This is a genomic window from Lysinibacillus sp. NPDC096212 (assembly GCF_044763105.1).
Taxonomy (GTDB): Bacteria; Bacillota; Bacilli; order Bacillales_A; family Planococcaceae; genus Lysinibacillus.
In genome coordinates this window covers 256,678-312,095 of sequence record NZ_JBIWFQ010000002.1, presented here as the reverse complement: position 1 = coordinate 312,095, position 55,418 = coordinate 256,678, and the positions used below count along the sequence as shown (strand labels likewise).

The window sequence follows — 55,418 nt, the reverse complement described above, 5'->3', positions numbered from 1 at the left end:
TCCACGTGGAATTTAAATCAAAGAAAATTGCTCGCTACCGCATTATAAAAAAATTAACACCTGCTAATTTAGCAACCTTCGGCAATTTAGAACTACATGAACTTTACGATTTATTGAAAGTGTTCATCCAAAAAAATTATACAAAAAATAAAACTGCTTTACTTTGTCAATTAGAAACTGTGTTCTTTACTTCAGCAGTATGATATTTAACGGCGAAATAAATTCCTTAATGGGCATATTATTTCGCCTTTTCCCATTTTGTTACTAAATTAAATGTAGAATGTTGTATCTTCTCATTTTGAATGCAAACAGAGGTCTCCTAACTTGTAAGTACAATATCGTAAATTATATCTATTCAATGGTTATTGCGTTTAAAAATTTACATTTACAGTAGACACTTTTATGTACTATTTATTTAATATATGCTTAAAAAAATGTCTACCTTCTCATTAAAATAGGTTGTTTTTTCTATGTTTTATATTGATAAGCCTTTAAATAAACTTAACTACCCTTGGCAGCCGTCTTATTGCTTCATACATAGGTTCATATTTTCCTTAATTGGGGACGGCACACTTTTCGAAAGCGTTTTTATCTTAAAGTGTCACTTCAGCAACACAGATGATTTTATAACAAAGAGCAGTTTAATATTGCTCCTTAAACTTAAAAAAGAAGCCAAAGTACTTCTTCTAAACTTTGACCCCTGCTTGTTCATAATACCTTTTATCATAAGACAAATCGCTGACGATTTTTAATTAAATTTATTCCATGTAACTCAGTAGAAGTTGTTTTAATTATATTTGATTTATCATATTTAGTAGCGTTACTTTGATGTGCAGGATTATAAAAAAGTATACTCATACTAGCATCACAGTTGAGTAGTACATTTATTAGAGCGCTACATAGTAACACGGATGGGGTAATATTGAATAAGTTCTCTCTTTTTGAAAGTATATTTTCGTAAATTTAATTATAAAGAACTCACAAAATCTGTGCGAATATGCTCAATTTTATCCTTCAAAGAATCTGAAATGCCCTTAGTATTCTAATGCCTTGAATAAAATCTTCGGTTGTTACAAGTTCTCTAGAGTCTATAGATTCTATTTGTTAATCCAATCTCCTAATTTCTTTTCCAAAAAGCTTTACTATGAAATTTTGTAATCAATTTATCATTCACACTAAGCTTTCTAGTATATACTATGCCTGTTTCTACTGTAGCTAGCTCATTTGTAACTTTAGATGCAACGTCTTTAGGAATAGCTAATGATTTTTCAATTCCTTGTATTGAATTATCTGATTTCATTAGAAAAATCCAATTTAGCATAGAACTATAATCAAACTGTTTTTGAACTAAATCATCAAATCCCTGTGATAGTAACACTACAGCAACACCTTTAGAACGTAACTCCCTTAACATTCTTTCAAGAATTCGATTATTTGCATCCAAATAGTTATGAGCTTCATCTATAACTACAAGTGTTCTCATTTCTCGCATACCCGTTTTTTCATTGATTTTACTATCTGGTAAGCGAATTGATTCCATATATATTTTATTTAATATTAAAAACGTAACTAATTCCTTCACCTTCATATGTGAATCAATATTATGCAAATCAAAAATTATGTTTTTATCAGATAGGGTTCTGAAAAGGTTCTGATTATTATAGTCTGGAAATATTCTTGGTATGTTCAACTTGTGAAATAGCTCAACTAACACATCTTTATTTTTCCCTTGCTCATCATATATCTGAATCATTAATTGATAAATTAAACTAAGGTCAGGTTCTTCATATTTTTCATATGCTTTTTGAAAAATGTCAAATAAATCCAAACTTTGCTTTGGACCAATTCTTTTTTGAATTGATGTGAATATTTCTTTTAACTCTTCAATTTTTTGGTCATTAACATCCTCCATAAAAAACGGATTATATGGAATCCCGTCATTTGCCAAATCAATTATATTAGCACCAATTAAACTTGAAAATTTCTTATTTGCTGCTACATCACCTTTGGCATAATCAAAAAATATTATATTCATACTTTCATTTTGTTCTTTAATTTGACTTATTATTTCTAAAGCAAATTGTGTTTTTCCAGCTCCAGTTTTCCCCGTTATGCCTATATGTTGACCAGTATGGTCCTTGTCGTTCCATGTAATTGAGATTGAATTTTCATTATACTCCCCTAATTCAAGTATTATATTAGAAATTGGGTTAAACCTTTTCTGAAACAATTTATCGCTTTTATTAAAGGTCATTAACACTTTGTTATTTTTATATTGCTCTATTATTAATTTCTCTTCATCACCTTCGTCTTCCTGCTCCAAGAGCAATGCACCATAATCAATTAATAGCTTATAGTAACGCCCCTTATTATTTAATGAAGCAACTTTAAATTTTTGTCTTATAGCGGCATCGAATATAATATTCTCTATAGAATCTATACGTATTTCACTTCCCTTAGAGTCGCTTTTAAAATCAACTAGTAAATTATTGTGAGATGACATTAATCCCTTTGCAAACGCTATTTTATATATTGAAGACTTTTCGCATTTAGATTGAACTCTAATATATAATCTATTTAAATATTCAGTCGCCTCACCACTCAAAGATATACGCCTACTTCCATTCATCTATCTAACCTCCAAGTTAAAATATCCTTTTTTAATTGAAGTTTTTTCTCCACAATCAGTAATTAAATACTCTTTAGCAATATTATTTTTAATCATTTCACGCCATTCATCAGCAACTTCTTCATCAGTTGATAGTATTATTACTTGTTGGCTAGCATAAGGAAAGTAATGAGTTAAAAGATTAGTGCGATGCACTTTATCTAATCTACCTAATGGTGTATCTATTACAATAGGTAAAGGCTTTTGAGAAGCTTTTGCTAACGCCCACACGAGTGAAATGGAGAAAATCTCTTTTTCACCTGCAGATAACCTTCTTTTTGGTAAGACTTCATTATGCATATTTTCAAAGGTAATATCAAATGTGTTGGGATTAATTTTAAACCTTTTTACTAAATAATCTTTTCTGGTTAATTTGTTGAACATTTCCGTCAATAATTGCTCAACATCGTGAGCCTTTTCTATAGTTAATTTATTAATAAACTCTAATAATGCCTTTCTAATTTTTTCCGATTCATTAATTTTAGTTTGAATTTCCTGAGTTACTTTTATTTGTTCAATAAGTTCTATTCTGCTATTTAGCAACGTTTTCTTTTTATTATTTTGCTCATCCAAGTTGTTTTGACAAATACGAATATTGTCTTCAAGAGATTTAATCGTAATCTCATACTCCTCTAATTGACTTTCTTTCTTCAGCACATTATCGCTAGTTGGGAGTTTCTTCAGCAGTTGAATTTTTTCATTTATATCCTTTGAAGTTTTTTCAAATAAAGAAAAAGTTTTCTCTAAATCAGAATTACCATTTGTTAAATATGACGTAATATAGGAAATATCATTATTTAGAACTTCTAAATCTGAAGGAGATAAATCATGAATAATCTCAACGTTTTCCCTTATAATAGGTTTGTTTATTCTCGCCCATATTAACTGCATTTCTTGAGCAAGAATATCCTTTTGCATAGGAGTCAGTGGAGGAATTATTTTATCCGAATTCAAACTTTCCAAAACCAAATAAAAGTTTTCATGATTTTGTCGAGACAACATCTTAGCTTTATTGTATTGGTTTTCTTTTTGAAGCTGTTCGCCAATGTCATTTATAACAGGGGAAAGTAAAACATATGGAAGCTCGTTATCGATAAACGAAAAAACTACATCTCTTATTTCTTCTCTACTGTGTTTTAGATGTTCAATCTCTTCTTGTATATCTGCCCGTTTGTTTATTGAACTTATTCCTTGTTCCCTCAACCACTTTTTTATTTCATTCATTTCAACACCTAATTTAACTTTACTCAATTGAGCATCATCCAGCTCTTTCTCTATTTCAGCTATTACTTCACTAGTCGCTTCAATTTCAGCTTCAACTTTTCTTATATCTGATAGCTTTATATTAGCTTGGCTTCTCTTTTGATTTATCTCATATGAATATAAATCCTCAACTAATTGGTGATATATATTAATATTTAAAATATCCCTTATTGACGAACTTAACGAATCTGAACTATCAAAATCATTATCCTCAGCCATATACTGAATTTTCTCTCCATCGAAAAAGAAAAATTGAGAAACACCAAAAGGAATTATATTTTGAATAAATTGGGTTTTATCTAAGTCATCTTCAAATTGTTTTAATTCTTGACCATCTTCTGTTATTGAAAGATTTTCTATGCAATCATTTTCTCTTATTCTCCATTCTCTCTTTATTAATAGATTTTTTTCAGATTCATTATTACCTTCAAATTCTACTTCAATATAGAACTTTCTGTTACCCTTCCTGTAACTTTCAGTATTAATACAGTCCCTAATAAATTGGTCATATGTTTCACCTGATGTTAATTTTGCTTGACTACCATATAATGCAAGTAAAATTCCTTCTAAAATAGAGGTCTTTCCAGCACCATTCGGTGAACCTATTAGGATAATATTCTTACCACTAATTGTTAGGTCAATCTCATTAAAATCTTTGTACAGTCTAAAATCATTGAAGGTTACTCTTTTAAGTAACATTTTTACACCTCTTCTCCTTTAGACAAAATTGATGATTGAATCATTGCATCTATTTGATTCTGTAAACCTCTTCTTTTTATTTTCCCCCACATAGACATTTCCAAATTCATTAAGCGATTAACAATTTCAACATTAACATCATATTGCATACTTACCCTTTCTAAGAGTACATTTTCCTTTCGTTTATTACTCTCAAAAATGTAGTTATAAGACTTTTCATCCATCCCTTTTTGTTCCACTACATGATGACCTACTTTCCAGATAAATTAATTTCTGTTTCACTATTATTAATTCAAACAATCTTATAAAAAGTTATTTACAACTTTAAACAAATTTATACCTTTATAATCTAAAGTATAGATAGAAAATAGAAGATGATTACCTTTGCTAATATTCATAAATTCCTCTAATAAAAAAAGACGATATCCATAACAGATATCGTCCTAGTCCATAAAAGTTAAACTTACTCGAAAACATAAATTATAAAATAACAAAATAACAATAAGCATTTCTCTCTATCTATAAATACTCTTTTAGACTATTAGAAACCTCATCAACGTCTAAATCCAAATACTGTGTCGTTACCTCCAAATTGGAATGCCCTAAAGCTTTAGATATTAAAGCGATATTTGCACCCTTATTTAGTAAGTTTTTCGCAAAAGCACGTCTAAGAGCATGTGCATTAATATTCTTCAACCCGTATTTTTTACTATATTTAGTGAGTTGTTTGGAGATGGCATTATTCGTTGATTTTGTATTTATAGACGTACCTTTAAAAGAAATGAAGATATTTTGATTATCTTCATGATAATGATTGCGAATTTTATTGTTCTGTTGAATAAGCACTTTAAATAGCTGGATTAATTGAATATCGATAGGTAGTTTTAATAATTTATGATTTTTTAAAATGTCGCCATCAAGTTTCAGTACTCCCTCTCCAAAATCAATATGCTTTTCTTCTAACTGCCCTAATGTATTAATACGAATGCCTGTTTTATACATGGTCAAAATGGCAACTGCATCACGCAATCCCACAAATGTATTCACATCCAAAAGTGATATCAATAATTTCACATCACTCTCATTTGCACCACTCTTTACTTTCTTATCAACCTTTATATTAACTGTCTGCCAAAACTTTTTATCGAACCAACCATTGTTAAAGCATTTACTTAAAAACGATTTCAGAGCCTTCAATCGTGTTTGTTTTGTTTGATTGCATACCTGCATTTGTTCCAACCAGTTGTAGATAGTATTTAGTGTGATTTCTGATAAATACTCGATAGCTTGGTCTTTCTTAAAGTTTCCCACAATTGTTTCATAATCTATTATGGTACGAGGTCGATAGCCACTAGATTTCATTTGTTTAATCACAATTTCAACCGCATTATCAATCTTTTTTGATGCTTCTTTTTTAGATTCAACCGATATTTCAGGCTCAAGCTTTAATAAAGCTAAATCAATATCTACTTCAAACAACCCAGACTTTTTTGTCATAAAAAAATCCTCCATTCAAAATTTTGATTGGAAGATGATTTCGGAATCCCATAAATATTTGAGGAACGAAAAAAGGGATTCAATGCCCCGGACCGAAGCCCTGACCGAATCCCTAATTTCTCTCAAACCCTTATCCCTAAAGGCCTGAAACCTGCTTTTTAGACGTCCCAGGAGGGATTCGAACCCCCGACCGACGGCTTAGAAGGCTGTGGTTACAGATTTAAGAACTTTTATGCACTTCTATAAATTTTAGATATAAAGCTATTTAAACTATTTTTAATTAGAAACTTACTAGATTGTTTTTATCTATTTATCTAGTTTTATATTATTTTGGGCACCTCGTGGGCACCTTCTGAAAGTTAAAAAATTTGGAAAGATTCATAAAAAATAGCTATATGGAGACAACATAAAAAAATAGAGAAATTCGAATTTGAATGAATTCAAATTCGAATTTCTCACTAATTGGAAGCTATTTATGTCCCAGCCTTTTTAAATTATATTATCATTCGATAGATATCTTTATTGTTTAAAATAGTAACACAGCCATATCCCTCATTATTAACATGTGTTTGAATATCCTCTACCCTTGAATTTAAACATGTGAAGTATATTTTAGGTACAATACCAGCTTGGATACTTAATTGGTTATATATCTCTTTTGCATATTCCCATTTTTTTAACTTACTTTTCTTTAGTACATTCATTGGTTGTCCAACTTGCACCATGCCATCAATTGTAGCTTTACACTCAAAATAATCAGGTATTTCTGAAGTACTTCCATTATCTCCATGATAAGTAAAATCAAAATCACAATCATTCCCACCAAGAGTTTGTTCTTCAAATGAGATAATGGCCTCTACACATTTTATGGTATTTGGTAATAAAGGGATATTTTTCGGAGCGTATTTATAAATAACAGCTTCAAGAAATTTACCTCTTATATCCCCAACATCTTGACTAGTCTTCGAATAGAGAATATCTAATAAATCAGAAAGTGATTTTTTCTCTTCTTCATTGTCCTTTATTAGATATGCTTTAAAATAACTCATTAAATCTAAGTTTCTTAATTTTTTTGTTTGAGGATCATTATCTGGATTCTTATACTTTTCTAAAATATTTGCGATTACTAGAAAGTATAAGTTATTTTTTTCTATTAGATCAAGCAATCCTTGAATAAATGTATCTATTTCATAGTTGCCCCACTCAGTCCCATTTTTAGGGCTATATGATACACATTTCACCTGTGTTTTAGACATATATTATTAAACCCTTAATACAGGTAATATTAAAGCAGAGAGTCCCATCCTTAAAGTTAGGTTACTCACCAATTCTCTTGCATATGGCCAAGCATTTACAGGGACATTGTTTTTTGTAAAGAAATCGATATACTGTTCTTCAAAAGTTATACTAGCTTCTAATGAATAGCTTAACTCTAATATAAAGTAAATATTAAAAACTTTCTGTTCTTCTATTAATCCTTGTACTTCAAATTCTGTCAGAACAGAAAACTTGTCTTTTTCTCTTTCATACTTTATTACATCATGACTAACAGATATTTTGATATTTTCTTGTTCTATTTTATTAGAACTTTCTACAGATAAATTCTTCAAGTTAACTTGTCTAATATCAATATTTTTTATTAATTCTTGATAAATATCCTTATCTAGTTTCATTGTCTCCCTAAGCACAAATTAATTCTAAAGTTAATTCGGGCAAATCCTCTCCAATTTTATCTTCTGAAAAATGATTTACTTCCAGCAACTCTGGTAAATTAGCTTTATTAACCTCAAGATTAATCAAACCATTTAGTTCAAGAGTAAATTGTAAGTCATCCAATATTCCGTATACAGTAGTAGCTATCCTAGCAATTTGATTTAATTTATTATTTAAAGTCTCTTCAAATCCTCGGGTAACTATTTCAATATATGCTTCAAAAATTTCCTTATAGTTTCCATGATTCGCTTCAGTAAATTGCATACAAGAATGCATAGCCTTAGCTCTCTCGGAGAACATATTTTCCATAAACAAATGACAATTGTTTAGTTTATTTTCAACTTCTTCATAAAAATCTGTTTCATCTTCATTGGAAACATATTTAAATAAGTTTCTAGCGAATTCAAAAGCTTCTTTAGCCTTTATTAAAATATTTTCGAACATTAAATTTAATTCTATTTGCTTTTCTGTTATTTGAATAAGTTCTTCTAAATTTAAATTGGAAACATTTATACATTCATAATTAGTTGATTTAACATTGAAGCGATAACTCATTCTAATCACTCCTTTATTCATCTTTTTAATGTTCACCTCCTATTTTACCATATTTTTTTCTTTTATAGGAATCATTTAGTAATTTATTCTACATTAAGATTATATTTTGATTTCTTTATAATTATTACTTGAACTACTTCAATGTATTATGAAAGTAAGTAATTTAGAAACTCTCTATTTAATAGTATTTAATATCTTTAGAATTCAATCATTTTATTCAATTCTTTAATAAAACCAGGTTCTCATTCGAGCGCCTGGTTATTAGTTTATTGCTTTAGGAACTTTATCAAAACCTTTAAACGATGCAATAAGTAGCATTCCAGTATGAATTAACGTTTGTCAAATAAAAAAGACCAGGTTCACTAATTAAAAATGAGTACCTGGTTATTTTTCATGTTTGTTTTTCTGAATTTATCGATTGATTATAACACTGAAGTAGAAATATTAACTTGAGAAATATTTATAGTATACTTCTTCTCCAACCAAATTTAACATTTCACTTAATATACCTGTAGGAATTGTCTTCTTTTTAACATCCATTTCCGATAAAATACATGGAATAAATGTAAGCGAAATCTTATCATATACACTATATAATTTACTTAGATGTTTTTCGTTATTTTCTTCTCTAATAGAAACTAAATACTCTTTTTCAGATAGTTTGGTAAGGTTTTGACCGTGGACATCTTTCGAATAATTACCAAAATAATTACTTAGTTTTTTATGTAAATCTGGATATCTTTGCGAAAAACCTTTTTTAGCAAGACTATCCATTATAGAACTATATGACAAGGAAATAATATCTGTACATTTTTCATCAATAAATGATAGAACAATACGCAAAATATTTTCAGAAGTCGCTCTAACTATTATATTATTTATAAATTCATCATTCGAAGGTAAATGATAAAGCATTCTTAAACTTAATAAATGAAAATCATCATATAATCTTTGTCTTTCTGGATGTAAATCTGAATCGATTTTTTTAATTAATTTCATAAAATGGATATTTCTATTTACTATTTCATAAATCTTTATTAGATATGGGCTTCCACTTACACCCGAATTAGGAAAATATTCATTTATAAAAGTACTATATTTAGAAAAGTTCACATCGCTCATTTAGATGTTTCCTCCTCTCTTTTGAATCTCTCAAATAAAGTATCTGTGTAGTTGTTGTTTTTCTTACCCTTGTTATTTTTTACGCTTATTTGATTTGCATTCGAAATAGCATCTTCATTATTTTCTTTATCCATGCATCTGATTAGTTCTTCTTTAATATCTAAGGCAAAATGATATAAAAACTTTTTATCTTGTTCTTTCATCTCCCTAAGTATCTTTCCTAATAAGAGTGTCCTATTATCAAATAAGTAATCTCCATATGTTTTGAAAATAGGGTGACATTCATCCAAAAATTCTTTTATATTTATATTCCTATTAAATACTTCTTTGGATAAAATCAAACTTGTTACTATGCTGTACATTTCAAATCTTATTTTTTCTTCGCTATCAGCCTTCTTAATAGTTGAGACTCTTTCTTTTAGTGCTAATTCGGGTCTTAATTCCATGTTTATCACCCCTTATATTTGAGAAACAACATTAGCTTTTGTGATGACAGAATCAAATTCTATAATTATCTTTCTCAAATTACTGTATGAGTAATCACTGTTAGAATCAGCTATAAAGTAATCAATTTTTTTATTAAATTCCCTATTGGTTTGAAATACTTCTTTAAAAAAATTAACTTCCAATTCATCTAAAGTTTGACTACCCCTGATATCGCCCATCATCTTTCTCATTCCTGTTGAAATACTACCATCTCTAGGTATATTAGTGAAGATTACACCGAGATGGTCTAATGGTGTTGTTTTAAATCTATCGCGATATACTTTTTTTAGCCTTTCTACTACTTGGAATAACAAATCAATTCCGAGAACTGAATAAGAGTCAGGATGGATTGGGGAGATATAAAAATCACTAGCCAGCAAAGCAGCAGTAGTATAAAAGGAGAATGTAGGTGGGCAATCCATTAATATATAATCATACGACTCTCTGATTTTAAAATCTTCTATAAAATTCTTGATAGCATTCTCACTTTCTGACCCACCTCCAGATCGTTCAAAAAATACCGCATTCAAATCACCAGGTATAATTGATAAATAGTCATCTAACTTTAATATAAAATCTGACTCTTTAACACCTTCAACAACAGAAGTATAGTCAAAAACATTGCTAATTGTTGCTGTGCAAACTTGAAATTTTCTATTTCTTTCAGTCTCAGTTTCATAGTGATGTTTATAATTATACTTTTCGAAAATTGACTGTGTTAAGTTTCCTTGAGGATCTACATCAATTAATAATACTTTTTTACCGTTCCTAGATAAATAATATCCGATTTCTTTACATAAGGTAGTTTTCCCTACCCCACCTTTCATATTTAGAAATGAAATAACGTTTCTCATTTTGCCTACCCCTTTACTACATTAATGTTACAATTATAACTTACCTCTCGGAAAAAATGTTATAAATTTTAACATAATAACGCATAAATGGTTCTATTACCAATGTCCTCAAAAAGACCAAGCCATAGGAATCTTGTTCTTTATCAATTACAATGTTCGTTTTACAACAGAAATAACTAACCCTAACGCCTTTCCATTAGTCATTGAACCTACTTTTCGCCGTGATCAACCTTTAAAATACCTAATTTGTATTTTCTGCATCACTTGTATGGATCAAAATAGACCAAAATAATTAATTTAATCTTGGTCATTATAAGCTTCATTATCCAATGCCTTTTAACTTCAATAAATTTTTGTTTGATTGTATAATATTGTTTTCATCCAATTTAACCAAATCAGAAAAGCTTGGCATATTGTTAAATTTTATTTTCTCCATTGTTTCTATAATCACCAAATTTAACTCCTGCTCCAAATCCTCTCTATTATTAGCAGCTGTTTGATGTAATAATTTCTTTATTTTTGGCTGCATTAATTCAATTACTTCAAGTGAATTTAATTTATAGTCCATTATAAATACTCCTTACTTTGCATTTAAACTATTTTGGATTTCTATGATTGCTTTATTTTTCCCTTTGTTTACAGCTTGTTGGGAAATTCCCATAATACTTGCTGCTTCAATTTCAGTCATTTCTTTTATATGAAGCAAATATAAAATTTGTTTTTGTCTGTCAGTCAATTTATCTATAGCTTTAAAGATATTTTTATCTGCAAAGTAGTTTGCAATATTATTAGAATTATTGTCATTAATATTTTCTACATATAAAAAACTATCTTCGTTTTGTTCAAGTAACTCTTCTTTAAAGCTTTGATATCTTCTAATTTTCCGATCATACTTCTGTGCTGCGAAATACAATGATTTTGAAAAATAAGATACCAGCACTATCTTTGAATAATATATCTTAAACTCCTTCTCTAATAACTCCATATTCTTTTTATCTCTATTAACTTTGTACTCCTCAAACAATAACTTATTTTTCTCAATAGCTAAAAAATTATGTAGTACTAAGTTTAAGCATGTTTTGCTCAAAATACCCCTCCTAAAAAAGAACGTACGTTCTTAATATAAAGGTGTTTTTCTTTAACTAAAAAACAACCAAAAATTAAATTTCTTTTGGTTGTTTTTAGAAAAGAAAATGAGCCTTTCCTATATGTAAGTGTTAATTACACTTTCAATTTAAAATTATTAGGAGGCTATATTATGGCAAAGTTAGAAATTAAATTACGATCTTTTTTACCCCGAGATAAAGTTGTGTTCAAAGACAACTTGGAAGAACGTGTCACATTTGATGGTGATAAACGCAAAAAGGCAGACTATAATTCTAATGCTTATCGCACATCACAACGTTTTGTTATTGATACATCAAAAAAAGACTATGGTGTACAAGACTTTAAAGATGTTGGAATAACAACTTCTCATCATTACAACTCACGGGGGAAACTTCTTGAAGTACGAAAAAATCAAGCGCCCAATGGTAACTTAAAATTCACTAAACGTATTGAAAATGATGACTTGTATTTATCTTGTTCATGCGCTATCAATAACCCTTCAGTCTGGTATTCACCAGATATTAAATATAACCTTGAAATTAAAGTAACCCGTACAGGCAGTGTTCGACTTACTGGTAAACATGGTCAATTCCCTGCATTTGAATTCGGACGTCATCAGATTAGTGCTAAAAAAGCTCCAGAGAATATTTGGTCGTACATTCCTAAAGATAGTGCCGGTGTATTTGATTTGTATAAACCATCCGTAAGTGTAGATGTAGGTAGACCTTATAATAGTGACAAAAATAACTAATTAATAATAAAAGAAGCTACAAATCGTTTAAGATTGTAGCTTCTTTTTAATGCAATATATGAATGTTTATGAATTTCACCATTATCTATTAGTTTTAATGGAGTTCCTAAAAACGAAAAAAACTCCAATCAATGCGTAAATCAAGCTATTGAAAAAAATTATTTTAATAAAAAACATACTGATAAAAGTAACATCGTCACCAATACTAAAAATACTTGAAATTAATTTAACCAAAGATATAAAAACGACTGGTATCAAAATTGCACTAATTAATCCAATACGTAACAAAGAAATATTTTTAACTTTATATAAATATAAAAAAGCACTATTAATTAAAATAATTAAAAATACAAAAAATCCTGCTATAGACATATCCATAAAACAACCTCCAATTGTAAATTTGATTTATATCTCGTTTTCCCAATTCAAAAAACACAATGAAATACCCTTTATCTTTTGAACATCTTAATAAATTTTCATGAAATATCTTACCTTATAAAATCCACGTTTTACCGCTAAATACCATATAAATCCCCCACTAAAATACATAACTTTCCACATATAACTTTACATGCACATATTAACATAAAAAAACACAAAGCGCTTGATATTATTGAATCATTTTTCTCTCGCTTAAAGCAATGTGTTTATCTTTCTTATTCAGAAATGATATAAGTTTTCGTAGAATATATTTATCTTTACAACTATCATGTTTCCTAAAACGATTCAGCCACCACCGATTATATCGATGACAGAAGGCTATATAGTCCGTTTTAAATTGTCTCCTTGAAAGGTAAAGACCCATTTTGGGTCTTTACTATTATGCAGCTACAATATTTGTTACTTGCGCTAGTTTAGCTGTTTTAATTTTATTTGCTCCTGCTTTTGCAGCATCGGCACCTGTAAAGGTACCTGTTTTAACACGCCATAACTTGCCGTCAGGCTCAATGTATGCAACCCAACCGAAACGTTGCTTTAACACATCCAGTACATTTTCTGCAGCTTGAATTGTGCTATATGTGCCTGTTAAAACACGATATTTATTGTTATCCGTAATAGGATTTGGTTGTTGTACAGCACCACTTGCTGTTTTAACCATTGCGATAAATTGAGACCAACTCACCTTTCCAGCGCGCATTTTGCTAGGGCAGTTCTTGGCACTGAAATGATTATGTTGAACCACGTTACTGATTGGGATACCTTCATCTTTCATAATTTTAGCAACAAGTTCGGCGGTATTTTGTACAGCTTTTAAATAGTTACCGTCGTTGTTTACGCACGTTTCTACCTGTATTCCTTCTTTATTACCTTTATCGGAACCAGCTGCCCAACATGCCCAATTATGTTCAAATGATTGCACAGCTTCTTTATCATCTACTTGCCAATGCCAACTGGCTTGTCTGCTATTTCCATTCATCTGTAGACGAGCATGAGCATCCGCATCAGCGCCAGATCGTTCATTGTCTGTTTCATGTACAACTACATAATTCTTCTTATTAATCTTACCGTATGTGATTTTTGCTGCTAATGATTCTAAAACTAACTTTTTTCGAATAACTACCATTATTGATCACCATCCTTTTCTTTGCCATAATTCATAGCTCTGTCACTATCACTTACACCTGGTGTTGTAGGATCAATAACAAAACCTAGAAGAACTAAGATGCTCAGAACGGTATTAAAAATAGCTGTAGCTTGTTCCCCGAAGGTTTCAGGTAAACTAAATCCAAATGCTGTAGTAACTTGTTGAATTAGTAATAATAAAAATGCAAATAATGACACTAAAAATGGTTTATGTTGTAGACGTACTTTCCAATTAATTTTCATTTTGTACACTCTCCTTAGGCTGTTTTTGTATACCTGCTACTTTTTCTAATACAACAATACGTACCTCATGGTTATTGATACGTTTTGCTGATTCCTTTGAAGTCTCGTCAACTTCATTTAAATGTTGGTTTAATCTTTCAATGCCATTAGTTAAACTAAGTAGCGTTTTATTTAGATTGTTTGTAATGCGCCAAATGAATAAAAGGCCTCCAATAAGCGCTGATACAATTGGCAACCAATTATTGATTGTTTCCACCAATGTTCTCACCTTCTTTCCCAAAATAAAAAACCTTTCACAGTTATGAAAGGTAAATTTCCGAGTATAAAAACAACGCTAAGCTTCTGCTTACGTTTTAAAATCATGTCCTTGTGATTTTTTCATTCCGATTTCAAAAAATGTAAATTAGGCAAATACAGCTGTAGGTATTGCACCCATGCTCTCACCAATCCTTTGCCCTAAAATAAAGAGCCATGAGAAGCGTCGAGATTCAGTAACATGTATCGTTGCTCATCTCGATTGCTCTCATAGCATATAATAAAAGCCCTCCACATTTTTTCTGTGGAAGGCAATATAAAAAGCACACCATATACTGGACGTGCTTAATTTCAATACTAAATAATTTCTTTTATTCCTATAGCAATAAACGCTATAGCAAAAGCTATTGAGAATGTTATAAATAATATAGATAATGCTTTATTTTTTTCTCTGTAGAGCAATGTATTCATTAGATAAAATAAAACGACTAAACTAAAACATACAGAAAAGTTAACCACGATTACGTTTAATATGAAGTTATTTTCAATTTTAGGTATACTTGCAACATTAATACCTATAACCGCAAATATAGCTAACATTATAGAGAAAATAGTGAATATATTTTCATTAAACTTTTTGATAGTTTTTTCTGTACCTTTTATTTTTTCATCTATTTCTCCAATTGCCCTTAATCTTTCAGAATCTAATCGTTTTAATTCATCTAATTGTTCTCTATTTTGAACATTAAATTCCATTAGTTCTTTTTTTAATAATTGCATCTCTTTGACGGAATAGTCCATCATAGCTGAAAAACCATGTTCAGTTAATCTAAAACTATTAATTTCTTCTAGATTTTTTTCGAAAATTAAACCTCTTTTTAATAATTCTTTATCAATTTTTTCTTCCATATCTATTTGCAGTAATTTTTCAACTTTTTCTGTTATAGGGAGATTAAAATCTACATACCTCTTAATGAATAAAACTTTTATTTCTTCAATTATTTCATCTCTAGAAAAATTCAGTTTCCTTTGCATATCCACAAGAGTTACTTGAGGGAACTTATTAAAAGATGAATCTTCGGCTCTCGAGTACATTTTAAGCCCTTCATGACTGTTAAGTTCTTTCAATATTTTAAAACTTAATTCACTTAATTGTTTACTTTGTATCTCAATGGAGCTTTCAATTGTTCTTTTTATTGCTTCGAGTTCTTCTTGAAGATAAGTTAATGTGTCATTTTGCATATCGTTCATTCCTTTCATCTACTCAATTCGACAAAAGGAAGAGATTACCTCCAAAAACTTTTTGAGAAATAGCGTTAAATTTCTACTTGCGTTTCAAAATCCTGCTTTGTGATTTCTTTGTACTCCTCTGGTGTAATCTCGCCAAACGGATTAGCTTCGGTTTTTACTGCAATCCGTAATTGTGCTGCAGTTACCCATTTTGAAATAAATGCTATTTGCCAAAACCCCATCATTCTCCACCACCTTTCATTGAGATGACATCAAGTTTTAATTGTGAGAGCTCTGAACCAAGACTATTAATCAAGAGGTCTTTTTGAATGTTTTTCATTTTCTCTTGAGCCAGCTGTTCGCCTAAAGATAGTACTTGTTCTTCAGTTGTTGGTAACGAACCTAATTTTTCAAGTTCACCCCATGAGCCATTTGGCAATCTTCTACGTCTATACATTATTCAACAACCCCCATGATTAAATAAATTTTATGATCAATGTTATTGTTAGCTCTAGTTGTTGTTAATTTAAGAATAATATTATCCTTTGGTTCAACAGTTTCATGGTAGTATTCATCTTCAACAATCCCTTCCACAACTGGTAAGATATTTTTTGGGTCTAGTTTGAGTAATGTATATTGCTCCTGCTCACCTTTTAGAGTCATCGATAACTCAACAGTTAAATCAAGTTCCTCGTCTCGCTGAACCCACAATAAAACGCCTCTTGCTGAACCTTTAGGTGGCTCGATTTTGTAACGAGCTACAGATTGCAAAATAGGCGTGCTCACAGCGTTTTTATTAAGTTTTATTGTCTTGCTAGTCTTGGCACCGTAATTATCTACGACCTCAACAACAATCGTATTTTCACCAACATGAAGCTGTGCAAGAGCTATTTCAAATTCCCACTCTCCACCTGTGCCGCTATAAATCTCAATTGCGTTTCCTGAATTTATACGTCTTGTAACCTTAACTGTTGAATTGTCGTCTGGATCTGTTGCTGCACCACTGATTTTGAATTTGTCATTATCTACTACGCCACTTGGTACTACTGCATCTACCGATAAAAGTGGAGCTCGATTAGGTACGACATAGAATGATTTCTCAACAATTGCTGAAGATGCTTTTTCGCTATCCTCTGCCCACACTTTTAATTTATGTGCTACTCCATCAGCTAGATTGCCTGTTATAGCCGTATCGCCATCATATAACTTGCCACCTGTGAATTTGAGTTGCTTAGATAATGGAATTTGCGTTTGACTTAGATTAGTCGCTAATACCTTACGTTGCTCGCTGTTTATCTGATAGTAAACTGTAACCGATTGATCTGCATCAGCATCATAAGCAGTTCCAGCAATGTTTAAAATATCATTTTCGTACAGTGTTACATTTTCAGTTGGACTAGACAATGACACTGTAGGAGCCACGTTGTGTTCAATTGCAAAAGGCTCAGAATATACGTAGTCGGAATATACATTACTTGTATTTTTTGCACGTACTCGGAATTCGAGTGTTTTAAGCGCTTTGTCGGTTGTAATGGTCAAACTTCGAGTGAGCGTGTTGTTGTAAGCTAATTGTGACCATGTGCCGGTACTGTTGTATCTGAAATCTACTTCATAAAGTGATAAATTTGCAGCATTTGAAGCACCAAATGTAATATTAGCAGTTTCACCAGGCTTGAATTTTTTACCTGATACTGGCGCTGTAAATGGTGACGGTGGTGCGATTGATTGATTTACACGGCTACCTCTTACATACCAATATCCATCGCTGTTACGTGCATCATTAGCATATGAATCATAATCCGCTTGGATATTTGTTTGTACTAAAGTGCCTTTACTATAAGATTGAAGGTTTTCTTTACTTCTGATGAATGCAACTCTTACACGATGATGATCGGTACCATTACTAGCGAAAACAGGTTTAAATACTACCATTTGCCCTTTTGTAAATTGTCCGATGTAAGCGTGTGCTACTTGTCCGTATATAGTATTACCTGCATTAAAATCATCAAGATTGTAAGAACTTGTGGCTAGGTAATAATCTTTACCACCACCAAGTATAACACCGTCTTTTGTAGCTGTTGCTTTTGAATTGAAAGCATATAATTTATAGTTTATTTGCTGAGAATATGGATAATTAATCTTATCGAAGGAACCATACGTATTTCTATCCGTATATACATCCGCCAATTGATTTATCATATCAGCAAATTCAGTACCACTCTGTTTAGAGAGAGCAATTTCTTTTGGAGACGGATTATATTCTTCTAAAGCATATTCATACACTGGATCAGCATTATATTTGCTCCAATAATACTTTGGCTTTGTAACTGTGTATTGACTACTCTCACGATACGAACTTTCTAACCCTCCTGAATCGACAGCTTTAACGCGCATTTTTAAGCTTGTTGCTGTAGGAATTGTATAGGTAAAGTTAGGTGCCGTAGTTTCTCCAGCTTTTGAGTATGCAGCGTTATTAACAGAAACTTCCCAAATGTATTTAGATAGATTTCCATTTTCATCAGATGAAGCTCCTACAGAGAATACCTTAGGATCACCAATTTCTAATGAACCCGATGGCTGCGTAAATGCTCCTGGCTGTGTTGGTGCTACATTAATCTGTTCACCTCGAACATACCAATAACCGTCAGTATGGCGGCCGTCAGTCGGGTATGTGTTATTCTCTGCTTGAATATCACTTTGAATAAGTGATCCACGGGAGTAAGAACTACCAACTTTCCATTCATAGAGTGTGCACTCGTAATCAGTGGTTGGATAAATACTATAAAACTTCGGGTCATATCCTACCTCAAAGTAGTAATGTTCTCCTGGACCATAAGTTTCTAGAAGGTACTGTAGATGATATCCTAAGGTAAGTCCATTATAGTCACGTTCAATCCACAATCTTCGTTGTGATTCTACAACAGAAATCGATGTTTTATGCATTGGATGGTCAAGATTAATATTCATACCAAGCTTAATTAATTCAGAATCAATACGCCTATTACCACTTCCATCTGGATTAAAGCGAATAACTGATTGTGCGGTATACAATGGATATAATGATTCTACTGCACTATATTTACTGTAATAATATTTAACCAACCTAAACCACCTCCACTAAATCAACACTATAAGTCTGCCAATCACCGACACCCATTTCAGCATTTGTTGTATCAATAACAACATTACTACGAGCCACTTTAGCACCTTTTTTGTATGCATTTTTAAGAGCTTGCACTTTAATAAAGTCTGTACCTACCTCAGTGATCACAACGTCCTCGCTATGCATATCATCAAAAATAGTGACTTGCGTAAATGGTGTGAATCCATCAACACTATCCACTTTTAAAGTAGTTGTTCCAGCCACAACAGTCTCAATAATATCCGTTAAGGCTCTGTCTAACGTAATTTTATTAGAGCTACCGTCTAACACGTCAGCAAAAGTTCCGCTGTTTCCAGGTACACGGCCGTCCAATTCCAACTGTATACGCATACGTTCTTGTTGACGATATATCTCTATCATAAATCTGTAAGCATTATAGATTCCCCATTCGAAATTATTTGCGAATTCAGACATGAACGGCGTACCATCATCAATGACTTCGCCTGTCACAGGATCAGTAACATCGTCATGCCATTGTGTGCGTTCGTATGGATTTTCCTTAAAATTTAAAGGTATTTCACCATTCATTAATTTATTCACTTACTTTCACTTCCTTCTCCTCGAGTTGCAGAGGAAATGCAATTACATACCCCTGTGAACCTTTTTGATAGTTCATTGTTTTCACATATAATTCACGCCCATAACTATCGACTAAAGCAGCACGTGTTACTAAGCCTTTTTCCAACGACAATTTTACATACTTTCTTAGTCCATATTTAGTGCTAGTATGATAAATTTCTTTATCGTAAACGACACCATCAATAGTAACCTTGGCGCCTGCAACAATATTACTTAAAAATTGTTGGGTTAAATCTATCATCAATGGTTGTATCTCATTCAATCCTTACACCTCCTGCTTTAAATCGACCGCAAATGCGTGTATCCGTAATAAAACCATAAGGGTTACTTGCAACTTCAATTAATTCTTTCCCTAGTACGCCATGTGTTTGAGCTGTTTTAAAACGACCACAAATTTTATAATTAAGATGCCATGCATACGTACCTCCAATAATAAATAGACACTCTTTTAACGCAAGAATCGTAGTCATTAATTCAATATTCAAAGGAACGATACGTTCAACTATTCGAATTACTTCGTTATAGTAAATTATTTGCTCAACATCGACTGCGACTTCCATCTCAAAATTATCAACGTCTAGCAGAATTTGATGCTTATCTTTACCCAACAAGTCTGTAAGAATCTTAATTAAATACTCCAATACATACGGTGCATTTTCTTGCATCCTTGCTAATATCCTAAGTTTACGGAATTTCAGAGTTTCATTTTTGAGATCAGGGCGGATTCCGAAATCCTTTTCCCTAAGAGCAATAGCAGCCTCGCTAGAGGTCAATATAAACTGGTCATTTTCAATACCAAAAAGAGCTTCGTCAAGTTTACCCCAGTCAATTGCGACTGTTTCTGATAACTCGCGAAACTCTCTTATGTCTCTATAATAGGCGGGCAGTTCTGCTAAAAATGCATTTGTCATGTACTCACTTCCTTGATTGTCACATTTGTAAGTACAGGAATTTCCTCATTCAGAGTAATATTAGAAGCAATATTATTTAATATCGTCGATGCAATGTCTTCTATCCCATCGATTTCTAATAACCTTGACTCTATCCGAGTAATTCGAACAATGATGTCTAAATCCTTAAACCAATTCGCTCGAAGCTCAGCAAAGTAATCACTGAGTGTTTGATTTATTTGTTCTTCGACTTGTCCTAATGTTACACCGTTTAAGACTAGCTCTAGTTCAACTTCTACATCTGCAACATCAACACCTTCGATAGTAACCATATGACCTATTGGTGCTGTTCCATAGCCATCACCTTTGAACTCAATTGGGTCCATAAGCTCTTGTACATACGAAATAAATTCAGGTGTTGGTGCATTAAAATCAGAGTCAATAATGATGGCCTTTACCGTACCACCACCATTGGGTGCACGTCGCAACCGTACACCACCAACACCTTGGATTTCCATAAGCTTTTTCTTATAATCTGCACGATTACCGCCAAAAGCCTTCTCCCGAATATGCTCTGAATATTTTTGATAAAGAGATTCATCTGATTCTTCATCTTCCCCAGGAACGATTACATCAGCTAATACGATTTTACCCAATTCATTGTTAGGCTCTATAGGTAACATTTCTCCATAATCTTTATTACCGACTGATCCAACAGTCTTAGCTTCAGCTTTGTATTCACCTATATTTATACGTTCTATTACCTTATAAGTAATGGAATCCAAACGATACTGACTACCGATAGCTACATCGAGAGGTTGACCATCACCATCTGTAAATAATACACGCCGAATGGCCTTTCCAGCGGGTTTCCTCTCTACACCATGTTCATTCACGCGCTTCTCTAAATCGTCTCCATCTGCTGTAGCTGCGAAAGTTCTATGAAGCAGAATATCCATATCTGAATAGACCTCAGCAACTTTCATAGCTGTTGGAGCTAAAGCGTCATAGATAATTGAACCTTCTCTTTTATCAACATCATTTGGTACACGATCTAACAACTCCTGTAGAATGCTCTCGAAAGATTTATGTTCAAACAACTGGAATCGCCTCCCTTAGTACATCCACATCCCCATAGATTGTTATGGCAGTCAGGGACACGAAGGCCTCGTCTTTTTCAAAATCTAGTTTAAAATTTTCAATAGAAGTAATACGTTCATCTTGTAACAAAGCTTCTTTAATTCGTCTCGGTAGCTCCTCTCGAACAAATAAACGTTCTTCACCAATCATATTTTGAAAGCCATATTCATCCGAATAAATCAGATGTGCAAAACGTTTGGTTTGAAGTACTTTCCTAATGGCTTGTTCCATTGCTTCTCGACGATCAATGAAGCCTACGCATCTACCGCGTTCAAAATCTAATTTATAAGTTCTAGTAGTAAGTTGGGATTCACTTATCACTTCAAAGTCTTCTGTAACAGTAATATTACCTACTGGTAGGACCATACTTCTTCACCTCTCTTATATCTATCGATAACAAAAAAACGATGTCCTCCCTGTACTCGAAGCAGTGCCACTTTGTCACCTTTTTTCAGACCATTTTCAAAAATCATTTTGGCGTACTTCATATCAAATTTTGTGTAGCCTTCAGAAGAACTAGTGTCTTTCAACGAATCTCCTATAACTGATTCTGGCCATTTTTTTGGGTAGGAATAATCGATAGAAACAATCCTCTCATGCCGAGTTAAATGTTCGGCAACATCAAGAAATTCCTCTGTGAGCTTTAGTTTTTCATGTATTCTGATTTCCAAAGGCTTCGCTTTCTCAACCGTTCCGTAAAGGACATTGACGGGATTAGTTGCTTCAACTGCTTTCACAGCTACTTTCTTAATATTGTCGTACATTAAATCACCTTCACTTTTAACTCCATAGTATGAATACCTTCTTGCCATTTGTGAGTACACTCATCAACCATGAAATATTCTTTAATTCCAAGCTTTTCGATGTATAGATAAATCATACGACCAGCTCTAACTTTCCAATTACCCAAACATGAAAGCTCAAGTGTTTTGGTCTCTTTATTGAGCACTTTAATCGATCGCTCTACTAAGTCTTTAATTTGAGCATTGGTCATATTTTCGTCTACTTTTCGGAATTGTTGGAGAAGCCCCCATTTCGCAATATTTGCTGAATCCTGTGCGATAAACGTTTCGCGTTTACCTGTATCTTTGTTATCGCGAACAAACTTTACGCGGTTATAAGTTTCTTTATCTATTGATTTTGTGTAATCATAATCAAAAAGCAGACTGTCCTCCCCAATGTAGAAGTCGTCTGCTGGTATTACTAAGTTATAAATATTTTTTAATTCAAGTGTTCCAAAGTTATCAAACAGTATATAATTTCGGTTCGTTGCAATCAAAGTAGCATCAAGAAACTTTGATACGACATCGAATGCCTCTTTATCATCCTCAACGATTCCCGGTACTACATAACCCGTCTCTTCAAAGGTACCAACTTTTAAGTTAAGCATATTGGAAATTCTTTTAATAGCTGCTGTTGCTGTTAGCGATGGAATAACGTATGTGTCCTGATTCTTCATGTACCGGAGTTGATCATAAGCTTTAAACGACATATCTCCGCTTTTCTTGACTCCGTCCTCGAATGCAAAACCATAGAAAATTTTAATGTTGCCTTCAGTAGCACGAATGACCGCCCCACTTTCTATGGGAAATTCTAAAGGTTTGTCGTTATACAGCTGTGCTTCAAAGACACTTGCCTTTCCAATTCTTTCTGACTTCCAATCAAAACTTTTAACAGGCATCTCAAATACTTCACCTTTACGATTATCAATTAATATTTCCACAGAATCGCCTCACTTGACCCATGAAGGTGGTATTTTTAATTTTAGCCCGATCGGAAGTTTCCGGTATTGACTTGGCTTAATCCCATTGAGTTTGGCAAGCTCAAGATAGTTGTTCCCATTGCCCGTGTATTTTTGAGCTACCTTCCATAAACTATCACCTTTTACAAGTGTATAAGTCTGTGGTACAGTTTTCTGATTTTGAGGTGGTGGAACATCTTTTTTAACTGCCTGCTTAGGATTATCTGTTGAAGCATTCGTTGCAGGTTTGGGTTGTGCTACTTTTAATTTTTTAGGGGCAAAAGGTACATATTTTTTTAAAGCCAATGTGTAGTCTACATCTGAACTCCCGTACGATTCTTTATATGGAAATGACTCGATAGTAACAAGTTCGTTAATTGAAAAAGAGCCATCAGCATAGATATACCGAACAGGCTCCTTTTCTCTCATCCATTTTTCAAGTTTTTCTATATAAAAAGATGGCTCTCTAAAACTCGTTTCAAGAAAATGATAATTTTGTCCAGGAAAAAAACATTCAAAATCAAACTCTTTCAATTCAACGTCTTTCGGGACATTGACAGAACCAAGCTTTGATATTTTGAAGGTTTCACCGTCTCCTGCATTTTTCACGTTCACATCTGCAGGGTTGACCGGGAGGCGGAACCCCTCCGAGTCATTTTTTGCACTGAAATAAATTCCCCTCACGTCACCACTCCTTCTATGCTTCTCGCCATATCATCTTCAAAATTTTTATTGATTTTAGCAATAACCTTATCTACATCAGCCTCTTCTCGAACCGTCACATCTTTAAACGTAACCGAAGGGCTTAATGTTATATTTACTTCCTTAATAGAATTTCTATCAGCAAGCTCTAATAAAAGTTTCAAATCTTCATCTGCTATATTAATATCTTCATTAATTTTGCCGATTGAGTCTAGTTTACCACCTGTAGGGTTTTTACTTTTTCCACTACCACCTTTTGGACCTTTGGCATCTTTTCCTCCTGCTGCTCCAGGTGCATTTGCTCCGCCAAGCGTTGGGTCATATGCTCCTGTAGGAACTTCTCCTTGTGTCATTAAACTAGCAGCATCTTTACCAGACATCAAACCAGTAGCTTTATCAATTACACCTGATAATTTGTCGCTCGCCTTCATCGACAAATTATATCCTGTCTCTTGTCCTTTACTAAACGCTTCCCCTAAATTCTGATACTCTAATCTATTGAAAGATACCTGCTGTGGCGCTGTAGGCATTTCTACACTTTTCATGTAGGCTCCTGCTGTATTAAAGGATCCAAGATTCACAGGAGCAGCTTTAGTCGGCTTTGCAAGATCAGCTTTTATACTATTCAACTTATCAACAGCAGCTGTACTTGCTTTTAGATCAACATTATCAATACTGCCGATATTTACACCAGGAATATTATTAATAAGTCCAATAAGTGCATTAATTCCGCTAACTGCACCGTTTATTAGTGTGGACAATGCACTAAGTGCATGATTAACCGCCCCGACTACACCAGAAGCTACACCACTCATAATCGTTAGAATACCCTTTTGCATCATGTAGAACGCCATTTGCACTCCGTAAACACCGTTATTCCAAATATTTAAGAAAAATTCAGCTGTCCGAAGTGCTCCATTACCTATAGCATCAAAAATAATCCGGACCAGTAAATTGAATGCAATCCATGCAAGTTGAACCATAAAAATCCCTTGATTCCATGTGTTTACAAACCATTCGGCAACCATGATCCCGAAATTCCCAATTCCCATAAGAACGTTGTAAATCACTGCACCAAGCCAGTAAACAGAACCGACAATAGCGCCTACTACCATGGCTGTTTGTTCGGCCCAAGCTACCATTGCGTAGATGACAAGCGCGATAATCGCTACAATAATAAGCAATACAATACCAATAGGGTTTGCAAGATAAGCCGCATTGACCGCCCACTGAGCAGCAGCCCAGGCAAGAGTTGCAAGTCGAATAAGACCAAGAATGGTGTATTTGGTTATTAGAATAGCCACAATTACAGCAAGAACAGCTCCAAGGACAGTAACTATTGGCGCAATCCAAGACCAGTTATCTGCAAATATTTGAGCTACCCATAATGCAGCTTGCCCTACCCACGATATAATGTTAGCAATAAATGTAAGAGAGGCACCAATAGCAGCGAAAATGCCATTAAAGCGATCACCACTAAATGTATCGTTGAACATATTGATTAATGGGAGAAAAGCTGAAACCGCTGGACCAATATATTGAGGTATTTTTTTTATCATATCTGTAACGACTTTAATGCCTGCTGTTAAAGGTTCGATGTACGGATCCACCATTTTATCACCAGCATTTCTTATAGCGGAACCTAAAGAATCGTATGCTCCTAGAATAGTACCTTTAACCCCAGCCATACCACCTTTGAATTTTTTGTTCATCCCATCTACTAAAGCCCCAATAGCTTGATCTGCTCCTACAGTACCCTTAGAAATTTGATTTTTCATCTCATCAGCAGATACACCAGCTGCTTCTCCTAACATTTTATATGCGTTTACCCCAAAGCGAGTTAGTCGATCTACTTCTACTCCTGTTATTTTCCCTTGCGCTTGGATTGTTCCGAATATACTTGTTGCATCTGCTATATCAGCACTACTTCCACCTACGGATGCAACGGCATCACCAACTGCCTGCAGAATCGGGAATGTATTTTTAGCTTCAACTCCAAATGCTATTAGATTTCTACTGGACGTCAATAAATCTGGATATTTAAAAGGTGTTTTTAAAGCAAAAGCATACATATCATCCATGTATTTTTGTGCTTTTTCAGCATCACCTAAAAACGTTGTAAACGCAGCTTGTGAAGATTGTTTTAAAGCTTGGAACTGTATACCTTCTGAGAACATATTTCCAAGAAAACTTTTTGCTGTACTAAAAGCTTTATAAGCTCCAACAGCTACCAACAGTCCATTGGCATAGCTTTTGATAATGGAAAGCCCGTCACCAAGAGAGTGGTTAAATTTCTCCTGTTGACGAGCTGCTGATTCTGCACCATTACCTGCTGACGTCATAGAACTTCTTAAACGTTCTAGATCAGCTGAAGCATTGGAAATATTTTTTCTTGCATTTGCTAGACTTCTTTGGTCTAATTGCTGAGTAGCCGAGTCCATTTTCTCCATTACTTTAATTGTACTATCCATAGCCTTAATTATTTTCATAAGTGGGCCAGTTAGCTTGTCTTGGAGAGAAAGTGTTGTTTGTGCTCCTGCCAAATTCTCACCGCCTTTCGGGTAAAATAAAAAGCACTCACTAGGAGCGCTTAAAACATTTTTTGCATGAGCAGCTTATAAATTTTTTCATTGATTTCAATTAAACTTCTTTTGCCATCTTCGAACTCAATAACTAAAGTATGAGTACCTTTATTTTTAGCAGATAATCCAGCTAATAATCCCACTGGTCCTAGTAAAGCGCCACCAACTAATCCTCTTCCTACACCGCTAACTGCACTTTTCCTATGTTCTTCAGTTACCAATTCATAAGAAGATACTGTTTCTTTATTTAAAGGAAACTTTTTAGTAAATCCAGTGAATAAATAAACTTCATTCTTGCTAAATAAAGATTGCTGACTAATCATTATGTTTTTTCCTTCATAATCTCCAGCAATCACCTTATTTTGAGCCATTATAATCCCTCCTCATACACAAATATACATAATGTGGAGAGATTTAACTATACTTTTTACATTTTCCTCACCCCTTTCAATGAAAAAACACCCTCGAATGAGAGTGTCTTAAACAATACATTGCGTTTCATTTTTAATGAGTAAATCACTTTTTTCTAGTTCATTGATCATCATTGTTGAAATTTCACCTTTGACTATACCATTCCCTATAGCTCTTTTTAGAGCTATGTAATAAAGTTGAATTTCCCATCGTTCTAATTGAATAATAACGTTTTTCCACCAAGTTTCTAGATTTCCTGTTAAAGGTGTCGTAACATTATAAGTTTCGGAAAAGTTAAAAACTGCTTTCAAACAACTTTCATTGGAAATTTCCATTCATATGCTCCTCCTATTGGGAGTAACATCCACTTCAAATTGTAACAATTTTATGTTATAATTTGTTCTGTCGAAACAAATATGAGTGGATGTCGCTCAAATTTATGTCATGTTTTAAGTTGCCGCTTAAAGCATGATTTTTTTATTTTCAGTTCCCATATCTCTAAACAACGTCTCCTTGTACAATTTCCTGTATCTTCTTTCGCCCTTTCTCAAAATAACGGAATGACTCAACTTGTTTATTACTATAAGGTGACTTGTCCAACGCAAAATAACCATACTCGTTCGTTTTAAGGTTATGTTTATTTGCGATACTACCAACCCTTTGTGGCGAGATTCCTAACTCTGTTCCTATGTCAGTTGCTGTATAGGATTTCTTCACTTCTGGGCGGTGTTCAATTACTTGTTCTGTTAATACTTCTAGTGCGTTGATATTTAATAGTTCAACTGCAACAGGTGATAGTATTTTGTTTTTTTGCATATCTAGAATTAATTTAGCCTGTTTAGTACGACTGTTATTTAACATTGCCTCAGCTCGCATACGTTTAATTTCTAGTTCAGCATCTATAGTTTGTGGTTGCACCAAAACAATTTCACCTTTACGTAAAGCTTTAAGGGTTTTACGGACAAATGAACGAAAATCTTTAGCAACCTTAGTTCTTGCTAGCATAGATACTTCATAAATGCCGTCTTCTGAAAAAATACGTGTTTCGTATTGCTTACCATCAGGTGCGGACAATTTGTCCGTAGCTGAAAACTCCACTTCCTTTAGATACTCATTACGTTGGACTATTTTCTCAATACCGCTTTTATCAGCGTATCCTAATGCACTTGCTAATTGGATAACTGTCATAAACACTTCACCATTTTCATTTTGCCAAAAATCACATGACACTTCATTAAACATTTCGCTTTTTATAATCTGTAATTGCCCCATTATACTGCCTCCTTTTCAATTTCAAATAAATCACCGACTTCACAATCTAAAAAAATACATAAAGCTTCTAACGTTTGAAACTGGATGCCCTTAGCAGTTTCGTAAAACAAAGCTCTAACAGTTGTTTTCGATAAACCTGTTCCGTTGACAACATCAGACATTTTCAACTTCTTTTTAGCTAAAATAACACGAAGATTATTTTGCATTCTACCTCCCACCTCCTAAAAAGCATTTTTACAAATCTAAAGGTACTTTATACAAAACCTTTATCAACTTGTATGTTACTTACAAAAGGTCCTATTGTCAATACTTTTTGTATTTTTTATAAATCTAAAGGCGTTTAAAACATTACCGATCTGTGAATATTGAGTTATAATTAATAAAATACATAAAATAAATAAGGAGCTAACAAAATGATTAAATGCAACTTAGCCGTATTACTTGCTGAGAGAGGTTTAAAAATGGCTGATGTTATTAATGATACCTCTCTCTCAAAAACTGCCGTTAGGGGTCTATATTACAATCAATCTAAAGGGATACAATTTGAAACCCTCCAAATTCTTTGCGATTATTTAAATGTTGGACCAGAGGATATTATAAAAAACATTAACTTTGAATATGTTGTTAAAAACAAATATATTGAAGAGCAAGAATTTATCACACGTTATGAAATTAATTTTAAACTTGATGATAAAGAATTAACTGATATTGTCCAAGTCTCTATTTCACCTTCAAACATCAGTGAATTGTTTGAAGACAAATCTATTCCTCAAGAGATTGATCCTGATACTGATATTGTTCTTGTTATTTTCTATACAAAAAAATTAAAACAAACTATTCTATCTCAAATAACAGAATTTGAATCAAATAAAATAGAAGAATTTTTAATCTTTGATTTTATTGAAACCTTCAACTTACATGATTTTAATGTTTTTATTACTGTAGATTGGGAAGAATAATAACTCCAAAAATCAATAAGTATCAATCACCTATAAGAAACAATTCTTTGTTGTAAACAAACAATCTTTTGTTAACTGCTTCCTGAATGGAGGCAGTTTTTAAGTACAAAAAAAACACCCCAAAGACTCTGATTATAAACTAATAAATAATCAGTAAGCCGCTGGAGTGTTTCCAATCTTTGTTATGTATTTAAATACATAATACACAACAGCAAGCTAATTATCAACATTTTTTTGTAAAGACTTATTTTTATAACAAAAAAGAACCCACCAATATAAATGATTAAATAAAGATAATCAGTTACATTCGCGGGTTCTTCCCTCTGAATTTTATTATTTGATTTATAGTTAATTAGACTATAACAAATAATAATTTGATTATCAATATTTTTTTGAATAAGGTACCCACCAAAGATGGGTACCTTTACGATTATTCCTTTTTTTCAAATTTCTTATCATAACGCCTAAGGACTCGATGAATTGTCGACCCCATCTAAATCACTGTGATGAAGATGGGGTCGTGTTTCACGATGTCATCTATTAGAGGACGTCACGGACCATGACCTCCTGCTCCGTTAGGTCATAATCATCTCACTCCTTCTATGTGAAGACACGTATTGTTATACGCTGTACTCTCACCAGCTACACTATAATATATAAGAAGATCCTCTTTATTTTTAAGTAGTCTCATAAAATAATGTCCTTCTTTCTCTCCCAACATCTGCTAAACTAGTAGTTGATTGGAGGTGAAATACATATGAAATGGGAAAATCGAGCAAAGCATTTTGAAAATTTAATGGATCGTTTATCTGTTCATCAATACAAAAAAGACTATAAAATTGATTTCGAACAAAAAAGCATCGGTCTTGAAATGGTACAAGGCTTAGATGCTTTTATTCAACAATTTAAAAAGGTTTTGTTAACCACAAAAACACCTAAAACGTATTATGGATTAGCAGATTTACTTCCAAACTCTCTTAATCAAGAAAAATTTAACGAACAAAGCGAAAAGTTAGCTTATGAAATTCTTAACCACCAATTCTCTGATTCTACATCTTTTGATCCTCATGGCTTGGGTCATACAGTAACTAAAGTGTACTCTATTGAATTTAATGAAGATAATCAGACATACACATTTGTTTTAGGTGCGGAGGGTGAATTTGAATGTCCTAAGATAACGTTTCAAGCACCAACTGTAGTTTCGAAGTAATTTCTTTTAGCGCACTATCTGTAACAGAACATTCAGATGTGTCAAGTAACTCATCATCGGAGTTATTATCAACACAATTCAAATTCTTAATGCCTAGAAGAGTTTCTTTAAGTTCATTTGTTAGAGCATTAGCTCTATTAAGGGACTGGAGAAGCTCTTCAGCATTTTTCAATGGAACTTTATATATCATATTTATCACCTCTCACCTTATTTTCTTTTCGCACGTTCAGCTTCTTTCTTTTCTTCCTCAACTCGAATATCAATACTAGCTATGAGAAAAGCTTTTTCTTTTCTACACATTTCAAAAAAATCCTTTGGACGTATACGTAAACGTTGGAGGGCGTAATGAGCATAAATGGCTTCAGGATCTTTTTCATCATGCCCTCCAGCAATTAGTTTTTTGCTTCTTCTATATCTTCGTTAATACTCCCACCAATTCCACTTATCTCCGTTACTTTTTCAAGAATTTGAGCAGCCTCGCCTAAAAGGAAAAGAGTAGAGTAAAGATTTTCAGCACCACGAACATTGTATGATTCCTGAAGTTCAGCGTCGTTTAAATCAGGGTAAACAACCGATGCTGTACTGATTCCTCGATTATATTTAACTACGTCAAAAACACGTTCCTGTCGTCCTTTGACTCCAGCTTTATTAACAAAGCAACGTTCATTGATTTGGTCAGCTTCTCCTGAGGTTAACGCACGGAGCTTAATAGGCTCGTCAAATCGTTCTAACTTTAACTCTACTGTCTCTGCTGCTTTAACTTTATCTTTCATGAATGCACTAAATTTACTCATTTAAAATTCCCCCTATTAATCTTTTAGTACTTTGAATTGTTCTAAGAAATCAAAGTCATCAAACGTGAAATCAGTACTGTCTTTTAACAAGTCGTCTGTATCTCCGTCAAGAGCTGCAATCAAAGCACCATCTGGTACAACGTTTTTGATTAGAGTTGTTTGTTTACCAGCTCTTGAAGTAATATCCGCATTGATAACTTGTACATCCATAATTGGCGATTTACCTGTTTTTACGTACTCAAGCGCCATCTGTCGCATCTCTGGACGATGGTAGTAAATTTCCATGGAACCTGTACCCTCAGCCCCTACAATTTTCCCACCTTTCATCCGTTTGCCAACTGACTTAACGTCAGCTTTTGTATAATCAATACGAGCTTCAAACTTGATAAGCTCTGCATATTCATGGACTTCACCTTCAATTGTGATATATACGATACCTTCTTTTGCTGAGATGGCATCATTGTTTTGCATCATTCGTGGCATGCATTCCCACCTCCATTATTTACACAATATTGTCATGTATAATTTCTCCATAGCATCAACAAACTTAACGCCTGCTGACACGAGTACTGCATCCTTTAAATCACCTTGCTCAATCGTAATATCGTTCGGATTATATGGTTCAATGGCTTCTTGTTTGACCAATATATCCAACACATCTTTCATGATTGCTCCTTTGAACAAGTTACGGCCATCTTCATGGTTTTTAACCTTACCGATGAAGTATCGAGAATAGATATGTTTTACATTGTTCCCCACGATGTCCATCTGACGAATGATTGTTCCTTTACGGAAATCTTGGTTCTTTTTCGGTGTAAATGACCGGAAAGTGTTAATATCTGATTCAACAACAACCCGGTCAAGACCGTCTGCTCCTTCATCATAAATGAATACCACATGCCCTTCTTTTTTCGCTTTAATGACATCAGGACTTGATAATCGTTCGACATCAGTAGCACCAGGATACTCTGCATAAGTTAATGAGTTAGTACTAGCATTTGCATAAGCAGCTCCGTACCAATAAACTGCCTCTTGTGCTGAGATAAATTTATCGCCGATATATACACCGTTCTTGATTGATACGGTACCTTCATGATCTGCAACATTGTAGTCATTTGTGATAAGAGTTACATATTTCCCCTCATCTTCACGCCATTGTTTCACTTTGAGAGAAAGTAAAAGTTTGATAGATTCATCATTTGTACCAATAGCAATCGTTTTAAAAATTTGAGTATCTAAGGCTGTCGCAAATGTTGCATATGAATCATTAGTTGCTGATACCGTTGTTCCCTTAGAAAGCGTCAATGTGGCATCTCCTTCAGGTAGCTCTCCATTAAAGACTACATATGGGTTAGAAGTGAGTTCTGCTACGCTACTAACTACCTGAGAATCTACTCTTTCACCATCATAGAATGTACGAATCGTAGCTTCCCCATTTAATCCTTGGGCAACAGTAACAACAATATTGTTCCCGTCTAAACCGCCATGAACTGCCTTAACTTCAAAATTTCCACTTTTAGCTGCCGCTTTATTTCCTTCACCATTTAGGTTATAAACAATGACATTTCCAGTGCCTTTGAAGGCTTCGCTGATTGGTAACAAATCCTTTAGATCTTTACCAAAGAGCTCCATGAATTTTGTATTAGGGGTAACTTTTGTGAATACTCCACTATCACCCCAATCAAGCAAAATCGGGATTACTACAGCACCTTTTGAATCTAAACCTTGAACTACTAAATCATTTGTTTCAAAGTTGGTATATGCACCGGATAATTCTTTGTTTTGTTTTTCCCAGTTTCCTCCTGCCATTACTGCTTCACCTCCTTGTCTTTCCATGCTTTCACTAACTTAGCTACTTCTTCACGTGTATAGGATTTTCCATCTTCAAGAACAACTTGAAGAATAAACTGATCTTTATTATTTTCAGCAGCGTTTACGAAAGCTTCTTTTCCAAACTTTTGCTGCTTTGTTTCTCTAGTTGTCAATATGCACACCCCCAAATTCTAATGTCTGCATCAATGTTTCTTCTTCGATTTCTCTAACAAGTTTTTTAATACTAAACGTAATAACAAGCGTTCCATCATGTTTCGATGCTTCCATGCGATTCACATGGAATTGATTACCAATATAACGAAAGTTCTCTTTAAATATTTGAGATACGTCATCATTTTCCGTGTAGGCGTTTCTCTCATCTTTAGGGAAATAAGTTACATTGATTAAATACTCCCATTCAGAGAGCTTCCAAAGCTTCCTTTCTTGAGAATCGTTAATAATAAGCACCAAAAAAGCAGGTGTCTTGAGACCCTGCCGTACTGGTTCATCGTATACATCTAAATTTCCGAAAACTTGTTTTAATTGCTGGATAATGAGGGTTTTCAAATTAGTTACCAAAGATTCTTTTCATCTCCTTCGCTATTTCAATCTCCCACATATTCGGAGCTATATGTTGCATCTCATCCTCGGTGATTTTCAGCATAAAACGGCCTTCTACCCAGCCAACTGTTTTCCCAGCTATAACTATGCGGTGACCTAGCTCTACCCACGAGGCGTATTCCAATTGGTTATAGATGACGATGATATACGTTTCACCTTTTTTAATGACATCATATTTCCAGTTGTTGCGTAAATCACCCATATCTACAGGAGTCATTTTTTTAACCTTACGTATAGCTAATTGGGCTATACGCTGAGCTACTTTCAATTGCACACGGTGTGAGGCTTTGCTGAGTTCAACTAGATTCTCTTTGATACGAAACACTTCGCTAAATTCAAAACCCATCTAAGCATATCCCTTCCGTATCAATAACACTTCTTGGTGTGACACATATACAAAGGGCTCTTTAGCTGATTCATATTCAACGCCATCAACAATAACAATATCCCCAGCAAGTACATCAAAATTACTTGATAGAAACATCTTCACGTCATAGTTAATGACGTTCGCTCCACCTTGAACTGTATTGTCCAATTTTGTGGTAGACAGGCGACATGGTACGTCCAAATGTTTTGGTACCCACCCCATCCCATTAGCACCGTTAGGCTTAACGATTTTCTCATTTCGTTTTATCTCAGCTTTTTTGTCATACATAAATTCAACAGCTGATATAGCTTTCGCCATGATGTCCTGTATATTCACAACTACCACCTCAATCTGCGGAAATGTTTCAATTGATCTTTGTAGTTAAACAGAAGACCCTCCATAGCTCTCTCATTCGAAGGAATAACAGAACCACCAAATTGAACAGTAACATCTCCTTCTTTTATAGAGGTAACTGTTTTTTGTTCATCTTCTGATTCTGCTTGTGTACGGTGTTCATAATTAAATAGGTCTACAACCATATTGGCATGAACGTAAACAAGCTGTTTAGGTACTTTCCTAATGTTGCAGAAATTAAGTATGGTTTGTTCAACCTCATTTATTAGAGCAGTTAACTTTTCATCAGTTGGTAACGGCTCTGATAGCTTGGATTTAACAATTTCTATCATTTCCATAGCCGTCACTCCGATTCCCTAATCACATGTGCTTCTTGTAGCTCTGTAAACTCTGTTTCCAATACTTCTAAGTCTTCACCAACCCGGTACAGATTCTCGCCGTACTTTGTATTAGTGATAAACGTAACTTTTTTCTTTTTAGCAACAGTTTTACGAGACGTTGTATTGGCGCTCTTTTCAGTCAAAAAAATTCACTCCTTTCGTTTTTACACAAAACAAAAATGAGCGTATTAGGCTCCTTAGTTTACTTTAGTTATAAAAATATTATCGATTGTTTCAAAGCTTGGTAGTACGATTTCTGAAACGATCGTTTCTACATTTACTGGGTGTGGTTCTTTAACAGTTGTGATTGCTACTCCAGTATTAACAATTTGAACATCCGCATTGACGCTACCTGACATTAAATCAGACTCTTCCGGTGTAGTACCGTAATATGTGTTCCCTAAAGAACCACTTGGCAGAAGTGTAAAATGGTCATCCGGATAGAAGTTCTGTGTTGTTTTATCCTCTGCAATATATTTCTTATCATAAACAGCAACTGATAAATCCAGCTTTGTACTCAAGTATTGTTTAACCATAGCCTCGGTCATTATGATATTTTGTCCTCCAAGAGGATTCATATCTAATCGAATGCTAGGATGATTCCACAAATATCCAAACGTTTTTGTTGTCATGATGGCATTTGTAGGTTTTGTACCAGTATTCTCCGCCACAGTATTTTGCCAACGCATGATGTCTTGAATTGGTGTAGAATCAGGATTTGACCACTGAGCTCCACCAACGAGTGACTCTTTATGATCATCCTTCATTTTGTAATCATAATCATAGTCCTGGCGATTTGCTCGAATAGAAATTTTCCCTTTAGATAACAGTTGCATAATCATACGTTCAGGCTGCACTTCTGCACCACTGACAAGGTTTGTAACATCATCATAGATTTTAGTGATCAATGGCATTAAATAAGATTCATTCCCTGAAGCAATTAACTTATTTAATTCTTGACGATCTTTCTCTCCAATACGCATAGCTTCACGGAAGAATGGCATTTCAGTTTCAACCTTACTGAATCCAATTCGATCACGTAAAGTTGCTTTTGAATCAAATTCGGAAGGCATAAGAGCTACTGGCAAACCATTTGCACCCTTAATCCAACTTAGATCAAGTCCCAGCTGCTTTTTAGCAGGAAACAAAGTTTGTCCAAGTAGAGGAACTTTGTTGGAAGTCGACTCTGTGTAATATGTTGCAATGCTCTTTGCATTGACTAAATCAAAAATTGTTGACATTTAATACCCATCCTCTCTTATTTTAAAAATGTGATTTGTTTTAGCGCAGCTTTATCTTCTTTTGTAGGGGCTTTAGGTAACTTTTCTAAAGCTACAAAACCATGAATAAGAAGCGCACCTGATGCTGGCCCATATGTTACATCTACATCATTAAAAAGAACCCCTTCAGCATTTGAACCATTTTCATTTGAAGAGGCTTTTACAGCTTGTACGCTTTCATCCTCTAAAACTCCGCCACCTAAAATGGTACCGGCAGGAATAATCTTTTTCCCTTCAGCGTTTGCTGTAACCCCCTTATCACTTACTGTAATTGCTAGGTTTACATAGTGATCAGGAAACTTTAAGATTTCAGTTTTATTTCCATAATGTGTTTCTACAAATTTCATTGTGTCATCCTCCTATTATTTGAAATAAGAATCGCGAGCCTTATCCAAGTCATTGTTCTTAGAGGCAAATTGTGCAATACTTTTACCGAAGTCCTCATTCTTGGTGTTTGATGGATTGCCGTTGTTATGTGGTGACCCACCTGCTGGTGTAAATCCTCGATAACCGCCATTGCCATCATCTTTTTGGACAAACAAAAAAGACTTCGATTCTTGCAGTGTTTTAATCTGCTCATCAAGTCCTTTTGTGATGTTTCCATCTTCACCTAATTCAATTGTGTTTTTGTCGATAAGACCAGCTACTAAATTCACATCATGGACCTTTCCGTTTAGTGCCAACTTAAGCGCGCCGGATAGTTGAGTATCCTTAATTTTTGTTTCGTATGCTTTCTTATCTGTGTCATATTTCGTTTGAAGATCCGTAAGCTGAGTTTGCAAACCTTCACTGCCTTCTGCTTGATTCTTCAGTGTTTTTAAATCTTTATCGCGTTGAGTCAGCTGTCCAGTTAGATCATCGACACTTGATTGAAGATTTGTCAGCTTCGTTTTATGGGATTCAACTGTTTTCCCATGTTCAGCCATTATTTTATCGATGGCCTCTTTTTCAAGTCCTAAACCTTCTAAAAATTCACGTTTCATGTATATGTTCCTCCTTGGTTACGATTATTTTTACGTGGTTACGTCCACGGACCAGCTTTGTATCTTTTACGTCTGCAAATGCTAAAAAGACGAGTGAATGGTTAAATGATTTCCCAATCATCTGCAAGAATACTCTCACACGATAAATCACAAGGAAATTTATCGTTATCTTTATTCATGTAAATGTAAGGTTTGGTTATTTTACTATGTTTGTCTGGGATTTGTAATTCGAGTGAAATATGTCTTCCACTATTCCAGTCTCCCCTTGTTACTTTTTTACCTTATTTCAACGCCTCTAATGCTTGTCCGAAATTCATACTCATTTCCCTCTTTTTTTATCCATAATAAAAAGCACTCAACCATATTAAAATGATTAGGTGCTTCATAGTTCATTATATTTTTCTATTTGTTCCTCAATTAAATTTTGAGCTTCAGCTATCTCTTCTTCTGAAACACTGTTGTCTTCTATTGCTTCTTTTAGACTGTATTTCATGCTTTCAATGCCAATTAGTAGAGTGAATTTTTGATACATCACTTTTGTATATCCCAGGGGTTGTAAATCAATCCATTCAGGTACTCCATCAAGTGAGGGAGTGTACTTAAATAAGTTTTCTTTATATTTTTTCGGGAGTGTCAGATTAAACAATTGCTCTCTCATTTGAATCACTCAACTTTCTTAAATTTCATTCCATAGAAATTAGCAACCTCTTTGTTAACTTCAAATAAAAAGTCATCCCAAACATCAATACGTTTCAGTTCATCTTCTAAATCCGGGTATTTTTTAGCTATATTCCAGTATATTTTATCATAGTTGCTGTAAAATGATAACGACTTAAGAAAACTTGACTTAAATAAATCTCTCGACAACAAATATTTGCTTCCATCTGCACCTTCAAGCGTTAATTCACTTATTGATTTAAAATCAATCATCTTACGTATGTCTTCTTTTGAAAAAGGTGTTTTCGTTGGATGAACATGAGCTAATACTAAACTGTTTGATTTCGAGCTTTTTAAAGCTTGGATTAACTCTTTCGTAAATATGACTTGATCAATAGATTGACCACTTAGTTCAAATGCCACTGAATTAGTGCTCTTATCTATTAAAAACAGCTTTTCCAAACGTTTTGTATTCATAAATTCATTTAAGTTAGAGTGAACTTCATTAAGAACCTCACTTCCCTTTTTACCAATAGCAAAGTGATTATCCCATTTTACGTTTGATTTCTTAATAGGATATACTTTGTGATCTCCTATTGATTCCTGATTTCTAATTTGTTCATTCTCTACATAAGTAGCTTTCCACTCTTCATAAGACACAGAATCAATAAGTCCATCTGCAGATTGTCTTTTCTCACCTTCCATATACTCTGATTCATCAAAATACGGAATAGTAGTGGAGCGACAACGTACATGAAAAGGAGGAGCTGTTTCACCAGGCTTATAATCCTTTTCTTTATATATTTTGCCATCTTGTTCTCTGCAAATTTTTGATGTTCGATTATCCAATGTTGCTAATATTTCATAACGATCTATACCTGCATCCCCATAACTTTCTTGTGCTGCAGCATTATGAAAGAAATTCGCTTCCGTACGGACAAGTGCCTCAACTCGTGAACGGGAAACGTCTGTTACGTCCATGATAGCTTTTGTCGTCTTTTGGATGGAACGTCCTGAAGCAAAACTTCTTTCAAGCTCTTTACGGATCGTTTGTCTGGTCGATTCCTGCTGCCCCCAAATCCGTTGTGAAAATTCCTTACCACTCCAATTATAAGAAAGAATCTCTTTCATTGTATTATTTGATGTGGCTGCTACTGTCCCAGTAAATGCTCCCACCTTATGAAAATCAAACATTGTACGATAATACGTATTTTTGTAAACATCAGTTAAACCAGTATATGCGTATTCTTGTAACCCGTTTACGCCTCCGTATAATTGAGCCATTCTCATTTCTATTTGCATATTTAACGCCTCAAGACGCGTGATACGAGCTCGATAACTTGTCGCATTTAGAATCCGATCATATTCAGGATTTTTCAATAAAGACATTTCCCTAAATCTTTTTAAATCGATATCCTTGAAATCTCTTAATTCTTTTGCAGTTAGATACTTCCTCGCTTCTACAATAGAAACTTGATTTTCAACTGCATATCTGGAATAGAAGGATTCAATCTGTCTTAAAATATCCTGTTGAGCTTCACGGAGGCTTTCATCCATCTTTGCTAGGTATTTGCTTGCGATAAGCTGAGATTCCATTTCGCGCTGCGCTGAACGACTTTCCCAATATCCCTTACTCATTGCCCTTCACACCGTTACCGAAAGCACCTTGGTAATCACTATTCGCTCCGTACTGTTTCTTTAATCGCCCTAACTCCGTCTGTAAGTCTTTGACCCAAGGATGATTAGCGATAATAGTTTCATCAGATATCTGCCCCGCACTCTTGTTAGCATTATCGATAACCTCAGACTCATTAATGATGATATCTCTATTAAAAATGAACTCTACCTCTTCATTTGAGAAATCTTGCCCAGTCTTAACAGCAATATCCTGGTCAATGAACCATTTCAATTGCTCTAATGCTGCTTGAAACTCGGTTTCAATGTTATTAGCATCCATATCCAAATCTGCATAAAGAAAACGAAGGGCAATCCCTGAACGATCATTCCCGAAACGGTCAGATTGAGTATCAACGCCTCGGCCTAATTCGTATAAATCTTTTCGCTGCATATCCATATGAGTCTTAAATGCCTCAGTATCAATTTGCAGATTCAACGAGTCAAGCCCACCTTCTTCGTCCACTTTTACTGCACGATATATAGTAAGGTTACGTCTAAACTCGCCCAAGTCGGTTCCGTCATAATTCTTAACGACATAGATACCCCCATTAGGTAGTTCTTCTAGGTTGTTAGAGTTATCTGACTTCTGCCTATCATAGTCATCTACAATAGACTTGACAAAGTTGATAATCGGCTGTTCTTCTTCGTTATACTTAAAGCAAACAAAAGGTATACGTAGCCAATTTAAGCCTTCAGCTTCATCCCCGTTTTCTTTAGTTAGATGCGGACTGTATTCTCCAATCTCGACATCCGGAATTAATTTTCCTTTATTAACAACATAGCGATACACACCTGTTGTATCCCATACTTCAACTTTATGGATTGTATCTTTCTTTTTGCCTGTCCATTGTTTAACTCGGTAAGAACGGATAACGTAATCTAGTTCAGTTCTTTCTGAATCCTTCCAAAATGGAATGATCTCTTCAGAAGGAATACGTTTTAAACTGAAGCTCCCTTGTTCGTCATAGTAGATATGAATCCAAGCTTTTCCTTTGTTAATTGCTTCCTTCCCAACGTTCTGGAACATTCGGTAAAACTTTTTAGTAAAGTATTCAGTGAGTAATTCTAGATAGCTTTCGTTTTTGGTTTGTACAGTAAATGGTAGACTGAGTAGGTACCCCACCTTTTGGTCAACCATCTTTCTTATGAAGCCATGGACGATTTTATTATTCGCTATGTTTTTTACTTCCTGAAGAATGCCGTCCTCGCCAACAGCCATTTTCTTTCGTTCTAAAATATCATGCTGGTTCTCATAGTATCTCTGGCCATCTAGCATCATTTCTCTTAAAGGAGACTTCTCCCATTCATTGACTTCATACATGATAATTTCTATATCACTTATAACGTTCTCGCTTCCTTCTTCAATGATTCTGCTAAACTTCTCTGTTAGTGTTTCGCTGAATGGATCCACTTAAAATCCCCCTTTCTGTTTTAATCAAATGAAACTCCAGATTTTTTTAAGACTACTGTATTTACAAAATATCGATCTCCGTCCATATGGTGATCGTTCTGTTTTACGGGTTTATCTTCTCCTCGCTCAGCAGCTTTTTCATCCCAGATATATGAACTGAACTCACGGAAAGTCTCATTACAACAATCATTAAAAAGAATTAACTTTTTAGTTAGCGCTGTTCCTACGTTCCTAATACCATCTAAAACCTCGTTTTTGGCTTTAATTACACGAAAGCCATTCCTTTTCAACAGTGCTATAAACGAAGCTGCAGAAGGGTCTACAATTATCCCTTGCAAATTATTGATACCTTCTAAGAACTTTTGTAAATCTTCTAGGTACTCTTGGTCAGTCTTTTGTTTACTGCTCTTACGACCCTCATAGTGATACTCCTTGACCTTATACCAAACTCCATTAAAATAACCCCACAAGCCAAACGTTGTAGGGTTCTGCGTGCCGTAGTCGACGCTGACATAATATTTTGTATATCTGCGTGGGACAGTTTTGACAACATGCTCTTTTTCAATAAACATGTCATAGATAATTCCTTCAGCAAGCACCCACAACCCAAGGATGAAACGTTGATAGAACACACCTTTGTACATACGCTTGTAACGGTCTTTAATACGTTGTGACAACGATAGGTTATCATCCATCGTAAAGTGTAAGTGCAACATGTTCTTATCTTCTAATTGATTCAGGTACTCTACTTTGAACCAATGATAAGGCCCGGCAGGGTTACAGTTAAACCAGAACTTAGCACCATCTACAGAACATCGAGCTGTTGCTTGGTTAACGAATGATTGAGGCATAAGTGCAACTTCGTCAAAGAACATTCCAGCAAGTGTAATACCCTGGATAAGGTCCTGCGAGGCCTCGTCTTTTCCTCCGAATATATAAAAATAGTTCACCTTACCATCTCTTGTGACAGTGAACATATTTTCAGAACGATATTCTTTTACTTTGTAGCCTCTCGATATCAGCATACGTTTCAACGGCTTAAAAACGTTACGTCTAAACGAACCAATTGTTTTCCCAGCCATGCCAAGGTTTTCATCCTCAAACGTCTCCATTGCCCACATAACGAACGATAGAGACATGACGACCGTTTTACCGGCACGAACAGAACCGTCGCAAATAAGACCATCCTTGTCCTTGTGAGGAGAATTTGATTGCCACCATTTGAGCACCTTGAGTTGTTTCTGACTAAAAGGTTTGAATTTGAATAGGGCCGGTTTCTTTCGTTTATTCATCCCAATTCACTTCCTTGCCTTCTATTGCCTCCATGAAGCCGTCATCCTCGTACTCATCATCGTCATCACCATTTTCTTTACTGATAGCAATTTTAGATAGCTCGATGTCTGTTTTTGTTTTCTCCATGTTGAGTTGCATCTGCTCGAGTTTAAGCCTACGCTCATCATCAGCATCAGCCATCTCAACAAACTGACGAATAGAAGAACGCAACTCCCCGATTGCTCTCGATTGAGCAGTGAGTAGTTGCGCCTGTCGTTCCCATGCGAATTGGAAGTTGTATTCGACTTCCTCTCCCCATTCGGTATCCTTATGCTTTTTAAGCTCCTTAATCATTTCGTCTTTCGATTCAACATGCATGATACGTTGAGCTCGAATGATTGCAGCGTACTGTATCTGTATTTGATCCCAGATTAAATCAGCTGGAGAACGCTCGTTCATAGCCTCCATGATTTCGCGTGTTTCTTCTGGTAGAAACTTTGAAAAGAAGCCGTGTTTCTCTGCGATTGAGTTGCGTTTTGCAAACTTAGGTGTCGGATTAGGATTACCTCTATTGCCCTTTGCATTCTCATTGCCTTTAGGAGCTCCCACTTTATTTGGAACGTTCCGTTCGTTTGATTGGAACGTTCCATTCAACGTTTCATTCCACTTATCTTTATTTTTCCACCCCCTGACTGTGCCCTCACCTTTACCAAGTTGTGCAGCTATATCTTTAAGCGGAATGTTGCCGTTATGTTCCTTGTAAATTTCAAATGCTTTATCTCGATTAGGATCTCTTTGTCTAGCCATATCTCATAAACACCACCTCCAGAATCATGTCTGGTACACGTTGTACTAGACCTATTTATGTATTTCACTCTCAAAAGTAAGTACCGTTGCCCTAGCAGTCAAAGGGGAGGAAACTGCTCGATACTCACTTTTCAGGGCAAAAGAAAAAGTCACATCAAAATTGATGTGACCTAATTACCTTGTATTGCATTAAGTATTTTTAATCTCATATTCTCCATTTCTAATTTAGCGATTTCTTTTACTCTACTCAAACTATCTTCTTTTACTTTATCGAAAGAACTCTTAAGAGAAGCGTCTATTAAACCACTCGCATTTTCCCACGCTTTTTGCTCGTTTTTTATGTTAATGTTTTTTATGTCATTTAAATATTGTTTATTTAATCTAGATATCGGATTTTCTTTAATACGTTGTAACAACCCGTTTACTAATTGATGATTCTTTTGTAAATTTTTATCTAATGCATGTCCTAACTCATGGCAAAATATGATTTTAAAATAATCTTCGAAATCTAGATTGAAATCAGAAGCACTATTTTTTATAATGTCTACATTATAGTAAATACAATGTTCTTCTATTTGATAGTACATTTTGTAATTTGGTTCTTTAGTTGATTTAACTTTAATTTCAGTTAACAATAAATTCTCTGACTAATTTTTCAACATCCAATGTTTCAGTCATAAATATCACCTCCCACCCAATCATAACCTAGCAGATGAAATATATGAATAACTTTTTACTCTCAAAACCACACCAAACTCAGCCCTATCGGTTACTAGTGCATGCCAGTCTCATTCGGTATCTAATGTTCCTGAGATACTTACTCACCCGTAACTAGTCCATTATTATTTGTATGGCTGTTTGATGCAGTTTTCAAAGCAAAAGAAAAAGCCTCCATCCTAAGATGAAAGCTTTGCTATTGTTTTTTGTCGAGTGCTCACTTTTGAAACCGCGGTAGAGCTGCACCACGTTATATCGTAAAGCAAATTGTGTTTTTATTTATAGTGCATTTCCGTGCACTTTGTTGCTCAGTAAGTTTTTTAGTAAGTTTAACTGAATCATGGAAAGTGGACGAAGTTCACATAAAAACCACTCCTTCAGCAATTTTTAGCCTTTTATATTAATTAAGATACCTAATCTCTTAAAAATATGGGCCGGCCATGTATGTCTTGCCTCGAACAAGTTTATGAGGCGCAGGTCGGTCGTCGGTCTGTCTTTCCCTAATATTTAGGATTTTATAAATACCAAGGGAGGAAAACAATTCCGCACCGACCTACCTCCGAGTTTACATCATTTTTTTTCGTTTACAAAACGTGCTACATGTTTTACATTTGTTCCTTTTGTTACGTCTGTTACATTTGTTCCTTTTTTATCTGAAAGTGTAAAATTCCGCTTTAATTCTTTATGTCCTAATATCAGTTTCAGATTATTATAATACATTCGGTAAACAGCACAAAAAAGCAACTATAGATTATAGTTGCTTTTCACCCTCATTTGAATGCTTTTCAATTGCCTTATTGATATCTAAAGGTCTACCTACATCATCTTGAGAAGTTATGTTTTTTATTGCTTCATTTAATCGTTCTAAAAGTTTTATAAAATATTTGTTGTCTTCATCTATTTCGTTTTCATTAAGATCTTTAAATACATTCTTGTCTAAATTATAGTTTAAATTCGCTACTACTAGTAAGTTACGCGTTTCAATGTCACTTTCTCCATCTTTGCAATCGATATTAAGTTCAATAAAGAAAGCCCTTTTAGAAGGATCTTCTCTTGATACTCCAAGCTTTGCTGTTAAACCAATAGCAGCTTTCTCAGTATTTGGATGTTCTTCAAATACATTATAAACTATTTTATTAATAGTGAATTTCATTATTCTCCTCTATTCTATCACCATATATTTTTTTCAGATAATTTACTTTTAGATGATTATATTTCTTCATTCTTATTGGCATTTCAACTTGAATATCTTCTATTTGGATATCATCTATGTATACTCTTCCTTCGTTGATAGCAAAAGAATCATATACCTTAGCTTCTGATTCAATCATATGCAATATTTTTTTTAAATTAATTTTGTTAGGCAATGTACAATCAAACCGAACACCATTCTCAGGTATTCTATTTTCAACCTCATCAATACTATATACATATTTCTTAGGGAATACTTTATTTCCTATTTTCCCAACTCTATACATATCATCACTAGAAAGAGCAGCCTTGATATCCATTTGTCCTTCAATTAACATCTTTATTTCAGAAACAGAAGTATTTACAATCAATAACTCAGTTATATCCGCTTTAGTACCATTGTTTAAAAGAGCAGTTCTGTTTTGTAATGTATACGCAAAATAATACTTATTTAATTCATTTAAAACAAACATCAATGGTTCACTGATATCAAGTAACGCTCGACAATTGTAGTTATTTAGTATCTCTAAATTATTCATGTTCCCATACATTTTATTAATTTTGTTTTCTATACTCACTCTACATTACCTCCTCATTGAAAGGAAATAGGGAAAATTCATTATATATTGTTGATAAATCCATGTTTCTTAATTTCCATAAGTTAAAATGATAATATAAAGGATCTTTATTAGTTTCATCTTTATCTCTCTCAAGAAGACCTACCTCTACATTAATATTACCGATAAAATAAAAATCCATACTTTCAACAAACTTCACTTTCAATTTATATTTGACCTCATTTATTTTCCTTTCTATTTCTTGGAAATCAACACATTCTTCGAACTGACTGCCTCGAAAAAATTTAAAAAATGATATTCCACGTCCCGGCCTATCATCATATTCTACTATTTCCTCTCCCTTTTCTGGTCTAAACGTCAATTCTAATTCATCTATAAAACTTTGAGGTAAAATACTTTTAATTCTATAGTCTATTTTTTTACGGTGATTACCACATGTAATTGCTTTAATTTTTTCTTCAATATGCCATGGAAGAAAATAAAGTGGAATCATTTCTTCTATGCTATCCCTTACATTTATCTCTGATGTTTCCATTTCATTTAACATTTCAAAAGCTTCATCTAAATCATCCAATCCAAAATCTTCAACTGATATGTGTGGTTTAGAGTGCTTGCTTAGGTTTACTTTTGGATTTAGAAACCTAACTAGGTTATTCAACTCCAAACACCTTAAATTTACATCATTAACTTTTATTTCTATTTTCTCGAAATCTGTTCTTAAAAATACAAAATCCTCTTTTGTATGTGGATCGCATTTTTGTTCATAAAACTGGATTAATTTTTCCAACTCTATTCTCCCTATTATTATAATTATTAGAATTATTGCTACAATATTCCTATAAACTTATAATATCACATTTATCTACAGTAATTAGATAAAAAAACTTATTGATGTAAAAAATAACAATTTTACCTTTTATGTCCCTCGTTGTATCACCAAAGCAACTAAGCTTATTCTCTATTTGTCTTACTCTGTCATTTGTCCTAATATATTATTCCTTATGCGAAAAATAGTTGTACTAGATAATCTCATATGTTTGCCAATCACTCGCATACTATCCCCATCAAGCAATCTATGAAGTATCTCAATTTCTCTGTCACCTTGTACTAACGGAATACGTTTTTGAACCTCAGCAATCTTTTGCTCATATTCCTTAATTCGATAGTTTAGCATATATACACGACGTTGTACTTCTGTAAATACTGGATCACTAGTTCCACCACTAGCCTTTGGCAATCCTGCCTCAATTCCGTACATTGCTGTTTTTGCGCCAATGTAACTATTATTATCGACCTTAGCTACTGGCTGTCTTGCTTCCTCAATAGTTTCAACCATCCAACGATAATTCTCAATCCACTGAAGTAAATTCTCTTTAGTTACTTTAATTTGCCCAATTTTACCCATTAGGTTTGCCCTCCTACGGTGTGTTATAATAATGTTGTTAAGCACCGTCAAAGGGCATAAACCAATTCTTAGCTGTAGCGTCTGAACACGCTGCGGCTTTTCTGTTTATCTGCAAATCCCCAAGGGTATAATGTGTAAAAAGGAGTGACATTTTGAAAATCTTATTAGTTACCTCTAGCATAGTTGTCCCTGTGGTTATGGTTTATCTACAACATAAAAGCGATAAATTCAAAATGATTTTTAATATAGTTGCTGTTATATCAACAATAATTTTTGGTAGTATTGCGTCCACAACCATTTACCAAATCATTGTCGATGATGCTGTGTTTATGACTACAATTCATGCAATCTTTTTAAATCCATTTTTCTTGGTGACTGGCGCTTACCTCGGGGTATTCATCATTTACAGATTAATGATTATGGCATTGGAAGAAAGATAACCTTTTGCTCATATTGTGCAGTAGAATTATTATTCTTCGCTGTCTCTTGCTTCGTGATTGCAACTTGCACATACGTTATCATCGTTTACTAACTCTGCTTGCTCGCACATTTTGCAAATTTTTAATTTGTTGTATTCGCTCATTTTCATTCACCTCGATTTCTGAACATTTTCTTTCTAGTAACCTTTACAAAAGTTTTCAGAAAAGTTATACTATTCATATCCTTAATAGTATTTATTTTTTCCTCGAGAAGGTCTGGTCGGGACTCCATTTCTCGAGGATTTTTATTTATTACTTATTCCATCTACGTAAACGACTAATTTGCTCAAGCTCTTTCCCAATGCTCCGTAGTTGCCTATAAGTCTTGCATCTTCTGCATTTCTTACTTGGATCATAAGCTTTGCGTTTCGGACACCCTCGGCACTGGAGAAAAGCTATGTGGTCCTGTTGATTGATTAGCCTTGCTCTACGCTGTTTAACTTCCTTGCGTACCGCGTTCATTCAGGCACCCCATTCAAGCGTTACTACAGCCCTTGGATTATCCGAATACAACTTACGAGCAACTAATTCTGTCACTTGGCTATCGTCATGCCATAAAACCTTACTCAGACCATCTTTAATACCCTTCACCAGATTGTCGATGTCTGGCTTAGTTGTTGGTCTTAAATCACCATCTACAGCTTGCTGATGCTTTTTCTTACTAAATGATTTAGGTATCTTACGATAGACAACGATGCTTAGTCTTATCTCCTCTGTAATAAGTTCATCAGGTGCTATTTGTGAAGCTACCAATCTCACGAATGATTTATAGTCTTTGGATTCTTTTGGATCGAATGTGCCATTTCGTGTTACTCGTGGTCTTTGTTGTGCCTGCACATCTCCTGGTATTTCAAATTTGAGTACGTTCATGTTTGCCCTCCTAAACAATTTCAAAAAGTGAACCCTGTATATACCCCATCTCAAGGATTTGAGGATTTAACCAAAGGCTTTCGCATTTCTCTTGTGCTGCCTCAGTAGTGGCCATCTTCGAAATCCTTGTCCATCCTTGCAAAATATCGTTATACATATCGTTGTTATAGCCACTAATCATGGCATAACCTTTGTGGTTCATTAGTGCGTTTAATAAAATTTCGTGCTGTCCATCTGTCATTTCATGTGCATAGTGTCGTTTAGTACGAGTTCTTAATAGATACGGTGGATCACTATAAATCAAGCAATCTTCTTTGTTGTATCGGCCTATCAATGTTGCAGCATCTTGATTTTCTATTTGGACATTCTGTAATCGCTCGGTAGCTTCTAAAACTACAGCTGGTAGCTTGCGCCAATCAGGTAAAGCGCTGAATGTTGTTGAGTCCACGTTATGTCGCCAACCTGTACGATCACTTGTTTTACCACCGCGAGCCATCCAACAACGAACAAGGAATACTCTAGCTCTCTCTAAATCACTTAAATAACCTTGCAATGTCTCAAAAGATTCGTTGTATTCTTGTCTCGAATATGGTGTTAGTTGTATATGTTTGGCCAGCTGCTCAGGCTTTTCTCGAATGACCTTGAATAGGTTCACGATGTTGCCATCAATGTCATTCACTGTCTCAATTTTTGATGGTTGTTTATTGAATAACACTGCACCACTACCAAAGTGTGTTTCGAGATATACGTTGTGATTAGGCATTTGACCAACAATCCAATCAGCCAAATTCCACTTGCTACCTACGTAATTTAAAATTCTTTTCATTCCTTCACATCCTTACTAGCACTCTTAGAAGTCTGCTGATAAAACAAGCTAACGCCGTTCTACCAGCAGCGTGTATTTAATCCTCAAGCTTAACGAGCTGTAATCTGTTATTTACTTCACTTTTGGAACGTCTTTGATAAGCTTTAGATTGATAAAACCTAATTGTTGATGGTTTAACACCACAATCTGTTGCTATCTCTTTCACTGTTCCTATAGCTACCATCTGCTCACCTTTATAAAGTGCGTATTCGTTCATGCTGCACCTCAATAACCGTTTGTTTGTCTAACGTGGTTAATCTTGTTCTTTTGAAAATAAGCAGCCTCTATTTGTTCCCATGTGAAACCGAAACCATTCATACCGATGTTTAAGAACAAAATCCAAGCAGTTCTAAAGCAATATTGATTGTTTAAAAATCCAAATGTATCTTTACACTTAGTTTCTTCTTCATTCGTGAACTTACGGATGTAGGCCAAGCTTAAGAAATAGTCCATTTCCAAGAACCAACTTGTTAAATCACCATCAAATTCATCTGGATCAAGTTGTTCTTCATAAGTCCAAAGTGCATCTTCCCAACCTTTTTGGTTAGCAATAGATACGAAGAAGTGAACAGCATCGACGTATTCTTCAAGCAACGGATTCCTTTCACCAGATTCACCCGTACCATTACATTCTTCACATTTCATGAATTTATGTTTAGTGCCCGATTCCGCATCTTCTTGGACCATTTCATAATTCTCATCACCTGTACCTTGGCACGTCACACAAAGACAAATGACTGCTGTTCTCGGCTCCTGATCATTACTCCAATGTTTAAACCAACGACCTTCGTTAGCAAATTCAGCTAATTCAGCTTTTAGAGCTAAAAACGTGTTGGCTACTAAATCCTTGCCCTCTAGCCCTTTATCTTTGATAATTCGAGCATCAAGCTCTTTTTGTGCATCGATAATATTTTGTAGACTCATAAACTCACCTGTTCCCTTTCAGTGTTGAATTTCAATAGTATTTGATATGGTCGTGGATCGTGAGAGATGTAGTTCATCCGACTCGCAACGTTCCAACCTCTCTCCGTATCATCAGCAACCAATCTTTCTAATTCTCTTTGTGTTCTAGCCTTGGTGATTTTCTTTAGTTGTGCCATTTTTATCACCTCGAATATTTAATTTTCCCAAACCCTTTTGTAGTCTCTATAAAGTTCTGTAGGTGTCATTTTCCGTTTAGTTTGCAAACAATCCATACATTTTTCGTAAGTGATGTATCCGTCTAAATCCTCGTACCACACGTAAATCAATTCTTCCTTTGACCTGTGTTCGAAAAGGCACTTGTAGACAATCTTTACTTGTTTAGAACGGGAGGTCATCGCTACTAACCTCAATTGGCCCTTTACTATTTGCAAACGGATCTTCATCGACCCTTGTATAACTTGGTTGATTATTACCGTAATTCTGCCCTTGTGGAGCCCCTGTATTAGCTCCATGATAATTTGTACTAGATTCGTAGTTTGAAGTGCTCTGTGAGCCTCCTGTGCTTTCAGAACGAGTGTCTAAGAACTCGATGCTATTAGCTATGACATCAGTAGTAAAAACTCTTTGCCCCTGTTGATTTTCATAACTACCTGTTTGAATGCGTCCAACAACACCTATTCTGCTGCCCTTCTTTTGATAGTTAGCTAGACTTTCAGCGACTTTATTAAAAGCAATGCAATTAATGAAATCTGCTTCATCCCTTTTCATCTCTCGATTAACTGCTAGTGTGAACCGTACAACTGGAACACCTGACGGGCTATACTTGAGCTCTGGATCTTTTGTTAAACGCCCAATTAGTTGAGTTTGATTCAAACTATTTCCCCCTCAATAAATTTCAATAAATCTTGTTTCATCACATCAAAAGCATTTGTGTGCCCAACTACTTGAAAAGCTGGTTCACCATTTAACATTGTGTTCATGGAACTTTTGTAGAACTGGAACTCTTTAATGTCTTTGCCTTTTTGCAGTGAAAGACCGTTTACATACCTACCAGAAACACCTAAGTAGATAAAATATTTGCTCGACGGATGCCCTGCATAACGATTGTGTATGATGTCGCCTTTACGAAACTTAATCATGCTGTTTCCTCCTCATATTCACCTTTGTTTAGAATTTCAAAAGCGTAACTTCCGTCGTCATTTTCCGTTTCTCCCAAAGGCTCTCCATCCAACATCGCATAATATCCAGTTGGATAAAGCTCTACGCAATCTTTGTGATATACTTCATCGTTCACAAGCACTACGTCGTCATTCCAACCGATAGTTTCTTTACACGCTTCACAACACTTTAATTTCCCACTCATGCAGCCATAGCCCCTTCCATTTTTGAAATAAGATAATCTGTAGCTTCCTCAGCATCTTTCAGCCCTTTTAACGTTCTCAGTTGCTCCAAACGCTTATAAGCCATGATTTCGTTGTGCTTACCGCCAAAACGCTGGAATGTACCTAAATACAAGATGATTTGATCGATTAGAAATTGTTCATTCATGAGCTTCACCACCTAATGCCTTACGAGCAATTTCGTAAACAGACGTTTCCCAACCTTCCATGATTGGTTCTTCAGCTTCCATAATTTCTTCCAGTGCTTCACGAAGCTTTTTATTTTCTTCTTCAGCTCGTTTCAACTCAATGAACCGTTCCATTTCTAATTGCATGTAAACTTGTCCCATCACTCATTCACTCCCCACTAATTTGTTAAAAGCCTCACGGTCGCCAGTAGCCAAAGCGACATCAATAGCAACCTCTTTGTAATTTCGATTGTTGAAGTCCTCTATCTCAGTCATGAGTTTGTTCAATTCCAACTCACGGTAGGCTTCGTTCATCTTCGCCACGAAATCAGCGACTTGTTGAAAAGGATTAGGATTAGGATTAGTCATTTTGATCACCAACTAATTCAACATCTTCTGGCAATACTTTGAATCGTCTACCGATACTTTTAGCAACGATGTAAACTTTGTGGCTTTTACTTTGATTGAACTGATAACCGTATTCTCCGTCATGCTCTGTAACACCCTCTTTAATCGCTGTGACACCAACGATATGAAATATGTCATCAGGCTTTTCATTCGCATAAGTGTATAATTTACGACCACCATACCGCGTGCCATAAACCTTCTTTGACTCAGCAAAATTCTTTACTTTAACTTGTTGCAGAAACATCCCTTCACCCTCCAATCAAGGGGCTGTGCGCCCCTCACTTTAATCTGTAATTCAGTGATAAATCCTTATCAATTGTTAAAAAATATCGTTTACACATTTGATACAGCCTTGTACCAAGTGCCTCATCTAGTAAAATCATTTCGTTGAAGTCAAGCTCGCTACTAAGAAAGATAGGCTTTTTGTTCATGTATCGATAGTTAATCACCGAATAAATCTGCTTTATCTCCCATGAACTCGCCTGCGGTACTTTTATAGGCATATTTTTTTTATCTAGCGAAACCTCACCGTTACGATCACGTTTATTCACCGGCTTAAATAAGTCATCAATAAATAAAATGTCTACTTCCTTCATGCGAATAAGTTTTGCCTGTAATTTTTCAAAGTCGTCTCGTAAATCATCAAATCCTTCGACATAAGGGAAATACAAGACTGACTTTAGTTTCGTTTGCATCATGTTGTTGCTAAGTGCTGATAACAAATGTGTTTTACCAAAACCGGGTTGTCCAAGTACTGCAATGCCTACAGCCATTTCCTCAGCCTCAGTAAGTTCTTTAGTTGGCTTCTCAAATTCCTTGAAATACTTCATTGCTAAATCTTTCGCTTCAAATACTAGACTTGATTGCCCATCAGTGTAGTAATTTGCAAATGTCATAGCTTTAAAGTTATCTGTGATTTCACTGGCTTTGATTAGCTTGTTAGCAATCTTTTGCTTTTCACACGAACAGTCCACCCATACTTCAAATGATTTACCGTAAGTAATTTTTCTTTCATCCTCATCAACCTTCATTTCAAAGAAACCACCAACATCTTTGCATTTAGGACAGGCAAACTCTTTTTGTTCATTCATTGCTACTTCTTCTGGTGATAGCTTGAGGTACTTCTCTTGTATTTTTTGAATTACTTGCTGCATTGGATCCATCAATCTTCACCTGCCAATCTGCGTATGATTTAACTCCTTTTTCAGTGGACCAATTATGAAGAATACCTCTTACATACTCGATACTTGATTTACCTAGGTCTGCAGTAAGCTTGATAGCTTCGATAATGAGTAAGTAGTCAGGATACAGTTCTAGGAGCATGTCCATCTTTCGATGATCCGTAAAGTTACTGATTCGAATTGTTGAATCGTAGCAATTTTTAATCTCTAAGAAAGGATTGACCGACTGACTCTCTTCTCTCTCTGTCAGTACTTGGTTATTATCAGTATTTGGTTTATTCAATACTTGGTTATTATCAATACTTAGTAGTGTTCGATTTTCTACTTCTTGAAAACCTACTTCTTGGTTTTCTACTTCTTGCTTTTCTACTTCTTGAAAATCGGTAAGTAGAGAATTTATAGGTACTTCATGAACGATTGTTTCCCATTCTTTAATTCTTTGCCCTTCACGAATAGGTTTTCGTTCGATGTAGCCGCATGTCTTTAACTCATTGAAACCAGCTCTAAATGACGCTTTGCCGTCTGTCGAGTGAGTCATTAACTCGTCAATATAAAACACCCAATCATCTGGCATTGAAAGCATGTATGCCATTATGCCTTTAGCTTTCCAAGATAGCCGGTTGTCGTTCAATGCCGTTCGATTCATCACTACATAGTTGCTGTTCTTAGCCACTCGGATGATGCCCATTTGCCCTCACCTCTCCTACAAAATCCAATCTATGCCGTAACGCTTTTTATCTCTGTCGAGAGTTGCTATCCTACGCAACATGCGTTCCGGAATATCTTCTTTCGCTTTAATAAAGCCTTTGAAGTCATACACTAAGTAATCCTCTGCACCACATTTAATACATTCATCGTGACTAGGTTCGCTACGATGTGCTTCACCTGGTATCGGTGCCCAACGTTCTTTCCAATCATGTTGGCAATTAATCAAAATTTCATAGCCTTTATCGATTAATTGAGGTGAGCTTTTGCAATACTCTTCTTCATGGATTTTGGCACCGTACTTAGTGAGTAATCGTTTACCGCAATGATCACATTGAAATAATATTTGGTTTTCCAAGACCTTCATGATTCAACCCTCCTAGTAAGTTTTCACTGGCTCCCAATCGTTCGTATAAGCAGCCTCATTGAACTTATCTACTGGCATATCAATGTTGACTGGCTCATATGTCTCGAGCCATTTCGCGACATCGTAACTGATGAAAGCTTTATCACCGTAATTTTCATACATGTACTTTTTATGTGCCTCTGAATGTGCCACCACCTCTTCGACATCTTCTGGACCTGGCTGTTGACGGTCATTACGAACAGTGATGAAAGCATCTTGGATATCATCCATCGTTACGTCTCCATCAGGGTCACTAAAGTCTGCTACCTCAATATCCGCCGCTAAGTAACGCCCTTCTTTCTTCTTGTTTTTTAGTACAATTACTGGAACTGATTGAATAACTTCATCCTCACCACCGAAGATGTTTTGTTGAAATACTTTCATGCTTCAGCCTCCGTATTTTCAATATTCAAATTTTTAATAACGGACTTATTCACAAAATCCACATTATTCGTATTCAGGATTTCCAAACTCTGTCTCATAGTCATCTAAGATTATTTTTATACCACGTGCATATGCCTTGAACAAAGTGCGGCCAAATCCACGTAACCCGCCCATGATTACACTGTTTTTAAACTCACGTCCGCCAATTTCAGCAGTGTTAATAATTCCATCTGCGTTAAGTGTTAATCGGTATTTACATTCGTACTGACGTTTATCAGGCTCTGGATCAAAGTAAATGAATGTTAAGCTACTATAACTATCATCTACATGAACTGAAATTTCTTTGCATTCGTCATAACCCAACTCCTCAAGCTCCATTTCATCCTTGACCATTTCTAGAAGTAACTCAGAAAACTTAATATCTGCACTATCACCAACTAGCATTTCATCCAATGCTTCTTTCATTTTGGTAACACCTTGTTCGTGCATAATTGCTTCTGCATGCTCCTCAATTGTGTTTTTAATAATTAAATTGTAATCAGGTAACTTAAAATTGTTTATGTTCAGTTTTACTTGTTCTTTTAAGTTTTCTTCTAAGTGTTTACTAAAGCTAGACCATGAACCCAACGTGTCCTTAACAACGCTTT

The 55,418-nt window shown here is 34.6% G+C and carries 76 protein-coding genes and 1 pseudogene (2 of these 77 only partly in view); 5 read left to right on the top strand and 72 right to left on the bottom strand.

The genetic code is table 11. The annotated features are described in order from the left end of the window. Positions 1–203, top strand: partial view of a DEAD/DEAH box helicase gene (locus ACIQ7T_RS03360; RefSeq protein WP_402868628.1) — the end only. 1,774 nt of this gene lie to the left of the window's left edge; the window shows 203 of its 1,977 coding nt (coding positions 1,775–1,977); its start codon lies beyond the left edge, outside the window; the stop codon is at positions 201–203. 914 nt (positions 204–1,117) lie between these two features. On the opposite strand, the gene ACIQ7T_RS03355 is transcribed toward ACIQ7T_RS03360, so the two are convergent. The 12 genes from ACIQ7T_RS03355 to ACIQ7T_RS03300 all read right to left on the bottom strand — a co-directional run bounded on the left by ACIQ7T_RS03355 (position 1,118) and on the right by ACIQ7T_RS03300 (position 11,944). Next, the gene (locus ACIQ7T_RS03355) at positions 1,118–2,629 is read right to left on the bottom strand and encodes a type IV secretion system DNA-binding domain-containing protein (protein WP_402868626.1); all 1,512 of its coding nucleotides are present in this window, start codon (positions 2,627–2,629) and stop codon (positions 1,118–1,120) included. Then, a complete protein-coding gene (gene dndD / locus ACIQ7T_RS03350) occupies positions 2,630–4,630 on the bottom strand; it encodes a DNA sulfur modification protein DndD (RefSeq protein ID WP_402868624.1) in 2,001 nt (666 codons plus the stop codon). It lies immediately after the preceding gene. 2 nt (positions 4,631–4,632) lie between these two features. Then, positions 4,633–4,869, bottom strand: coding sequence for a hypothetical protein (locus tag ACIQ7T_RS03345; RefSeq protein ID WP_402868622.1), 237 nt, complete (start codon positions 4,867–4,869; stop codon positions 4,633–4,635). A 280-nt stretch (positions 4,870–5,149) separates the two neighbouring features. Continuing rightward, entirely contained in the window at positions 5,150–6,127 is a 978-nt protein-coding gene (locus ACIQ7T_RS03340) for a tyrosine-type recombinase/integrase (RefSeq protein ID WP_402868620.1), read from the bottom strand. A 494-nt stretch (positions 6,128–6,621) separates the two neighbouring features. After that, positions 6,622–7,383 (bottom strand): hypothetical protein, encoded by a 762-nt coding sequence (locus ACIQ7T_RS03335; protein ID WP_402868618.1) that lies wholly within the window; start codon positions 7,381–7,383, stop codon positions 6,622–6,624. A gap of 6 nt (positions 7,384–7,389) precedes the next feature. Further along, positions 7,390–7,800: a protein-export chaperone SecB gene (locus ACIQ7T_RS03330; protein WP_402868616.1), complete on the bottom strand. Its 411-nt coding sequence runs from the start codon at positions 7,798–7,800 to the stop codon at positions 7,390–7,392. Positions 7,801–7,807: 7 nt separating this feature from the next. Beyond that, the gene (locus tag ACIQ7T_RS03325; protein WP_402868615.1) at positions 7,808–8,416 is read right to left on the bottom strand and encodes a hypothetical protein; all 609 of its coding nucleotides are present in this window, start codon (positions 8,414–8,416) and stop codon (positions 7,808–7,810) included. Positions 8,417–8,839: 423 nt separating this feature from the next. Continuing rightward, a complete protein-coding gene (locus tag ACIQ7T_RS03320) occupies positions 8,840–9,517 on the bottom strand; it encodes a hypothetical protein (RefSeq protein WP_402868613.1) in 678 nt (225 codons plus the stop codon). Then, on the bottom strand, positions 9,514–9,963 hold the full coding sequence (locus tag ACIQ7T_RS03315; protein WP_402868611.1) for a hypothetical protein: 450 nt from the start codon (positions 9,961–9,963) through the stop codon (positions 9,514–9,516). The genes ACIQ7T_RS03320 and ACIQ7T_RS03315 overlap by 4 nt, the downstream gene beginning before the upstream one ends. 12 nt (positions 9,964–9,975) lie before the next feature. Next, on the bottom strand, positions 9,976–10,857 hold the full coding sequence (locus tag ACIQ7T_RS03310) for a ParA family protein (RefSeq protein WP_402868609.1): 882 nt from the start codon (positions 10,855–10,857) through the stop codon (positions 9,976–9,978). A gap of 322 nt (positions 10,858–11,179) precedes the next feature. After that, positions 11,180–11,425, bottom strand: a complete 246-nt coding sequence (locus ACIQ7T_RS03305) for a hypothetical protein (protein ID WP_402868607.1) — start codon at positions 11,423–11,425, stop codon at positions 11,180–11,182. Positions 11,426–11,437: 12 nt separating this feature from the next. Next, positions 11,438–11,944, bottom strand: coding sequence for a sigma-70 family RNA polymerase sigma factor (locus tag ACIQ7T_RS03300; RefSeq protein ID WP_402868606.1), 507 nt, complete (start codon positions 11,942–11,944; stop codon positions 11,438–11,440). Positions 11,945–12,115: 171 nt separating this feature from the next. On the opposite strand from ACIQ7T_RS03300, the gene ACIQ7T_RS03295 reads away from it, so the two are divergent. Continuing rightward, positions 12,116–12,715, top strand: a complete 600-nt coding sequence (locus ACIQ7T_RS03295) for a DUF3238 domain-containing protein (protein WP_402868604.1) — start codon at positions 12,116–12,118, stop codon at positions 12,713–12,715. An 81-nt stretch (positions 12,716–12,796) separates the two neighbouring features. Here the strand turns inward: ACIQ7T_RS03295 and ACIQ7T_RS03290 are convergent, their stop codons facing one another. The 21 genes from ACIQ7T_RS03290 to ACIQ7T_RS03190 all read right to left on the bottom strand — a co-directional run bounded on the left by ACIQ7T_RS03290 (position 12,797) and on the right by ACIQ7T_RS03190 (position 28,713). After that, positions 12,797–13,093 carry a hypothetical protein gene (locus ACIQ7T_RS03290; protein ID WP_402868602.1) on the bottom strand — a complete coding sequence of 99 codons (297 nt, stop codon included), beginning with the start codon at positions 13,091–13,093 and terminating at the stop codon, positions 12,797–12,799. Between the two features lie 442 nt (positions 13,094–13,535). After that, complete coding sequence (locus tag ACIQ7T_RS03285; protein ID WP_402868600.1) at positions 13,536–14,279, bottom strand: N-acetylmuramoyl-L-alanine amidase; 744 nt, start codon at positions 14,277–14,279, stop codon at positions 13,536–13,538. Further along, positions 14,279–14,542, bottom strand: coding sequence for a phage holin (locus ACIQ7T_RS03280; RefSeq protein WP_402868598.1), 264 nt, complete (start codon positions 14,540–14,542; stop codon positions 14,279–14,281). The genes ACIQ7T_RS03285 and ACIQ7T_RS03280 overlap by 1 nt, the downstream gene beginning before the upstream one ends. Then, positions 14,532–14,801, bottom strand: coding sequence for a hypothetical protein (locus tag ACIQ7T_RS03275; protein WP_402868596.1), 270 nt, complete (start codon positions 14,799–14,801; stop codon positions 14,532–14,534). Before ACIQ7T_RS03275 ends, ACIQ7T_RS03280 begins: the two co-directional genes overlap by 11 nt. 353 nt (positions 14,802–15,154) lie before the next feature. Further along, positions 15,155–16,048 carry a hypothetical protein gene (locus tag ACIQ7T_RS03270; RefSeq protein ID WP_402868594.1) on the bottom strand — a complete coding sequence of 298 codons (894 nt, stop codon included), beginning with the start codon at positions 16,046–16,048 and terminating at the stop codon, positions 15,155–15,157. Between the two features lie 65 nt (positions 16,049–16,113). After that, entirely contained in the window at positions 16,114–16,269 is a 156-nt protein-coding gene (locus ACIQ7T_RS03265; protein WP_402868644.1) for an XkdX family protein, read from the bottom strand. Further along, positions 16,269–16,484: an XkdW family protein gene (locus ACIQ7T_RS03260; protein WP_402868593.1), complete on the bottom strand. Its 216-nt coding sequence runs from the start codon at positions 16,482–16,484 to the stop codon at positions 16,269–16,271. Before ACIQ7T_RS03260 ends, ACIQ7T_RS03265 begins: the two co-directional genes overlap by 1 nt. Continuing rightward, a complete protein-coding gene (locus tag ACIQ7T_RS03255; RefSeq protein ID WP_402868592.1) occupies positions 16,484–19,129 on the bottom strand; it encodes a hypothetical protein in 2,646 nt (881 codons plus the stop codon). The genes ACIQ7T_RS03260 and ACIQ7T_RS03255 overlap by 1 nt, the downstream gene beginning before the upstream one ends. Before the next feature lies 1 nt (position 19,130). Next, a complete protein-coding gene (locus tag ACIQ7T_RS03250) occupies positions 19,131–19,730 on the bottom strand; it encodes a hypothetical protein (RefSeq protein ID WP_402868591.1) in 600 nt (199 codons plus the stop codon). Next, complete coding sequence (locus ACIQ7T_RS03245) at positions 19,723–20,031, bottom strand: hypothetical protein (protein WP_402868590.1); 309 nt, start codon at positions 20,029–20,031, stop codon at positions 19,723–19,725. Before ACIQ7T_RS03245 ends, ACIQ7T_RS03250 begins: the two co-directional genes overlap by 8 nt. After that, positions 20,024–20,680: a putative phage tail protein gene (locus tag ACIQ7T_RS03240; RefSeq protein ID WP_402868589.1), complete on the bottom strand. Its 657-nt coding sequence runs from the start codon at positions 20,678–20,680 to the stop codon at positions 20,024–20,026. Before ACIQ7T_RS03240 ends, ACIQ7T_RS03245 begins: the two co-directional genes overlap by 8 nt. Continuing rightward, positions 20,677–21,759 (bottom strand): baseplate J/gp47 family protein, encoded by a 1,083-nt coding sequence (locus ACIQ7T_RS03235; protein ID WP_402868588.1) that lies wholly within the window; start codon positions 21,757–21,759, stop codon positions 20,677–20,679. Before ACIQ7T_RS03235 ends, ACIQ7T_RS03240 begins: the two co-directional genes overlap by 4 nt. Beyond that, entirely contained in the window at positions 21,752–22,165 is a 414-nt protein-coding gene (locus ACIQ7T_RS03230; RefSeq protein WP_402868587.1) for a DUF2634 domain-containing protein, read from the bottom strand. Before ACIQ7T_RS03230 ends, ACIQ7T_RS03235 begins: the two co-directional genes overlap by 8 nt. Next, positions 22,150–22,563: a DUF2577 domain-containing protein gene (locus tag ACIQ7T_RS03225; protein ID WP_402868586.1), complete on the bottom strand. Its 414-nt coding sequence runs from the start codon at positions 22,561–22,563 to the stop codon at positions 22,150–22,152. Before ACIQ7T_RS03225 ends, ACIQ7T_RS03230 begins: the two co-directional genes overlap by 16 nt. After that, positions 22,563–23,522, bottom strand: coding sequence for an XkdQ/YqbQ family protein (locus ACIQ7T_RS03220; protein WP_402868585.1), 960 nt, complete (start codon positions 23,520–23,522; stop codon positions 22,563–22,565). The genes ACIQ7T_RS03225 and ACIQ7T_RS03220 overlap by 1 nt, the downstream gene beginning before the upstream one ends. Positions 23,523–23,531: 9 nt before the next feature. After that, entirely contained in the window at positions 23,532–24,224 is a 693-nt protein-coding gene (locus tag ACIQ7T_RS03215; RefSeq protein ID WP_402868584.1) for a LysM peptidoglycan-binding domain-containing protein, read from the bottom strand. Further along, complete coding sequence (locus tag ACIQ7T_RS03210) at positions 24,221–26,785, bottom strand: tape measure protein (RefSeq protein WP_402868583.1); 2,565 nt, start codon at positions 26,783–26,785, stop codon at positions 24,221–24,223. Before ACIQ7T_RS03210 ends, ACIQ7T_RS03215 begins: the two co-directional genes overlap by 4 nt. Before the next feature lie 47 nt (positions 26,786–26,832). Then, positions 26,833–27,195, bottom strand: coding sequence for a hypothetical protein (locus ACIQ7T_RS03205; protein ID WP_400932694.1), 363 nt, complete (start codon positions 27,193–27,195; stop codon positions 26,833–26,835). Between the two features lie 108 nt (positions 27,196–27,303). Continuing rightward, on the bottom strand, positions 27,304–27,570 hold the full coding sequence (locus ACIQ7T_RS03200) for a hypothetical protein (RefSeq protein ID WP_402868581.1): 267 nt from the start codon (positions 27,568–27,570) through the stop codon (positions 27,304–27,306). A 163-nt stretch (positions 27,571–27,733) separates the two neighbouring features. After that, positions 27,734–28,507 carry a BRO-N domain-containing protein gene (locus ACIQ7T_RS03195; protein WP_402868579.1) on the bottom strand — a complete coding sequence of 258 codons (774 nt, stop codon included), beginning with the start codon at positions 28,505–28,507 and terminating at the stop codon, positions 27,734–27,736. Further along, on the bottom strand, positions 28,507–28,713 hold the full coding sequence (locus tag ACIQ7T_RS03190) for a helix-turn-helix domain-containing protein (protein ID WP_402868578.1): 207 nt from the start codon (positions 28,711–28,713) through the stop codon (positions 28,507–28,509). Before ACIQ7T_RS03190 ends, ACIQ7T_RS03195 begins: the two co-directional genes overlap by 1 nt. 207 nt (positions 28,714–28,920) lie before the next feature. Between ACIQ7T_RS03190 and ACIQ7T_RS03185 the strand changes: the two genes are divergently transcribed. Next, entirely contained in the window at positions 28,921–29,466 is a 546-nt protein-coding gene (locus ACIQ7T_RS03185) for a helix-turn-helix domain-containing protein (RefSeq protein WP_402868576.1), read from the top strand. Between the two features lie 757 nt (positions 29,467–30,223). Then, positions 30,224–30,676 (top strand): hypothetical protein, encoded by a 453-nt coding sequence (locus ACIQ7T_RS03180; protein ID WP_402868574.1) that lies wholly within the window; start codon positions 30,224–30,226, stop codon positions 30,674–30,676. A gap of 392 nt (positions 30,677–31,068) precedes the next feature. On the opposite strand, the gene ACIQ7T_RS03175 is transcribed toward ACIQ7T_RS03180, so the two are convergent. The 23 genes and pseudogenes from ACIQ7T_RS03175 to ACIQ7T_RS03065 all read right to left on the bottom strand — a co-directional run bounded on the left by ACIQ7T_RS03175 (position 31,069) and on the right by ACIQ7T_RS03065 (position 46,982). Then, a complete protein-coding gene (locus ACIQ7T_RS03175) occupies positions 31,069–31,470 on the bottom strand; it encodes a phage tail assembly chaperone (RefSeq protein ID WP_400932678.1) in 402 nt (133 codons plus the stop codon). A gap of 15 nt (positions 31,471–31,485) precedes the next feature. Next, positions 31,486–31,953 carry a phage tail tube protein gene (locus tag ACIQ7T_RS03170; RefSeq protein WP_400932676.1) on the bottom strand — a complete coding sequence of 156 codons (468 nt, stop codon included), beginning with the start codon at positions 31,951–31,953 and terminating at the stop codon, positions 31,486–31,488. A 15-nt stretch (positions 31,954–31,968) separates the two neighbouring features. Beyond that, positions 31,969–33,279 carry a phage tail sheath C-terminal domain-containing protein gene (locus tag ACIQ7T_RS03165; RefSeq protein WP_402868571.1) on the bottom strand — a complete coding sequence of 437 codons (1,311 nt, stop codon included), beginning with the start codon at positions 33,277–33,279 and terminating at the stop codon, positions 31,969–31,971. Beyond that, complete coding sequence (locus tag ACIQ7T_RS03160; protein ID WP_402868569.1) at positions 33,279–33,455, bottom strand: hypothetical protein; 177 nt, start codon at positions 33,453–33,455, stop codon at positions 33,279–33,281. The genes ACIQ7T_RS03165 and ACIQ7T_RS03160 overlap by 1 nt, the downstream gene beginning before the upstream one ends. Further along, complete coding sequence (locus ACIQ7T_RS03155) at positions 33,445–33,861, bottom strand: phage tail terminator family protein (RefSeq protein WP_402868567.1); 417 nt, start codon at positions 33,859–33,861, stop codon at positions 33,445–33,447. Before ACIQ7T_RS03155 ends, ACIQ7T_RS03160 begins: the two co-directional genes overlap by 11 nt. Beyond that, positions 33,851–34,249, bottom strand: a complete 399-nt coding sequence (locus ACIQ7T_RS03150) for an HK97 gp10 family phage protein (protein ID WP_402868566.1) — start codon at positions 34,247–34,249, stop codon at positions 33,851–33,853. Before ACIQ7T_RS03150 ends, ACIQ7T_RS03155 begins: the two co-directional genes overlap by 11 nt. Then, positions 34,250–34,606 (bottom strand): hypothetical protein, encoded by a 357-nt coding sequence (locus ACIQ7T_RS03145; protein WP_402868564.1) that lies wholly within the window; start codon positions 34,604–34,606, stop codon positions 34,250–34,252. Positions 34,607–34,608: 2 nt separating this feature from the next. After that, positions 34,609–34,962 (bottom strand): head-tail connector protein, encoded by a 354-nt coding sequence (locus ACIQ7T_RS03140; RefSeq protein WP_402868562.1) that lies wholly within the window; start codon positions 34,960–34,962, stop codon positions 34,609–34,611. Between the two features lie 5 nt (positions 34,963–34,967). Then, the gene (locus ACIQ7T_RS03135; RefSeq protein ID WP_402868560.1) at positions 34,968–35,147 is read right to left on the bottom strand and encodes a hypothetical protein; all 180 of its coding nucleotides are present in this window, start codon (positions 35,145–35,147) and stop codon (positions 34,968–34,970) included. Positions 35,148–35,201: 54 nt separating this feature from the next. Beyond that, on the bottom strand, positions 35,202–36,245 hold the full coding sequence (locus ACIQ7T_RS03130; protein ID WP_402868558.1) for a major capsid protein: 1,044 nt from the start codon (positions 36,243–36,245) through the stop codon (positions 35,202–35,204). 17 nt (positions 36,246–36,262) lie between these two features. Continuing rightward, complete coding sequence (locus ACIQ7T_RS03125) at positions 36,263–36,631, bottom strand: hypothetical protein (protein ID WP_402868556.1); 369 nt, start codon at positions 36,629–36,631, stop codon at positions 36,263–36,265. 15 nt (positions 36,632–36,646) lie between these two features. Continuing rightward, entirely contained in the window at positions 36,647–37,267 is a 621-nt protein-coding gene (locus ACIQ7T_RS03120; RefSeq protein ID WP_402868554.1) for a phage scaffolding protein, read from the bottom strand. Positions 37,268–37,368: 101 nt separating this feature from the next. Further along, a pseudogene (locus ACIQ7T_RS03115) lies at positions 37,369–37,536 on the bottom strand (Thoeris anti-defense Tad2 family protein); the annotation flags it as partial. 113 nt (positions 37,537–37,649) lie between these two features. Then, positions 37,650–37,925 carry a hypothetical protein gene (locus tag ACIQ7T_RS03110; RefSeq protein ID WP_402868552.1) on the bottom strand — a complete coding sequence of 92 codons (276 nt, stop codon included), beginning with the start codon at positions 37,923–37,925 and terminating at the stop codon, positions 37,650–37,652. A 5-nt stretch (positions 37,926–37,930) separates the two neighbouring features. Beyond that, positions 37,931–39,562, bottom strand: a complete 1,632-nt coding sequence (locus ACIQ7T_RS03105; protein ID WP_402868550.1) for a minor capsid protein — start codon at positions 39,560–39,562, stop codon at positions 37,931–37,933. Next, positions 39,555–41,012 carry a phage portal protein gene (locus tag ACIQ7T_RS03100; RefSeq protein WP_402868548.1) on the bottom strand — a complete coding sequence of 486 codons (1,458 nt, stop codon included), beginning with the start codon at positions 41,010–41,012 and terminating at the stop codon, positions 39,555–39,557. Before ACIQ7T_RS03100 ends, ACIQ7T_RS03105 begins: the two co-directional genes overlap by 8 nt. A 20-nt stretch (positions 41,013–41,032) precedes the next feature. Continuing rightward, positions 41,033–42,304, bottom strand: coding sequence for a PBSX family phage terminase large subunit (locus ACIQ7T_RS03095; RefSeq protein ID WP_402868546.1), 1,272 nt, complete (start codon positions 42,302–42,304; stop codon positions 41,033–41,035). Next, positions 42,297–43,091, bottom strand: coding sequence for a phage terminase small subunit (gene terS, locus ACIQ7T_RS03090; RefSeq protein ID WP_402868544.1), 795 nt, complete (start codon positions 43,089–43,091; stop codon positions 42,297–42,299). Before terS ends, ACIQ7T_RS03095 begins: the two co-directional genes overlap by 8 nt. Positions 43,092–43,261: 170 nt before the next feature. Further along, positions 43,262–43,726 carry a hypothetical protein gene (locus tag ACIQ7T_RS03085; protein WP_402868542.1) on the bottom strand — a complete coding sequence of 155 codons (465 nt, stop codon included), beginning with the start codon at positions 43,724–43,726 and terminating at the stop codon, positions 43,262–43,264. An 833-nt stretch (positions 43,727–44,559) separates the two neighbouring features. Next, a complete protein-coding gene (locus ACIQ7T_RS03080; protein ID WP_402868541.1) occupies positions 44,560–44,961 on the bottom strand; it encodes a hypothetical protein in 402 nt (133 codons plus the stop codon). After that, on the bottom strand, positions 44,945–45,577 hold the full coding sequence (locus tag ACIQ7T_RS03075) for a hypothetical protein (protein ID WP_402868539.1): 633 nt from the start codon (positions 45,575–45,577) through the stop codon (positions 44,945–44,947). The genes ACIQ7T_RS03080 and ACIQ7T_RS03075 overlap by 17 nt, the downstream gene beginning before the upstream one ends. A 1-nt stretch (position 45,578) precedes the next feature. Continuing rightward, on the bottom strand, positions 45,579–46,364 hold the full coding sequence (locus tag ACIQ7T_RS03070; RefSeq protein WP_402868538.1) for a hypothetical protein: 786 nt from the start codon (positions 46,362–46,364) through the stop codon (positions 45,579–45,581). A 180-nt stretch (positions 46,365–46,544) separates the two neighbouring features. Beyond that, complete coding sequence (locus ACIQ7T_RS03065) at positions 46,545–46,982, bottom strand: hypothetical protein (protein WP_402868536.1); 438 nt, start codon at positions 46,980–46,982, stop codon at positions 46,545–46,547. 152 nt (positions 46,983–47,134) lie between these two features. Here ACIQ7T_RS03065 and ACIQ7T_RS03060 point away from each other — a divergent pair, with 152 nt between their 5' ends. Then, positions 47,135–47,422 carry a transposase gene (locus ACIQ7T_RS03060; RefSeq protein WP_402868535.1) on the top strand — a complete coding sequence of 96 codons (288 nt, stop codon included), beginning with the start codon at positions 47,135–47,137 and terminating at the stop codon, positions 47,420–47,422. Positions 47,423–47,923: 501 nt separating this feature from the next. Here ACIQ7T_RS03060 and ACIQ7T_RS03055 read toward each other — a convergent pair. The 16 genes from ACIQ7T_RS03055 to ACIQ7T_RS02980 form a co-directional block, all read right to left on the bottom strand. Next, a complete protein-coding gene (locus ACIQ7T_RS03055) occupies positions 47,924–48,331 on the bottom strand; it encodes a RusA family crossover junction endodeoxyribonuclease (protein WP_402868533.1) in 408 nt (135 codons plus the stop codon). A 10-nt stretch (positions 48,332–48,341) separates the two neighbouring features. Then, entirely contained in the window at positions 48,342–49,157 is an 816-nt protein-coding gene (locus ACIQ7T_RS03050; RefSeq protein ID WP_402868531.1) for a DNA adenine methylase, read from the bottom strand. A gap of 76 nt (positions 49,158–49,233) precedes the next feature. Further along, positions 49,234–49,413, bottom strand: a complete 180-nt coding sequence (locus ACIQ7T_RS03045; protein ID WP_402868529.1) for a hypothetical protein — start codon at positions 49,411–49,413, stop codon at positions 49,234–49,236. An 8-nt stretch (positions 49,414–49,421) separates the two neighbouring features. Further along, a complete protein-coding gene (locus ACIQ7T_RS03040) occupies positions 49,422–50,120 on the bottom strand; it encodes a dUTP diphosphatase (protein WP_402868527.1) in 699 nt (232 codons plus the stop codon). A gap of 378 nt (positions 50,121–50,498) precedes the next feature. Further along, positions 50,499–50,993, bottom strand: a complete 495-nt coding sequence (gene ssb / locus ACIQ7T_RS03035) for a single-stranded DNA-binding protein (RefSeq protein ID WP_402868525.1) — start codon at positions 50,991–50,993, stop codon at positions 50,499–50,501. Beyond that, positions 50,990–51,259, bottom strand: a complete 270-nt coding sequence (locus ACIQ7T_RS03030; protein ID WP_402868523.1) for a hypothetical protein — start codon at positions 51,257–51,259, stop codon at positions 50,990–50,992. The genes ssb and ACIQ7T_RS03030 overlap by 4 nt, the downstream gene beginning before the upstream one ends. Next, positions 51,256–51,483 (bottom strand): hypothetical protein, encoded by a 228-nt coding sequence (locus ACIQ7T_RS03025; protein ID WP_402868521.1) that lies wholly within the window; start codon positions 51,481–51,483, stop codon positions 51,256–51,258. The genes ACIQ7T_RS03030 and ACIQ7T_RS03025 overlap by 4 nt, the downstream gene beginning before the upstream one ends. Continuing rightward, entirely contained in the window at positions 51,480–51,668 is a 189-nt protein-coding gene (locus ACIQ7T_RS03020) for a hypothetical protein (protein ID WP_402868519.1), read from the bottom strand. Before ACIQ7T_RS03020 ends, ACIQ7T_RS03025 begins: the two co-directional genes overlap by 4 nt. Continuing rightward, a complete protein-coding gene (locus ACIQ7T_RS03015; RefSeq protein ID WP_402868517.1) occupies positions 51,661–51,849 on the bottom strand; it encodes a hypothetical protein in 189 nt (62 codons plus the stop codon). The genes ACIQ7T_RS03020 and ACIQ7T_RS03015 overlap by 8 nt, the downstream gene beginning before the upstream one ends. A gap of 3 nt (positions 51,850–51,852) precedes the next feature. Then, positions 51,853–52,056, bottom strand: coding sequence for a hypothetical protein (locus tag ACIQ7T_RS03010; protein ID WP_402868515.1), 204 nt, complete (start codon positions 52,054–52,056; stop codon positions 51,853–51,855). Beyond that, positions 52,049–52,339: a hypothetical protein gene (locus ACIQ7T_RS03005; RefSeq protein WP_402868513.1), complete on the bottom strand. Its 291-nt coding sequence runs from the start codon at positions 52,337–52,339 to the stop codon at positions 52,049–52,051. Before ACIQ7T_RS03005 ends, ACIQ7T_RS03010 begins: the two co-directional genes overlap by 8 nt. Positions 52,340–52,373: 34 nt before the next feature. Then, positions 52,374–53,258 carry a DnaA ATPase domain-containing protein gene (locus ACIQ7T_RS03000; RefSeq protein ID WP_402868511.1) on the bottom strand — a complete coding sequence of 295 codons (885 nt, stop codon included), beginning with the start codon at positions 53,256–53,258 and terminating at the stop codon, positions 52,374–52,376. After that, a complete protein-coding gene (locus ACIQ7T_RS02995; protein ID WP_402868509.1) occupies positions 53,179–53,964 on the bottom strand; it encodes a DnaD domain protein in 786 nt (261 codons plus the stop codon). The genes ACIQ7T_RS03000 and ACIQ7T_RS02995 overlap by 80 nt, the downstream gene beginning before the upstream one ends. A gap of 15 nt (positions 53,965–53,979) precedes the next feature. Continuing rightward, complete coding sequence (locus ACIQ7T_RS02990; protein ID WP_402868507.1) at positions 53,980–54,348, bottom strand: hypothetical protein; 369 nt, start codon at positions 54,346–54,348, stop codon at positions 53,980–53,982. 12 nt (positions 54,349–54,360) lie between these two features. Next, on the bottom strand, positions 54,361–54,771 hold the full coding sequence (locus ACIQ7T_RS02985; protein ID WP_402868505.1) for a hypothetical protein: 411 nt from the start codon (positions 54,769–54,771) through the stop codon (positions 54,361–54,363). A gap of 63 nt (positions 54,772–54,834) precedes the next feature. Continuing rightward, on the bottom strand, positions 54,835–55,418 hold the 3' portion of the coding sequence (locus tag ACIQ7T_RS02980; RefSeq protein ID WP_402868503.1) for a hypothetical protein. It continues 97 nt past the right edge of the window; 584 of the gene's 681 nt are visible here — the last part of the coding sequence; its start codon lies beyond the right edge, outside the window; it ends in the stop codon at positions 54,835–54,837.

Excerpts from the sequence above, each read along its gene's own strand:
- ACIQ7T_RS03205 (WP_400932694.1), bottom strand. The coding sequence starts at position 27,195 with ATGGCTCAAAATAAGGTGATTGCTGGAGATTATGAAGGAAAAAACATA.
- ACIQ7T_RS03105 (WP_402868550.1), bottom strand. The coding sequence starts at position 39,562 with ATGAGTAAGGGATATTGGGAAAGTCGTTCAGCGCAGCGCGAAATGGAA.
- ACIQ7T_RS03355 (WP_402868626.1), bottom strand. The coding sequence starts at position 2,629 with ATGAATGGAAGTAGGCGTATATCTTTGAGTGGTGAGGCGACTGAATAT.
- ACIQ7T_RS02995 (WP_402868509.1), bottom strand. The coding sequence starts at position 53,964 with ATGGGCATCATCCGAGTGGCTAAGAACAGCAACTATGTAGTGATGAAT.
- ACIQ7T_RS02990 (WP_402868507.1), bottom strand. The coding sequence starts at position 54,348 with ATGAAGGTCTTGGAAAACCAAATATTATTTCAATGTGATCATTGCGGT.
- ACIQ7T_RS03320 (WP_402868613.1), bottom strand. The coding sequence starts at position 9,517 with ATGAGCGATGTGAACTTTTCTAAATATAGTACTTTTATAAATGAATAT.
- ACIQ7T_RS03295 (WP_402868604.1), top strand. The coding sequence starts at position 12,116 with ATGGCAAAGTTAGAAATTAAATTACGATCTTTTTTACCCCGAGATAAA.
- ACIQ7T_RS03110 (WP_402868552.1), bottom strand. The coding sequence starts at position 37,925 with ATGAGAGAGCAATTGTTTAATCTGACACTCCCGAAAAAATATAAAGAA.
- ACIQ7T_RS03165 (WP_402868571.1), bottom strand. The coding sequence starts at position 33,279 with ATGGCAGGAGGAAACTGGGAAAAACAAAACAAAGAATTATCCGGTGCA.
- ACIQ7T_RS03130 (WP_402868558.1), bottom strand. The coding sequence starts at position 36,245 with ATGTCAACAATTTTTGATTTAGTCAATGCAAAGAGCATTGCAACATAT.
- ACIQ7T_RS03195 (WP_402868579.1), bottom strand. The coding sequence starts at position 28,507 with ATGGGGCAATTACAGATTATAAAAAGCGAAATGTTTAATGAAGTGTCA.
- ACIQ7T_RS03180 (WP_402868574.1), top strand. The coding sequence starts at position 30,224 with ATGAAATGGGAAAATCGAGCAAAGCATTTTGAAAATTTAATGGATCGT.
- ACIQ7T_RS03050 (WP_402868531.1), bottom strand. The coding sequence starts at position 49,157 with ATGAAAAGAATTTTAAATTACGTAGGTAGCAAGTGGAATTTGGCTGAT.
- ACIQ7T_RS03335 (WP_402868618.1), bottom strand. The coding sequence starts at position 7,383 with ATGTCTAAAACACAGGTGAAATGTGTATCATATAGCCCTAAAAATGGG.
- ACIQ7T_RS03285 (WP_402868600.1), bottom strand. The coding sequence starts at position 14,279 with ATGGTAGTTATTCGAAAAAAGTTAGTTTTAGAATCATTAGCAGCAAAA.
- ACIQ7T_RS03095 (WP_402868546.1), bottom strand. The coding sequence starts at position 42,304 with ATGAATAAACGAAAGAAACCGGCCCTATTCAAATTCAAACCTTTTAGT.
- ACIQ7T_RS03080 (WP_402868541.1), bottom strand. The coding sequence starts at position 44,961 with ATGAAATTCACTATTAATAAAATAGTTTATAATGTATTTGAAGAACAT.
- ACIQ7T_RS03270 (WP_402868594.1), bottom strand. The coding sequence starts at position 16,048 with ATGAACGATATGCAAAATGACACATTAACTTATCTTCAAGAAGAACTC.
- ACIQ7T_RS03340 (WP_402868620.1), bottom strand. The coding sequence starts at position 6,127 with ATGACAAAAAAGTCTGGGTTGTTTGAAGTAGATATTGATTTAGCTTTA.
- ACIQ7T_RS03265 (WP_402868644.1), bottom strand. The coding sequence starts at position 16,269 with ATGGGGTTTTGGCAAATAGCATTTATTTCAAAATGGGTAACTGCAGCA.
- ACIQ7T_RS03240 (WP_402868589.1), bottom strand. The coding sequence starts at position 20,680 with ATGACAAATGCATTTTTAGCAGAACTGCCCGCCTATTATAGAGACATA.
- ACIQ7T_RS03020 (WP_402868519.1), bottom strand. The coding sequence starts at position 51,668 with ATGAATGAACAATTTCTAATCGATCAAATCATCTTGTATTTAGGTACA.
- ACIQ7T_RS03040 (WP_402868527.1), bottom strand. The coding sequence starts at position 50,120 with ATGAGTCTACAAAATATTATCGATGCACAAAAAGAGCTTGATGCTCGA.
- ACIQ7T_RS03330 (WP_402868616.1), bottom strand. The coding sequence starts at position 7,800 with ATGAAACTAGATAAGGATATTTATCAAGAATTAATAAAAAATATTGAT.
- ACIQ7T_RS02985 (WP_402868505.1), bottom strand. The coding sequence starts at position 54,771 with ATGAAAGTATTTCAACAAAACATCTTCGGTGGTGAGGATGAAGTTATT.
- ACIQ7T_RS03015 (WP_402868517.1), bottom strand. The coding sequence starts at position 51,849 with ATGGGACAAGTTTACATGCAATTAGAAATGGAACGGTTCATTGAGTTG.
- ACIQ7T_RS03310 (WP_402868609.1), bottom strand. The coding sequence starts at position 10,857 with ATGAGAAACGTTATTTCATTTCTAAATATGAAAGGTGGGGTAGGGAAA.
- ACIQ7T_RS03125 (WP_402868556.1), bottom strand. The coding sequence starts at position 36,631 with ATGAAATTTGTAGAAACACATTATGGAAATAAAACTGAAATCTTAAAG.
- ACIQ7T_RS03190 (WP_402868578.1), bottom strand. The coding sequence starts at position 28,713 with ATGCAAAATAATCTTCGTGTTATTTTAGCTAAAAAGAAGTTGAAAATG.
- ACIQ7T_RS03025 (WP_402868521.1), bottom strand. The coding sequence starts at position 51,483 with ATGAGTGGGAAATTAAAGTGTTGTGAAGCGTGTAAAGAAACTATCGGT.
- ACIQ7T_RS03055 (WP_402868533.1), bottom strand. The coding sequence starts at position 48,331 with ATGAACGTACTCAAATTTGAAATACCAGGAGATGTGCAGGCACAACAA.
- ACIQ7T_RS03170 (WP_400932676.1), bottom strand. The coding sequence starts at position 31,953 with ATGCCACGAATGATGCAAAACAATGATGCCATCTCAGCAAAAGAAGGT.
- ACIQ7T_RS03045 (WP_402868529.1), bottom strand. The coding sequence starts at position 49,413 with ATGAACGAATACGCACTTTATAAAGGTGAGCAGATGGTAGCTATAGGA.
- ACIQ7T_RS03280 (WP_402868598.1), bottom strand. The coding sequence starts at position 14,542 with ATGAAAATTAATTGGAAAGTACGTCTACAACATAAACCATTTTTAGTG.
- ACIQ7T_RS03305 (WP_402868607.1), bottom strand. The coding sequence starts at position 11,425 with ATGGACTATAAATTAAATTCACTTGAAGTAATTGAATTAATGCAGCCA.
- ACIQ7T_RS03185 (WP_402868576.1), top strand. The coding sequence starts at position 28,921 with ATGATTAAATGCAACTTAGCCGTATTACTTGCTGAGAGAGGTTTAAAA.
- ACIQ7T_RS03290 (WP_402868602.1), bottom strand. The coding sequence starts at position 13,093 with ATGGATATGTCTATAGCAGGATTTTTTGTATTTTTAATTATTTTAATT.
- ACIQ7T_RS03150 (WP_402868566.1), bottom strand. The coding sequence starts at position 34,249 with ATGGGTTTTGAATTTAGCGAAGTGTTTCGTATCAAAGAGAATCTAGTT.
- ACIQ7T_RS03230 (WP_402868587.1), bottom strand. The coding sequence starts at position 22,165 with ATGGTCCTACCAGTAGGTAATATTACTGTTACAGAAGACTTTGAAGTG.
- terS (WP_402868544.1), bottom strand. The coding sequence starts at position 43,091 with ATGGCTAGACAAAGAGATCCTAATCGAGATAAAGCATTTGAAATTTAC.
- ACIQ7T_RS03325 (WP_402868615.1), bottom strand. The coding sequence starts at position 8,416 with ATGAATAAAGGAGTGATTAGAATGAGTTATCGCTTCAATGTTAAATCA.
- ACIQ7T_RS03005 (WP_402868513.1), bottom strand. The coding sequence starts at position 52,339 with ATGTTTCTGCAACAAGTTAAAGTAAAGAATTTTGCTGAGTCAAAGAAG.
- ACIQ7T_RS03140 (WP_402868562.1), bottom strand. The coding sequence starts at position 34,962 with ATGGAAATGATAGAAATTGTTAAATCCAAGCTATCAGAGCCGTTACCA.
- ACIQ7T_RS03000 (WP_402868511.1), bottom strand. The coding sequence starts at position 53,258 with ATGGATCCAATGCAGCAAGTAATTCAAAAAATACAAGAGAAGTACCTC.
- ACIQ7T_RS03175 (WP_400932678.1), bottom strand. The coding sequence starts at position 31,470 with ATGAGTAAATTTAGTGCATTCATGAAAGATAAAGTTAAAGCAGCAGAG.
- ACIQ7T_RS03315 (WP_402868611.1), bottom strand. The coding sequence starts at position 9,963 with ATGGAATTAAGACCCGAATTAGCACTAAAAGAAAGAGTCTCAACTATT.
- ACIQ7T_RS03200 (WP_402868581.1), bottom strand. The coding sequence starts at position 27,570 with ATGGAAATTTCCAATGAAAGTTGTTTGAAAGCAGTTTTTAACTTTTCC.
- ACIQ7T_RS03010 (WP_402868515.1), bottom strand. The coding sequence starts at position 52,056 with ATGACTAATCCTAATCCTAATCCTTTTCAACAAGTCGCTGATTTCGTG.
- dndD (WP_402868624.1), bottom strand. The coding sequence starts at position 4,630 with ATGTTACTTAAAAGAGTAACCTTCAATGATTTTAGACTGTACAAAGAT.
- ACIQ7T_RS03260 (WP_402868593.1), bottom strand. The coding sequence starts at position 16,484 with ATGTATAGACGTAGAAGATTGCCAAATGGCTCATGGGGTGAACTTGAA.
- ACIQ7T_RS03065 (WP_402868536.1), bottom strand. The coding sequence starts at position 46,982 with ATGGGTAAAATTGGGCAAATTAAAGTAACTAAAGAGAATTTACTTCAG.
- ACIQ7T_RS03030 (WP_402868523.1), bottom strand. The coding sequence starts at position 51,259 with ATGATTAAGTTTCGTAAAGGCGACATCATACACAATCGTTATGCAGGG.
- ACIQ7T_RS03225 (WP_402868586.1), bottom strand. The coding sequence starts at position 22,563 with ATGTACGACAATATTAAGAAAGTAGCTGTGAAAGCAGTTGAAGCAACT.
- ACIQ7T_RS03120 (WP_402868554.1), bottom strand. The coding sequence starts at position 37,267 with ATGAAACGTGAATTTTTAGAAGGTTTAGGACTTGAAAAAGAGGCCATC.